This is a genomic window from Gemmatimonadales bacterium, from assembly GCA_041390145.1.
Lineage (GTDB): Bacteria > Gemmatimonadota > Gemmatimonadetes > Gemmatimonadales > GWC2-71-9 > SPDF01.
In genome coordinates, this window is the sequence record JAWKQM010000010.1 from 1 (window position 1) to 57,671 (window position 57,671).

The 57,671-nt window shown below is 66.8% G+C and carries 54 protein-coding genes (1 of these 54 running past the window's edge); 39 read left to right on the forward strand and 15 right to left on the reverse strand.

The annotated features are described in order from the left end of the window. The 6 genes from R2910_09675 to R2910_09700 form a co-directional block, all read left to right on the forward strand. Positions 1 to 490: thiolase family protein (locus R2910_09675; protein ID MEZ4413239.1), on the forward strand; the 490-nt coding region annotated here is incomplete at its 5' end. Positions 491 to 500: 10 nt separating this feature from the next. Then, on the forward strand, positions 501 to 1,343 hold the full coding sequence (locus tag R2910_09680; GenBank protein MEZ4413240.1) for a slipin family protein: 843 nt from the start codon (positions 501 to 503) through the stop codon (positions 1,341 to 1,343). A 6-nt stretch (positions 1,344 to 1,349) separates the two neighbouring features. Continuing rightward, positions 1,350 to 2,174 carry a hypothetical protein gene (locus R2910_09685; GenBank protein MEZ4413241.1) on the forward strand — a complete coding sequence of 275 codons (825 nt, stop codon included), beginning with the start codon at positions 1,350 to 1,352 and terminating at the stop codon, positions 2,172 to 2,174. Positions 2,175 to 2,190: 16 nt separating this feature from the next. Beyond that, positions 2,191 to 3,078, forward strand: coding sequence for a 3-hydroxybutyryl-CoA dehydrogenase (locus R2910_09690; GenBank protein ID MEZ4413242.1), 888 nt, complete (start codon positions 2,191 to 2,193; stop codon positions 3,076 to 3,078). Between the two features lie 27 nt (positions 3,079 to 3,105). Then, entirely contained in the window at positions 3,106 to 3,771 is a 666-nt protein-coding gene (locus tag R2910_09695; protein ID MEZ4413243.1) for a DUF2231 domain-containing protein, read from the forward strand. Beyond that, on the forward strand, positions 3,771 to 4,262 hold the full coding sequence (locus R2910_09700) for a hypothetical protein (GenBank protein MEZ4413244.1): 492 nt from the start codon (positions 3,771 to 3,773) through the stop codon (positions 4,260 to 4,262). The genes R2910_09695 and R2910_09700 overlap by 1 nt, the downstream gene beginning before the upstream one ends. A gap of 103 nt (positions 4,263 to 4,365) precedes the next feature. On the opposite strand, the gene R2910_09705 is transcribed toward R2910_09700, so the two are convergent. Further along, positions 4,366 to 5,196, reverse strand: a complete 831-nt coding sequence (locus R2910_09705; GenBank protein MEZ4413245.1) for a DUF116 domain-containing protein — start codon at positions 5,194 to 5,196, stop codon at positions 4,366 to 4,368. A 70-nt stretch (positions 5,197 to 5,266) separates the two neighbouring features. Here R2910_09705 and R2910_09710 point away from each other — a divergent pair, with 70 nt between their 5' ends. The 10 genes from R2910_09710 to R2910_09755 all read left to right on the forward strand — a co-directional run bounded on the left by R2910_09710 (position 5,267) and on the right by R2910_09755 (position 14,457). After that, positions 5,267 to 6,874 carry an FAD-binding oxidoreductase gene (locus R2910_09710; GenBank protein MEZ4413246.1) on the forward strand — a complete coding sequence of 536 codons (1,608 nt, stop codon included), beginning with the start codon at positions 5,267 to 5,269 and terminating at the stop codon, positions 6,872 to 6,874. Next, entirely contained in the window at positions 6,871 to 7,665 is a 795-nt protein-coding gene (locus tag R2910_09715; GenBank protein MEZ4413247.1) for a thymidylate synthase, read from the forward strand. Before R2910_09710 ends, R2910_09715 begins: the two co-directional genes overlap by 4 nt. Beyond that, positions 7,662 to 8,150 (forward strand): dihydrofolate reductase, encoded by a 489-nt coding sequence (locus tag R2910_09720; GenBank protein MEZ4413248.1) that lies wholly within the window; start codon positions 7,662 to 7,664, stop codon positions 8,148 to 8,150. Before R2910_09715 ends, R2910_09720 begins: the two co-directional genes overlap by 4 nt. Positions 8,151 to 8,309: 159 nt before the next feature. Beyond that, positions 8,310 to 9,416, forward strand: a complete 1,107-nt coding sequence (locus R2910_09725) for a hypothetical protein (GenBank protein MEZ4413249.1) — start codon at positions 8,310 to 8,312, stop codon at positions 9,414 to 9,416. Beyond that, the gene (locus tag R2910_09730) at positions 9,413 to 10,420 is read left to right on the forward strand and encodes an ATP-grasp domain-containing protein (protein ID MEZ4413250.1); all 1,008 of its coding nucleotides are present in this window, start codon (positions 9,413 to 9,415) and stop codon (positions 10,418 to 10,420) included. Before R2910_09725 ends, R2910_09730 begins: the two co-directional genes overlap by 4 nt. After that, entirely contained in the window at positions 10,417 to 10,917 is a 501-nt protein-coding gene (locus R2910_09735) for a GNAT family N-acetyltransferase (GenBank protein ID MEZ4413251.1), read from the forward strand. Before R2910_09730 ends, R2910_09735 begins: the two co-directional genes overlap by 4 nt. Before the next feature lie 15 nt (positions 10,918 to 10,932). Next, positions 10,933 to 12,117, forward strand: coding sequence for a KamA family radical SAM protein (locus tag R2910_09740; GenBank protein ID MEZ4413252.1), 1,185 nt, complete (start codon positions 10,933 to 10,935; stop codon positions 12,115 to 12,117). 117 nt (positions 12,118 to 12,234) lie between these two features. Beyond that, positions 12,235 to 12,540 (forward strand): DUF962 domain-containing protein, encoded by a 306-nt coding sequence (locus R2910_09745; GenBank protein ID MEZ4413253.1) that lies wholly within the window; start codon positions 12,235 to 12,237, stop codon positions 12,538 to 12,540. Beyond that, a complete protein-coding gene (locus R2910_09750) occupies positions 12,537 to 13,376 on the forward strand; it encodes a sugar phosphate isomerase/epimerase (protein MEZ4413254.1) in 840 nt (279 codons plus the stop codon). Before R2910_09745 ends, R2910_09750 begins: the two co-directional genes overlap by 4 nt. Position 13,377: 1 nt before the next feature. After that, on the forward strand, positions 13,378 to 14,457 hold the full coding sequence (locus tag R2910_09755) for a hypothetical protein (GenBank protein MEZ4413255.1): 1,080 nt from the start codon (positions 13,378 to 13,380) through the stop codon (positions 14,455 to 14,457). Positions 14,458 to 14,608: 151 nt separating this feature from the next. Here the strand turns inward: R2910_09755 and R2910_09760 are convergent, their stop codons facing one another. Continuing rightward, entirely contained in the window at positions 14,609 to 15,220 is a 612-nt protein-coding gene (locus tag R2910_09760) for a hypothetical protein (GenBank protein MEZ4413256.1), read from the reverse strand. Between the two features lie 81 nt (positions 15,221 to 15,301). Here R2910_09760 and R2910_09765 point away from each other — a divergent pair, with 81 nt between their 5' ends. From R2910_09765 to R2910_09785, 5 genes are all read left to right on the forward strand, one after another. Next, a complete protein-coding gene (locus R2910_09765) occupies positions 15,302 to 17,986 on the forward strand; it encodes a protein kinase (protein MEZ4413257.1) in 2,685 nt (894 codons plus the stop codon). Between the two features lie 147 nt (positions 17,987 to 18,133). Next, positions 18,134 to 19,969, forward strand: coding sequence for a family 20 glycosylhydrolase (locus R2910_09770; GenBank protein ID MEZ4413258.1), 1,836 nt, complete (start codon positions 18,134 to 18,136; stop codon positions 19,967 to 19,969). Positions 19,970 to 20,107: 138 nt separating this feature from the next. After that, a complete protein-coding gene (locus R2910_09775; GenBank protein MEZ4413259.1) occupies positions 20,108 to 21,802 on the forward strand; it encodes a GMC family oxidoreductase in 1,695 nt (564 codons plus the stop codon). Continuing rightward, positions 21,799 to 22,374 carry a gluconate 2-dehydrogenase subunit 3 family protein gene (locus R2910_09780; protein ID MEZ4413260.1) on the forward strand — a complete coding sequence of 192 codons (576 nt, stop codon included), beginning with the start codon at positions 21,799 to 21,801 and terminating at the stop codon, positions 22,372 to 22,374. Before R2910_09775 ends, R2910_09780 begins: the two co-directional genes overlap by 4 nt. A gap of 11 nt (positions 22,375 to 22,385) precedes the next feature. Further along, entirely contained in the window at positions 22,386 to 23,627 is a 1,242-nt protein-coding gene (locus R2910_09785) for a Gfo/Idh/MocA family oxidoreductase (GenBank protein ID MEZ4413261.1), read from the forward strand. Positions 23,628 to 23,744: 117 nt separating this feature from the next. Here the strand turns inward: R2910_09785 and cydB are convergent, their stop codons facing one another. From cydB to R2910_09810, 5 genes are all read right to left on the reverse strand, one after another. Further along, the gene (gene cydB / locus R2910_09790; protein ID MEZ4413262.1) at positions 23,745 to 24,779 is read right to left on the reverse strand and encodes a cytochrome d ubiquinol oxidase subunit II; all 1,035 of its coding nucleotides are present in this window, start codon (positions 24,777 to 24,779) and stop codon (positions 23,745 to 23,747) included. A 2-nt stretch (positions 24,780 to 24,781) separates the two neighbouring features. Beyond that, positions 24,782 to 26,104: a cytochrome ubiquinol oxidase subunit I gene (locus R2910_09795; GenBank protein ID MEZ4413263.1), complete on the reverse strand. Its 1,323-nt coding sequence runs from the start codon at positions 26,102 to 26,104 to the stop codon at positions 24,782 to 24,784. A 117-nt stretch (positions 26,105 to 26,221) separates the two neighbouring features. Then, a complete protein-coding gene (locus R2910_09800; GenBank protein ID MEZ4413264.1) occupies positions 26,222 to 27,562 on the reverse strand; it encodes a Gfo/Idh/MocA family oxidoreductase in 1,341 nt (446 codons plus the stop codon). Positions 27,563 to 27,573: 11 nt separating this feature from the next. After that, entirely contained in the window at positions 27,574 to 28,806 is a 1,233-nt protein-coding gene (locus R2910_09805) for a nucleoside permease (protein MEZ4413265.1), read from the reverse strand. Then, on the reverse strand, positions 28,803 to 29,525 hold the full coding sequence (locus R2910_09810; protein MEZ4413266.1) for a DUF1080 domain-containing protein: 723 nt from the start codon (positions 29,523 to 29,525) through the stop codon (positions 28,803 to 28,805). The genes R2910_09805 and R2910_09810 overlap by 4 nt, the downstream gene beginning before the upstream one ends. Before the next feature lie 141 nt (positions 29,526 to 29,666). Here R2910_09810 and R2910_09815 point away from each other — a divergent pair, with 141 nt between their 5' ends. From R2910_09815 to R2910_09830, 4 genes are all read left to right on the forward strand, one after another. Continuing rightward, positions 29,667 to 30,149, forward strand: coding sequence for an SgcJ/EcaC family oxidoreductase (locus tag R2910_09815; GenBank protein ID MEZ4413267.1), 483 nt, complete (start codon positions 29,667 to 29,669; stop codon positions 30,147 to 30,149). 40 nt (positions 30,150 to 30,189) lie between these two features. Beyond that, positions 30,190 to 30,657 (forward strand): SRPBCC family protein, encoded by a 468-nt coding sequence (locus R2910_09820; GenBank protein MEZ4413268.1) that lies wholly within the window; start codon positions 30,190 to 30,192, stop codon positions 30,655 to 30,657. Continuing rightward, entirely contained in the window at positions 30,654 to 31,409 is a 756-nt protein-coding gene (locus tag R2910_09825) for a rhomboid family intramembrane serine protease (protein ID MEZ4413269.1), read from the forward strand. The genes R2910_09820 and R2910_09825 overlap by 4 nt, the downstream gene beginning before the upstream one ends. Before the next feature lie 120 nt (positions 31,410 to 31,529). Beyond that, the gene (locus R2910_09830; GenBank protein ID MEZ4413270.1) at positions 31,530 to 32,120 is read left to right on the forward strand and encodes a class I SAM-dependent methyltransferase; all 591 of its coding nucleotides are present in this window, start codon (positions 31,530 to 31,532) and stop codon (positions 32,118 to 32,120) included. Positions 32,121 to 32,266: 146 nt separating this feature from the next. Here R2910_09830 and R2910_09835 read toward each other — a convergent pair whose 3' ends face one another. Further along, positions 32,267 to 32,455, reverse strand: a complete 189-nt coding sequence (locus tag R2910_09835; protein ID MEZ4413271.1) for a hypothetical protein — start codon at positions 32,453 to 32,455, stop codon at positions 32,267 to 32,269. A gap of 168 nt (positions 32,456 to 32,623) precedes the next feature. Between R2910_09835 and R2910_09840 the strand changes: the two genes are divergently transcribed. The 5 genes from R2910_09840 to R2910_09860 all read left to right on the forward strand — a co-directional run bounded on the left by R2910_09840 (position 32,624) and on the right by R2910_09860 (position 41,371). Further along, positions 32,624 to 33,988, forward strand: coding sequence for a TolC family protein (locus R2910_09840; GenBank protein MEZ4413272.1), 1,365 nt, complete (start codon positions 32,624 to 32,626; stop codon positions 33,986 to 33,988). After that, the gene (locus R2910_09845; GenBank protein ID MEZ4413273.1) at positions 33,985 to 35,310 is read left to right on the forward strand and encodes an efflux RND transporter periplasmic adaptor subunit; all 1,326 of its coding nucleotides are present in this window, start codon (positions 33,985 to 33,987) and stop codon (positions 35,308 to 35,310) included. The genes R2910_09840 and R2910_09845 overlap by 4 nt, the downstream gene beginning before the upstream one ends. After that, positions 35,291 to 38,536 (forward strand): CusA/CzcA family heavy metal efflux RND transporter, encoded by a 3,246-nt coding sequence (locus R2910_09850; protein ID MEZ4413274.1) that lies wholly within the window; start codon positions 35,291 to 35,293, stop codon positions 38,534 to 38,536. The genes R2910_09845 and R2910_09850 overlap by 20 nt, the downstream gene beginning before the upstream one ends. Positions 38,537 to 38,779: 243 nt before the next feature. Beyond that, a complete protein-coding gene (locus R2910_09855; GenBank protein ID MEZ4413275.1) occupies positions 38,780 to 39,220 on the forward strand; it encodes a hypothetical protein in 441 nt (146 codons plus the stop codon). A 93-nt stretch (positions 39,221 to 39,313) separates the two neighbouring features. Next, complete coding sequence (locus R2910_09860; protein MEZ4413276.1) at positions 39,314 to 41,371, forward strand: copper-translocating P-type ATPase; 2,058 nt, start codon at positions 39,314 to 39,316, stop codon at positions 41,369 to 41,371. Positions 41,372 to 41,440: 69 nt separating this feature from the next. Here the strand turns inward: R2910_09860 and R2910_09865 are convergent, their stop codons facing one another. From R2910_09865 to R2910_09880, 4 genes are all read right to left on the reverse strand, one after another. Beyond that, positions 41,441 to 41,914, reverse strand: a complete 474-nt coding sequence (locus R2910_09865) for an Ig-like domain-containing protein (GenBank protein MEZ4413277.1) — start codon at positions 41,912 to 41,914, stop codon at positions 41,441 to 41,443. Between the two features lie 257 nt (positions 41,915 to 42,171). Next, positions 42,172 to 43,062: a 3'-5' exonuclease gene (locus R2910_09870; GenBank protein MEZ4413278.1), complete on the reverse strand. Its 891-nt coding sequence runs from the start codon at positions 43,060 to 43,062 to the stop codon at positions 42,172 to 42,174. After that, entirely contained in the window at positions 43,059 to 44,669 is a 1,611-nt protein-coding gene (locus tag R2910_09875) for a peptide ABC transporter substrate-binding protein (GenBank protein ID MEZ4413279.1), read from the reverse strand. Before R2910_09875 ends, R2910_09870 begins: the two co-directional genes overlap by 4 nt. Further along, positions 44,666 to 44,875: a PspC domain-containing protein gene (locus R2910_09880; protein MEZ4413280.1), complete on the reverse strand. Its 210-nt coding sequence runs from the start codon at positions 44,873 to 44,875 to the stop codon at positions 44,666 to 44,668. The genes R2910_09875 and R2910_09880 overlap by 4 nt, the downstream gene beginning before the upstream one ends. Before the next feature lie 280 nt (positions 44,876 to 45,155). Between R2910_09880 and R2910_09885 the strand changes: the two genes are divergently transcribed. From R2910_09885 to R2910_09900, 4 genes are read left to right on the forward strand one after another with little or no spacing between them, the layout of a single operon-like run. Then, positions 45,156 to 45,926 carry a hypothetical protein gene (locus R2910_09885; GenBank protein ID MEZ4413281.1) on the forward strand — a complete coding sequence of 257 codons (771 nt, stop codon included), beginning with the start codon at positions 45,156 to 45,158 and terminating at the stop codon, positions 45,924 to 45,926. A 17-nt stretch (positions 45,927 to 45,943) separates the two neighbouring features. Beyond that, the gene (locus R2910_09890; protein MEZ4413282.1) at positions 45,944 to 47,281 is read left to right on the forward strand and encodes a sigma 54-interacting transcriptional regulator; all 1,338 of its coding nucleotides are present in this window, start codon (positions 45,944 to 45,946) and stop codon (positions 47,279 to 47,281) included. Between the two features lie 29 nt (positions 47,282 to 47,310). Further along, positions 47,311 to 47,925, forward strand: a complete 615-nt coding sequence (locus R2910_09895) for a hypothetical protein (GenBank protein MEZ4413283.1) — start codon at positions 47,311 to 47,313, stop codon at positions 47,923 to 47,925. 7 nt (positions 47,926 to 47,932) lie between these two features. Further along, complete coding sequence (locus tag R2910_09900) at positions 47,933 to 48,826, forward strand: tetratricopeptide repeat protein (protein ID MEZ4413284.1); 894 nt, start codon at positions 47,933 to 47,935, stop codon at positions 48,824 to 48,826. A gap of 39 nt (positions 48,827 to 48,865) precedes the next feature. Here R2910_09900 and fusA read toward each other — a convergent pair whose 3' ends face one another. Further along, positions 48,866 to 50,905 (reverse strand): elongation factor G, encoded by a 2,040-nt coding sequence (gene fusA / locus R2910_09905; protein MEZ4413285.1) that lies wholly within the window; start codon positions 50,903 to 50,905, stop codon positions 48,866 to 48,868. A gap of 85 nt (positions 50,906 to 50,990) precedes the next feature. Then, on the reverse strand, positions 50,991 to 51,533 hold the full coding sequence (locus tag R2910_09910) for a hypothetical protein (protein MEZ4413286.1): 543 nt from the start codon (positions 51,531 to 51,533) through the stop codon (positions 50,991 to 50,993). 69 nt (positions 51,534 to 51,602) lie between these two features. Here R2910_09910 and R2910_09915 point away from each other — a divergent pair, with 69 nt between their 5' ends. From R2910_09915 to R2910_09935, 5 genes are all read left to right on the forward strand, one after another. Further along, positions 51,603 to 51,806 (forward strand): hypothetical protein, encoded by a 204-nt coding sequence (locus tag R2910_09915; GenBank protein ID MEZ4413287.1) that lies wholly within the window; start codon positions 51,603 to 51,605, stop codon positions 51,804 to 51,806. 54 nt (positions 51,807 to 51,860) lie between these two features. Further along, complete coding sequence (locus tag R2910_09920; protein MEZ4413288.1) at positions 51,861 to 53,438, forward strand: ATP-binding protein; 1,578 nt, start codon at positions 51,861 to 51,863, stop codon at positions 53,436 to 53,438. Further along, positions 53,438 to 54,070: a uridine kinase gene (gene udk, locus R2910_09925; GenBank protein MEZ4413289.1), complete on the forward strand. Its 633-nt coding sequence runs from the start codon at positions 53,438 to 53,440 to the stop codon at positions 54,068 to 54,070. Before R2910_09920 ends, udk begins: the two co-directional genes overlap by 1 nt. Before the next feature lie 81 nt (positions 54,071 to 54,151). Further along, on the forward strand, positions 54,152 to 54,619 hold the full coding sequence (locus R2910_09930) for a hypothetical protein (protein ID MEZ4413290.1): 468 nt from the start codon (positions 54,152 to 54,154) through the stop codon (positions 54,617 to 54,619). Positions 54,620 to 54,636: 17 nt separating this feature from the next. Beyond that, positions 54,637 to 56,931, forward strand: a complete 2,295-nt coding sequence (locus R2910_09935; GenBank protein ID MEZ4413291.1) for a multiheme c-type cytochrome — start codon at positions 54,637 to 54,639, stop codon at positions 56,929 to 56,931. Between the two features lie 21 nt (positions 56,932 to 56,952). Here R2910_09935 and R2910_09940 read toward each other — a convergent pair whose 3' ends face one another. Then, positions 56,953 to 57,671, reverse strand: the 3' portion of a protein-coding gene (locus R2910_09940) for a hypothetical protein (GenBank protein ID MEZ4413292.1). Its footprint extends 67 nt past the window's final position; the window shows 719 of its 786 coding nt (coding positions 68–786); its start codon lies off the right edge, out of view; its stop codon occupies positions 56,953 to 56,955.

A 57,671-nucleotide genomic window follows, 5' to 3' on the forward strand; every position in this document is an offset into this window, starting at 1 on the left:
GCTGGCGCCCTACTTCAAGAAGGACGGGGTAGTCACCGCCGGGAACGCGTCGGGCATCTGCGACGGCGCCGCGGCGGTGGTGCTGGCCAGTGAAGGGGCGGCCAAGGGGCTCAAGCCCATCGGTCGGCTGGTGTCATGGGGCATCGCCGGTGTGGAGCCGAAGTACATGGGCATCGGCCCCGCCCCGGCGGCGCGGAAGGCGCTCGCCAAGGCGGGGCTCACCCTCGACCAGATGGACCTGGTGGAAGTGAACGAGGCGTTCAGCGCGCAGTACGTCGCGGTGGAAAAGGAACTCGGCCTCGACCGCGCGCGAACCAACATCCACGGCGGCGCCATCGCCATCGGCCACCCGCTGGCCGCCAGCGGCACGCGGATTTCGCTGCACCTGCTGCACGCGCTCCGGAAGCTCGGCAAGCGCTACGGCCTTGGCAGCGCCTGCATCGGCGGGGGCCAGGGCGCCGCCGTCATCGTCGAAGCCTTCCCGGCCTAGGAGGACACACATGCCGATCGCACTGATGGCCCTGGCGTTTGTCGTCGCCTATTCCTTTGCCAGTCTGCGGGTCCTGAAGCAATACGAGCGTGGGGTGGCGTTCCTCCTCGGCAAGTATTGGGGCACCAAGGGGCCGGGGCTCTTCTTCCTGCCGGCGGGGCTCACCTCCATCAAGCGGGTGTCGCTCCGGATCATGGCGCTCGACATCCCGCCGCAGGACGTCATCACCCGGGACAACGTCTCGGTCAAGGTGAACGCGGTGCTCTACATGAAGGTGGCGGACCCCGAGCGCGCGGTCATCGAGATCGAGGACTACCTCTACGCCACCAGCCAGCTGGCGCAGACGACGCTCCGCGCCGTGCTCGGCGAGGTGGAGCTCGACGAGCTGCTCAGCGACCGCGAGAAGATCAACGCGGTGCTCAAGCGGATCATCGACGAACGCACCGATGAATGGGGCATTCACGTGTCGGCGGTCGAGGTGAAGGACGTGGACCTGCCGGAACAGATGAAGCGGGCCATGGCGCGGCAGGCGGAGGCGGAGCGGGAGCGGCGCGCCAAGGTCATCTCGGCGCAGGGCGAGTTGCAGGCCTCGGAAACGCTGGCCCAGGCGGCGCGCATGCTGGCCACCGAGCCGAGCGCGCTCCAGCTCCGGTACCTGCAGACCGTCACGGAGATCGCGGCCGAGAACAACTCGACGACCATCTTCCCGATCCCGATCGACCTGATCAAGCCGTTCCTGCAGCTGGCGGAGCAGCGCGCGGAGACCGGCGGCTCGAAGCCGTCGCTGCCCGGGGCCGACGTGATGGCGGGGTTCCCCCGGATCGAGTCGGGCGTCAAGAAGGAAACGACCTAGGCCGCGATGGCCGACCTTCCCGCGCGGATCGACCGCGCCGCCCTCGACCGGATCATCCGGCGGGCCGCCGAACTGCAGACCGGCGAGCACGAGATCGCCGACGCCCTGACCGAGGACCAGGTGCTGGCCCTCGGCCGGGACGTGGGCATCCCCGCCCGCTACCTCCAGCAGGCGATGATCGAAGAGCGGGTGCGGGCGACGCCGCTGGAGTCGCGCTGGCTCGACCGGGCCATCGGCGCGGCCGCGGTCACCGCCGACCGGGTCGTGATGGGATCGGCCGACCTGCACGAGCAGGCGCTGCTCGCCTGGATGGACCAGAGCGAGCACCTGGTGGTGCAGCGACACCAGAGCGGGCGCATCTCGTGGGAACAGCCCAGCGGCTTCCAGGCGGCACTCCGCATGTCGGCCGCCGCCCTGAGCGGGGGCGCCCGCGCCATGCTCGGCAAGGCCGCGACGGTCGCGGCCACCATTACCCCGCTCGAGGCGGGGTACGCCCACGTGCAACTGAGTGCCGACTTGCGGATGACGCGCGGTGCGTTCATCGGTGGTGCGGCGGCCATTGCCTCGGTAGGGGCAGCGGCCACCATTGTGCTCGGCGTGCTGAGCGTCTTCCCGCCGGTGCTGCTCCTGCCCTTTCCCGCGGCGCTCGCCGCCGGGTATGCCGCCACGCGCCCTTACGCCGGCGTCGTGGAGCGGACCCGCCTCGGCCTCGAACGCGCGCTAGACCAGCTGGAGCGGCGGGGGAGCCGGCCGGCGCCCGAGTTGCCACCGCCGCGGAACAGCATGATCACCTCACTCGTGCAGGAAGTGCGCAAAGCGCTCAAACCCTGAACCACCGGAATCCAACATGGCAGAAATCAAGAAGGTCGGCGTGCTCGGATGCGGCTTGATGGGCAGCGGCATCGCCCAGGTGGCCGCCACCGCCGGCTATACCACCGTCGTCCGTGACGTCTCCGACGCCGTCATGGCCAAGGGGAAGGCCGGCATCGGCAAGTCACTCGACAAGTTCGTCGAGAAGGGGAAGCTCCCCGCCGCCGACCGCGACGCCACCCTCGGTCGCCTCTCGTACGTGACGGACGTGACCGCACTGAAGGACTGTGACATCATCATCGAGGCCGTCACCGAAGACCTGGAGCTCAAGAACGACCTCTGGAAGCAGCTGGACGAGCTCTGCCCGGCGCACACCATCTTTGCCAGCAACACGTCGAGCCTGACCATCGCGGCCATGGCCTCCGCCACCAAGCGCGCTGACCGGTTCGTAGGGCTGCACTTCTTCAATCCCGTCCCGCTGATGCAGCTGGTCGAGGTGGTCCGGACCGTCACCACCTCGCCGGGCACTTTCGAGAAGGCGCTCAATTTTGGCAAGAGCCTTGGCAAGGAGGCGGTAGCCGCCAAGGACAATTCCGGGTTCATCGTCAACCTGCTGCTGGTGCCCTACCTGCTGGATGCCATCCGGGCGCTGGAGCACGGGGTCGCGAACACGGTGGACATCGACAATGCCATGAAGCTTGGCTGTGGCTATCCGATGGGCCCGCTGACGCTGCTCGACTTTGTGGGCAACGACACCACGTACAAGATCGCCGAGATCATGTTCACGGAGTACCGGGAGACCCGCTACGCGCCGCCGCCGCTCCTCAAGCGGATGGTGATGGCGGGGCTCTACGGCCGGAAGAGCGGCAAGGGCTTCTACGACTACAGCGCCAATCCGCCGGTCCCGGTGGATCTCGGGCTCTAACCCAGACAGCGAAAGCCCATTCGACTCATGCTGCTCTCTCTCCTGCTTCACGGTGACGCCGTCGCCTCAAGTGGCCTGTTCGGCTACGACATGCCGCGCCTGCACGCCGTCATCAACGACTTTCCACCGGCGCTCCTGGTGGTGGGCGTGTTCTTTCAGCTGGCCTATCTGTTCACCAAGCGGGAAAGTCTGCGGAGCGCGGCGTACTGGTCGCTCGTGGTCGGCGCGCTGACCACGGCCGCGGCGGTGTTCTCGGGACTCCAGGCGGAGGACGCCATCCAGCACGGCCAAGCCATCCACGAGATCATGGAGACCCATGAGCGGTTTGCCTGGATCACGCTCGGATTCTTCGGCGTGATCGCGGTGTGGCTGGTGCTGCGGGATGCGAAGATGCTCCGGAAGGAGCGGTGGGCGCTGGCGGTCATCGGCGTCGTCGGGCTCGGTTTCCTCACCGCGACCGGGATGGAGGGGGGCGAGATGGTCTTCGACCACGCCGCTGGCATGAGTACCGAGGCGATGCAGGCCGAGATCCAGAATCGCGAAGGCGGGCATGAGCACGCCCCCGGCGAGGAGCACGATGACGCTGGGATGCCGACGACGATGGACAGCTCGACGGCCGTGACCGACACCATTGCCGCCGCCGCCAAGCCGACGCATACACATGCGCCGGGAACTCCGGCTCACACGGATTGATGCAACTGCCCCGCCGCCCTGCCGCCCCGCCTCTGGTGCTGGTGCTGCTGCTCGCCTGCCAGCCCTACACCACACGCCCCAGTTTCGGCCCGCTGCAGGGCGCGGCCGAGGCGGTGGTGGATCTCGACGTGGCCAAGGCCACGACGGTGCTGGCGGAACAGTTGAAGTCGGATTCGATTCCGGTCAGCCGGGTCGAGCCGAAGGACGGCTACCTGGAGACAGAGTGGTTCAGCGCGGTCACCGGTCTGCCGACGAACGACCGCGTGCTTGGCGACAGCATCGTCCGGGTACGCGGGTGGGTGAATGCGTATGGGAGTGAGCGGGGTCGATCAAGGTGGAGACGGCGGTGCGACCGCTCGCCAACCCGTCGCTTCCGCCGCGCGACCTCGACCGGCAGGCGCCGGCCGACAATCCGGTGGCGATTCGCGTGGCCACGGTCCTCACCGACATGGCGAAGCGGTATCCGGTACCGGGGGCGGATGAGCCCGTGACGCCTGCACCGCCAGTCCGCAGCGACTCAGCCCGGGCGGCGCCGGGAGACAGCACGACCGGGAAGACCATTCCGAAGGGGCGGCCGGCGAGCGCAAGGTAGCCTTACTGCCTCCCTGCCTCCCTGCCTCCCTGCCCCACCTCTTCAACGAACACCTTCACCCACTCCTCCAGCTGCACCAGGTCGAGCCCCGCGTCCTTGCACGGTCCCGCCGGGAGCGTCATCGTGAGGCCGAGGACCGGTACCCGCCCCGCCACGTCGTGCAACCCGCTCACCATATCCCGTTCGCAGGCCACCGCCACGATGGCGCGGGGACGGCGCTCCTTGATGACCCGCCGCGCCAGCTGTCCGCGGGTGGCCACGAACACCGGCACCTCGTACTTGCCGGACAGCGCCAGCACGCCGTCGATGGCGGGCTTGGACAGGCAGCGCGGAATGAGCAGCAGGAGTTCGCCCTGGCCCACCTTCTTGGCGCGCCGCAAAGCGAGGGCATTGTAGACCTTCACCGCGGCGTTCTCGACCCAGTCGCGGCGGCCGAACCTGTCGGCCACCCGCGACGTGACGCTCATCAGCCGCAGGAACGGTCCCTGCTCGGCAAGCTTGGCGGGGAGGATGGCGCGGTTGGTCGCGTAACTCAGGAGAATCAGCCCCCACCAGAGCCACGACACCCCGGACACGACGCCGAGCCCGATCCAGAGATACGTCGGCACCCCCGGAACCAGAAGCCCGATCCGGGGCCCAAGCAGGTACAGCCCAACGGCGACAATGCCAAGCGCCGCGGCAAGGCCGGCAGCCGACCACAAGAAGAAGAGATGGGGAGGCGAATCGTAGTTACCCTGGTTGGGCAGCGGATTGCCGTCCCACTCGTCCCATTCGTGGCCGAGTCGGCGGTCCACTTCGATTCGGATCAGCTGGGGGCGCGCGGTATCAGACATGGGACACCAAGATAGCAGGCGAATCGACGGTTCGCTTGGCGGACGCGGTGCACCGCCCTACGTTTCCCCCATGCTGAAGGGACCCCGCCTGCAGGGCCAATTCCGGACCGATGACCGTGCCCGTGCCGCTTACGCGGAAGGGGCGGGGATCTACCGGATTGTCCCTGCCGCCGTGGCTGTCCCCGCCGATGTGCCCGACCTGCAGCGATTGATCCGCTGGGCCATGGAGAGCCGCACGCCGCTGGTGGCACGAGGCGCGGGCAGTGCCATGGGCGGGGGCAATGTGGGCGACGGTGTCATCATCGACCTTACCGCGCTCGGCCCCACTCGCCTGGAGGTGGATCCGGCCAACCGCAGTGCATGGGTGTCCGCCGGCGTTACCGCCGGGGCACTCGATGCCGCGGCCCGGCCACATGGCCTCCGCTTTCCCCCTATGCCATCGAGCGGCCGCTGGGCCACCCTCGGCGGCATGGCCGCCACCAACGCCGCCGGCGCCTCGGCGGTCCACGTCGGAAGTGTCCGGAACTGGATCACCGCCGTCGAGTGGGTCGGCTCCGACGGGGAGATCCGCCGGTGGACGCGGGGCGACACCGCGGCACTTCCTCCCCGGTGGGCCGAAGTCGGGATCCAGATCGCCGCCGCCGAACCGGTCATCCGCTCCCACTTCCCGCGCGTCCGGAAAAACTCCTCCGGCTACGCCGTGGACGCCGTCCTCGATTCCGGCGACCTGCTCGACCTCCTCATCGGCTCCGAGGGTACGCTCGGCTTCATCACCGGACTCGAGTGTCGCCTCGCTCCGCTGCCGGGCGCGACGGCTGGTGTCCGCATGGCGCTCCGGTCTCTCGATGACCTGGCCGACGTCGTGGCGGCGCTCCGTCCCCTCCGCCCCTCGGCGCTCGAGATGCTTGACCGGACCTTTCTCGAACTCGTGACCCGCGAGGGGGGACGGGTCCCCGACCTGGTTCGCGGCGCGGATGCCATCCTGCTGGTGGAGTTCGAGCGGGCCACCGACACCGCCGCGCGCGGTGTGGTGGGCGACGCCGTCCGCGCCGTGAGCGCCTGGACCAGCGAGGTCGAAACCGCCATCACACCGGAGGATGCCGAGGAGCTCTGGGCCATCCGCCACGCGGCGAGCCCGATCCTCGCCCGGCTTCCCGACACCCAGCGCTCAATGCAGGTCATCGAGGACGGCGCCGTGCCCATTTCCCGCCTGGCGGACTATGTTCGACTTGTCCGCCGGGTTACCGACGCCCACGGCATGGGCGCGGTGATCTTCGGCCACGCCGGCGACGGCAACGTCCACGTGAACCTGCTGGTCGACACAACGAAGCAGGGCTGGGAGGCTGGCGTGACATCGGTGCTCGAGGAAGTCTCCACCGGCACGGCGGCCCTTGGCGGTACACTGAGCGGTGAACATGGCGACGGCCGCCTGCGGGCCGGAGCGCTGGAGTCGGTGTTCGGACCCGAGCTGGTGGCGCTCTTCCGTTCCATCAAGGCGGCCTTCGATCCCGCCGGGATCCTCAACCCGGGGATCAAGCTCGCTGGTGAAGGCGCGCCGATCAGCCGACTCAAGGCCGGTGCCGGCGCCACTGCCATTCCCGACGATATTGCATTCGCCCTGCGGGACATCGAACGCACCGGCGGGTACGCGCGCGCGCGCCTGGAGCTGGCCCCATGAAGCCCTATCTCGATCTCCTCTCACGCATTCTCGACAGCGGCACCGCCAAGTCGGACCGAACAGGCACCGGCACGCTCAGCGTGTTCGGTCACCAGATGCGGTTCGACCTGACCCAGGGCTTCCCGCTGGTCACCACCAAGAAGCTCCACATGAAGTCGATCGTGTACGAGTTGCTCTGGTTCCTGCGGGGCGACACGAATGTTCGCTACCTGCAAGAACACGGCGTCAGCATCTGGGACGACTGGGCCGACCCGGCTGGCGAGCTCGGCCCGGTCTATGGCCGCCAGTGGCGGTCGTGGCCCACGCCCAGCGGCGGGCACATCGACCAGATCACCCAGGTGGTGGAGGAGATCCGCCGGAATCCCGATTCCCGGCGGCTGATCGTGAGCGCCTGGAACGTGGCCGACATCCCCGACATGGCGCTCGCGCCCTGCCACGCGCTCTTCCAGTTCTACGTAGCCGACGGCCGGCTCTCCTGCCAGCTCTACCAGCGGAGCGCCGACGCCTTCCTCGGCGTGCCATTCAACATCGCTTCCTATGCGCTGCTCACGCTGATGGTGGCGCAGGTGACTGGAAACCGGCCAGGGGAGTTCATTCACACCTTCGGCGACGCCCACCTATATACCAACCACCTGGACGGAGCTCGCCTGCAGCTGTCCCGCGCACCACGCCCGCTGCCCACCATTCGGCTGAATCCCGCCGTCACCTCCCTCTTCGACTTCGGGTACGAGGACTTCGAGGTGCTGGGCTACGATCCGCACCCACACATCCCCGGCAAGGTGGCGGTATGAGCATCGCCCTGGTGGTGGCCGTCGCCGAGAACGGGGTGATCGGCAAGGAGAACGCCCTGCCGTGGCGGCTCTCCGCCGATCTCCGACGGTTCAAGACGCTCACCATGGGGCATACCGTCATCATGGGGCGGAAGACCTTCGATTCGATCGGGAAGGGACTGACCGGGCGGCGGAACATCGTGGTGAGCCGGAATCCGGAGTTCCGTCCCGAAGGCGCGACCCGGGTGCCGAGCCTCGAGGCGGCGTTCAACGAGGCGGGCCCGACCGGAGAGGTGTTCGTGATCGGCGGCGCCGACATCTACCGCCAGGCGATGCCGGTTGCCGAGAAGATCTACCTGACCCTCGTGCACGCCACCCCCGAGGGGGATGCACACTTTCCGCTCCCAGTTGGAAAGGAGTGGGCCCTGGTCTCCACCGAGCCGCGCGGTGCGGACGACAAGAACGAGTACTCCTCCGAATTCCGCGTCTACCAGCGCCGTCGCTGACCCGATTTGCCGCGTCGCCGCATCCCCGCCGCAAAACGAAGTTTGCAAATATCCAAAAAATCTATTGTGCTCCGCTCCCCTTTTTCTTAACTTGGTACGCGACAACGCGAAGCACCGAGCGCGCCGCGACGCGACGACCACGTTTTCGAGGGGGAGTGTTTGGGAGTTCGTATCGGACTCGCCTACAACCTGAAGCCCCAAGCCGCAGCGATTGCTGGGGGAGACTTCGCCTCCCCTGTTGACCGGAACACCGCCCTCCGCGCCCTCCGCACCGATCTCGATCAACCCGATCTCTACGCCGAATGGGACGAGCCCGGCACCATCGACGCCATCGAGCGCGCGCTGCAGCCGCTGGGCCAGGTGATTCGCCTCGAAGCGGACGCTTCCTTCCCGCAGAAGCTCGCCGACGCCCGTCCCGATTTCGTGTTCAACATTGCCGAAGGGCTCTACGGCCCGAACCGCGAGGGGCACGTCCCCGCCATCTGCGAGTTCTACGGCATCCCCTGTCACGCCTCCGATCCGCTCGCCCTCGGTCTCGCCCTGCACAAGGGACGCGCCAAGGAGACGATGGTGGCCCGCGGCGTCCCGACCGCCCCGTTCCGGATCGCCGAGTCGGTGGCCGACGCCGCCACCTGCACCCTTCCCTTCCCGGTGTTCGTCAAGCCGGCCTGCGAGGGATCGGGCAAGGGAATCACCGTCGACAACCTTTGCCATGACCGCGCGGCGCTCCTCGGCCGGGTCGAGCACCTGCTGACCACCTATCGCCAGCCGGTGCTGATCGAGGCCTGGCTACCGGGGGCGGAGTTCACCGTCGCCGTGCTCGGCAACGGCACCGAGGCGCGGTGCCTGCCCATCGTGGCCATGAACTACGCCGACCTCCCGGAGGGCGCCCCGCCCATCTACGGCTACGAGGCGAAGTGGCTCTGGGACACCCTCGACAATCCGCTCGACATTTACGAATGCCCGGCGCAGATCCCGGAATCGCTCGCCCGCCGCATCCGCGAGGCCTGCCTCGGGGCGTACCACGCCCTCGGGTGCCGGGACTGGTGCCGGATCGACGTCCGCTGCGATGCCGACGGCAACCCGATGGTCGTCGAACTGAACCCGCTGCCGGGCATCCTCCCCGATCCGCGCGACAACTCCTGCTTCCCCAAGGCGGCGCGCGCGGCCGGGTTGGACTACGACGAGCTGATCCAGACGGTGGCCGACATCGCGTGGCGGCGGATCACCGGTGGTCGACGGCTCCTGGCCGAGGTAGCGGCGTGAGGGTTGCCGTCCTCCATGATGGCGGAAGCGACGAGTGGAGCGCCGCCGATGTGGCCGCCGTCCTCTCCAATGTCCGGGAGATCGAGGGAATCCTGAAGGCGGCCGGCCACACCACCGAGATGATTCCGGTGTACCTGGCCGACCTCAGCTGGATGGAGCGCTGTCAGAAGGCCGATCTGGTGTTCAATCTCTGCGAGGGGATCAACGGCCACGCGCGGTTCGAGGACTACGTGGTGGCCGCGCTCGAACTGACCCGGGTGCCGTTTACCGGGTGCCGCTCCTGGCCGATCACGATCTGCCACCGGAAGCATGTGGCGAATACGCTGCTCCGGGAGGAGGGCCTCCCGGTTCCGGGCTTTGCGCTGGTGCATGAACCGGTGGTGCCCGAGGGGCTGCGGTTCCCGGTCATCGTCAAGCCGTCGATGGAAGATGCGAGCGTCGGCATCGACGAAGGCTCCGTCTGTCGCACGCCCGAGGCGCTCCTTGAGCGGCTCGCCAAGGTGACCGCCACCTGGGAAGACGTCCTGGTGCAGGAGTACGTGGAAGGGCGTGAATTCAACGTCGGCTTCGTCGGGACGACCGCCCTGCCGATTTCCGAGATCGATTTCACCGGGCTCGGCGAGGGCAAGCCGCCGATCGTGACCTACGCCGCCAAGTGGAATGCAGGGAGCGACTACGACCTGCACACTATCCCGGTCTGTCCGGCCAAGGTGGACGAGGCAACCGCGAAGAAGCTCGTAACTGTTGCAGAACGCGCGTGGCGCGCTCTGGCAAAGTGCGAGGGATATGGACGAGTGGACCTGCGGCTCGATGCCGACGGCACGCCGTGGGTACTTGAACTGAATCCCGATCCCGACCTCTCGAGCGACGCCGGACTGGCGCGCATGGGTCGGGCGTTCGGATGGGATTACTCGGCGCTGGTCCTCCAGATCGCCGATGAGGCGTTGGAACGGGGCCGGATCGCGCTCGCGGAGGGCGCCCTCTCGGGGCGAGTCACTTCGTGACGCGAGCGGCGGTTGCGGGACGACTCCGGGGGCTGACCACCGCCGACCGGGACCGACTCGAGGAAATCACGCGGGCGGTCGGGCTCTTTCGAGACGACGAGGTCCCCGTGGCGCTGGAGGTCTTCGACGCCGCGGTGGCCGGAAGCCCGGACTACACGGCGCTCGGTGTGGAGGTGGACGGCAAACTGGCAGGATGGATCTGCTGGGGACCGACACCCTGCACCGTGGCCACCTGGGATCTCTACTGGATGGCGGTCGACCCGGCGCAGCACGGGCTCGGACTCGGCACGCTTCTGGTAGAAGAGATGGAGCGGCGCCTCGCGGGTGTGGCGCGGCTCATAGTGGTCGAGACGGCGGGCCGGGTGGACTATGCACCGACGCGCGCCTTCTACGAGGCCCGCGGATACCGGGCTGTCGGCATGATCCCGGACTTCTACGCGCCGGGCGACGACCAGGTGACGTTCGTGAAGTATTTCGAGGTTCCCGCAACAACCTAGGGATGGGGTACTGGCATGGAGACTTGGCAGGAAGTCCTGCGTAAGAACTCGATCGCGTCGCTCGATACTCTCGCCAGCCGGTTCGGCGCAGAGAATTTCCCCGAGCTTGACCGCCTCCGGCTGGCCGCGGAGAATTTCGAGTTCCGGATCTCGCCGGCGATGGTGGACCTGATCAAGTCCCCCGACGACCCGATCTGGCGCCAATACGTCCCCAGCGTCCAGGAGCTCGAGGTCCACGACGGGATCGTGGACTCCCTGAACGAGGACGAGGACAGCCCGGTGCCGAATATCACGCACCGCTATCCCGACCGGGCGCTCTTCCTGGTCAGCCCGGTCTGCGCCAGCTACTGCCGGTTCTGCACCCGGCGGCGCAAGGTGGGCGACCCCGAGAAGATCCCGATGTCTCAGTTCGAGTCGGCGTTCCAGTACCTGGAAAGCCACACCGAAATCCGCGACGTCATCATGTCGGGGGGCGACCCGCTCCTTCTCAATGACCGGCGGCTCGACGCCATCCTGTCCCGGCTGCGGAGCATCAAGCACATCGAGATCATCCGGATCGGGAGCCGCGTTCCCTGCCACCTCCCGGAGCGGATCACGCCCGAGCTCTGCGCCACGATCAAGAAGTACCACCCGGTGTGGATCAACACCCACTTCAATCACCCCGACGAACTGACGCCGGCGGCGGTGAAGGGGCTCGGCATGCTGGCCGATGCCGGCATCCCGCTTGGCTGTCAGACGGTGCTTCTCCGCGGGGTCAACGACACCCCTGAAGTCATGAAGCAGCTGATGCACCGGCTCATGCTGGCCCGGGTCCGGCCCTACTACATCTATATGGCCGACCAGGTGGCCGGTGCGGAGCACTTCCGGACCAGCGTCCAGACCGGCATCCAGATCATGGAGGCGCTGCGCGGCTGGACCAGCGGACTCGCCAACCCGCAGTTCGTCATTGACGCCCCGGGCGGCGGCGGGAAGATCCCCCTGCTCCCGGAATACGTCCTCTCGATGAATGACGAAGAGGTGGTGCTCCGCAACTTCCGCGGCGACCAGTTCGTGTACCGCCAGCCGAACGAGGAGGAGGCCATGGCGGCGATGGGGCGCCGGACCGATCCCGAATACCTCTTCCAGCCGACGTTACAGCTGAAGAAGCCGGCCAAGCGGACCAAGCGAGCCAGCAAGGTGCCGAAGCGCAAGCTGGCCTGACCATCGGTTCAGAAGGCAGAAGATCCGCCCGGCCATTGCCGGGCGGTTTTTCTATCCCCACTTGCCCCAAATCCAATCTTGTTGAACACTTGCAGGGACCTTTACGGGGGCTCTCCCATGGCGCTGGGCGGCAAGAGCTGGGACGAATGGATCGCGCAATACGCGACCAGTCACCAGAACCCGATCAACCGGATCTGTCATACCATCGGCATCCCGCTGATTGCGGCGTCGATTCCGCTGTTCCTCGTGGAGTTCTGGGTGCCCGGATTCTGGCGGATCCCGCTCACGTTGTTCGTGGTCGGGTGGGTCTTCCAGTTCATCGGGCATGCCTTTGAAGGGAAGCCGCCGGAGTTCTTCAAGGACTGGCGGTTTCTCTTCGTCGGCCTCCGCTGGTGGGTGGCCAAGCTGCAGGGACGGGCGTGAGGCTTTCCCGCCGGAACTTCATCCAGGTGTCCGGCGCCGCCGGCCTCGGCGCCATGCTGCCTATGCATCCCTCCCCCGATGACAAGCTCAAGCGCATCGGCATCCAGCTCTACACCGTGCGGCAGGCACTGGATGCCGACTTCGCCGGCACGCTGGAACGGCTGGCAGCCATCGGGTACCAGGAAGTGGAATTCGCCTGGAATCGGGGCGCCACCCCAGCCGAAACGCGGAACGTGCTGCAGGAGAACGGGCTCACGGCACCCGCCGCCCACCTGGCCGTCGAGGACTTCGAGACGGGGTGGAATTCCACCGTCTCGGCCGCGCGGACCCTGGGTGTCGAGTATCTCGTCCTGGCCTGGATCGACGCTGAACAGCGGAAGACGCTCGATGACTACCGCCAGTGGGCCGAACGGTTCAACCGATTTGGGACCGCGGCTCGCGAGGCAGGATTCAAGTTCGCCTACCACAACCACGCCGGCGAACTCAGCCCGATCAATGGCCAGGTCCCCTACGACATCCTTCTCGGCGGGTCGGACCCCGCGACGGTCGGCTTCGAGATGGACATATTCTGGGTCCTGGAAGGCGGCGGGAACCCGCTCACCTATTTTGCCGCGTGGCCGGGGCGGTTCCCGCTCCTGCACATCAAGGGGCGCACGGCCGACGGCACGATGGTCGATGTCGGTGCGGGATCAGTAGACTGGGCCGCCATCTTTGGCCATGCGAAACAAGCCGGCGTGCGCCACAGCTTCGTCGAGCACGACGACGCCACCGACCCCCTGGCCTCGGCGGCCGCCAGTTATGCCTACCTCCGACAACTGCGGTTCAAGAATGAATAGGATGATTCGAAGCCTCCTTCTGTTCCTCGTCCTGGCGGCTCCCGCCACGGCCCAGACCCCGCAGCAACAGAGCGTCGTCCTCATCGTCACCGACGGGTTCCGCTGGCAGGAGCTCTTCGGCGGGGCCGACCCGGCGCTCAACAATGCTGAGTTTGGAGGGGTGGAAGACACCGCCGCCCTGCGCCGCACCTTCCTCGTTGGCGACGCCGAGGCCAATCGCCGGGCCCTGATGCCGTTCATGTGGGGGGTCGTGGCACGGGATGGTCAGATCTTGGGCGATCGCGACCTGGGAAGCACGGTGGCGGTCACCAACGGGTACAAGTTCTCCTATCCCGGCTACAACGAAATGCTGACCGGCAAGCCTGACCCCCGCATCGACCGGAACGACTACGGGCCCAATCCCAACGTGACGGTGTTCGAGTGGCTGGCGGGACAAGCGGAGTTCACGGACAAGGTGGCGACCTTCGGCACCTGGGATGTGTTTGGGGCAATCTTCAACCAGGAACGTGCTCCGATGTGGGTCCGCTCCGGCTGGGACGAGCCGTTTCCGGGAGATACTACCCCCAGCAGAATCCTGCTGGACACGTTGTATGCCACCACCACCCGGGTCTGGCAGGAGATGCCCTATGACGCCTTCATGCAGGCGGTGGTCATGGACTACGTTCAGGCGGAGCGACCACGGGCGCTCTACATCGGCTACGGCGAAACGGACGAGTGGGCCCACGAGGGGCGGTACGACCAGTACCTGACCGCGGCACACCGGGTGGACGGCTTCATCCGCGATCTCTGGATCACGATGCAGGCCATGCCGGCATACGCCGGCAAGACGACGTTCATCATCACCACCGACCACGGACGGGGGAGCGGGCTCAAGGCGTGGCGCAACCACGGCGCGAATGTGGACGGGGCGGAATACATCTGGGTGGCGGTGCTCGGTCCGGACACTCCGGGGCTCGGCGTCCGACGCAACCTGCCGGACCTGACACAGTCCCAGATTGCGGCCACGGTGGCCGCGGCGGTCGGGAAGAACTGGGTGGCGGCGTCAGGGGCCGCGCCGCCGCTGCCGGTGTTCGGCCCGTAGCTCAAGCGTTGAACTCTCAGCGTCCCTCGACCCGATCGCTCCTCCGGCACTGGAGTTCACGACCCATCGATGCGGCATCGAGGCTTGGTGAGTCGGAACTCACGTGCCTCCGGAGCAATCAGGCCTTCGGGCCGCCAATCTCCAGCCGTCCCTAGAACGCCAGGATCACCCCGCCGCTCAGTTCCCCCTGGGTGAAGAAGACCCCGTTTGACGCATGGATGACGCAGCCACCCGGCAGTGTGCACCAGAACTGGGTGTCCGAGTTGAGGGTACTCATCCAGAGTCGGGCCTGCGCGCGCAGGCCAAGATGCTGGTTCAGGTAGGTCTTGAGGCCGAGGGCTGCGCCCCAGGAGAAGACCCACTCGCCGACGAGGTCGGGATTCTGGGGCGAGTAGTGCGTCCCGCCGAGGGTCAGGGCGAAGAACGGCTTCGTGTTCGGGTTGTGGCCGAATTCGAGTGCGCCGCCGAGCTGGAGGTACTCGATGGCGGCGTCGCCGACGACGAAGTTTGCACTCGTGTCCGGGTTGAACCGCATGGTGGTGGGCTGCCGGCTGTAGACCAGCTCGACCAGGCCGTCGGCCTTCACCCTGTATCCGAAAGTCGCTCCCCACGCCAGGTTGTCGCTGGCGGAGAACCGGCCGTCATCATTGTTGATCGTGCCGCCAAAGCGGTACCCGATGGTCGGCGTGATCTCGATGCCGGACTGGGCCGCCAGGGGAGCAGCGACCGCCAGGCACAGCACCGCGAGCAAAGAACGGGACATGCATTCTCCGTGGAATGGCGACGTCATGAAGGATAGCCTGCCGCTTCCGTTCCGTCCCGGCGCACCCCATCTTACGAGCCAATGACCACTCCATTCGACCGGGTCGCCGCCGCGCTGGCGGACAATTATCGCCTCGAGCGCGAACTCGGTCAGGGCGGGATGGCGACCGTCTACCTGGCAGAGGACCTCAAGCACCACCGCCAGGTGGCGGTCAAGGTGCTCCGGCCCGAACTGGCCGCCTCGCTTGGTCCCGATCGTTTCTTCCGGGAAATCGAGGTGGCGGCCCGCCTCCAGCATCCCCACATCCTGCCGCTCTTCGACAGCGGTGCCGCAGTCCCCGCGCCAGGCGCGGAGCCGTTCCTCTGGTATGCCATGCCCTTCGTGGACGGCGAGACCCTCCGCGACCGGCTGGCCCGCACCGGCGAACTGCCGGTCCACGACGCCATTCGCATCCTCATCGAGGTGGCGGACGCGCTGGCGCACGCGCACGCCAGCGGCGTGGCGCATCGCGACATCAAGCCGGAAAACATCCTCCTCTCGGGCCGCCACGCGCTGGTGAGCGACTTCGGCGTGGCCAAGGCGGTGAGCGAGGCCACCGGCCGTCAACAGCTCACCACCGCCGGCGTGGCCCTCGGCACCCCGGCCTACATGGCCCCGGAGCAGGCGGCCGCCGACCCGCACCTCGACCATCGGGTGGACATTTATGCGCTCGGCGTGCTGGGGTACGAACTCCTGACCGGCCGCACGCCCTTCAGTGGACGCACCCCGCAGGAAACGCTCGCCGCGCACGTGATGCAGGCACCCGAGGCCATCTCACGGCTCCGTCCCGGGATTTCGCCAGCGCTGGAAGCCATCGTGATGAAGTGCCTGGCCAAGCGGCCGGCTGACCGGTTCCAGAGCGCCGAGGAACTGGTGACGGCCTTGGAGCCGCTGGCCACGCCCAGCGGCGGGATGACCCCGACCTATACCCAGCCAGTGAGTGGTGTGGCCCCAAGGGCGACGGCAAGCCGGAAGTGGGCTCCGCTCGTCGCGGTTGCCGTTATTGGAGTGGTGGCAGTCGGAGTGTTGCTTGCCAGGAGGGGGGGAAGCGGCCCGGAGATCACCCTGACCAAAACCTCCCGGCTCACCAGCATGCAGGGTCTGGAAATCCTGCCTGCTATTTCCCCTGACGGGCAATTTCTGGCCTATGTCGGCGCCGCCACCGCCGACAATGGTCCGGAAATCTTCTTGCAGCCCACTGATGGCGGACGGGCAGTCAACATCACGGACAGCATTCCCGGTGTGCAAATCTCGCCAAACTGGTCTCCCGACGGACGGCGCCTGGTGTTTGCCTCGTACAATGATGCCGGGGCAAGCATCGTTACCATGCCACCGACCGGGGGCGACATCCGCCGGCTCTACAGTGTCAGGTATGGTGGTGGAGTTCCGTGGGCACCAAAGTGGTCACCCGATGGATCACAGATCGCCTTTGAACAGGGCGACAGCGTGCTCGTCATGTCTGCTGACGGGAGCGGACTCACCCTGCTGGCCCGGGTGTTGGATGTCCACTCCCTGGCCTGGTCCCCCGACGGCCAATGGCTTGCAGGGGTTCGAGGAAACTCGGAATTTGTCTACGGTGGCACTTCTTTCGGCAACCTTGCGGCGAGTACGGTGTTTGTGATGCCCGCCGCCGGCGGCACCCCCGTCATGGTGAGCGACTCGACGACCCTGAACCTCTCCCCGGCGTGGTTGCCCGGTGGAAAGGCCCTGCTCTACCTGTCGAGTGGGGGCGGGGGGCGCGACATCTACCTGCAACGAATCGGCCGGGGCGGACGCGCGGAGGGCGCCCCGCGGCGGGTCACGACCGGGCTCGACGCCCACACCTTTGCCCTTTCTCCCGACGGAAAACGGCTGGCCTATTCGAAGTACACTCGGGACCTCAACATCTGGATGGCCCGACTTTCGGCCACGGGAAGCGTGAGTGCAAGCTCGGCGGTGCCGATCACCCGAGGCAACCAGACCAGCGAGGTCCTTCGGCTCTCCCCCGATGGCAAGTGGCTGGTGTATGACTCCGACCTGAACGGCAATGGCGACCTGTTCATCGTCCCCTCCGACGGTGGCACCCCGCGGCAATTGACCGATGACCCGGCCGACGACCTGAGCGCCGATTGGTCGCCCGATGGATCACAGATCGCGTTTCACTCGTTTCGCAGCGGCAACCGGGACGTGTTCACTATCAACGCCGACGGAACCGGCCTGGCGCAGGTCACCTCCGACACGCTGAGTGATTGGTACGCCGTCTGGGGACCGGACAACAACACCCTCGCCTATACCCGAGCGGGTACCGTGTTCGAGATCAAGCGGCAGTCGCGGTCAGCGCCGTGGGGCCCTCCCACACCGGTGGGCATGGGAGTCGTCAGTGGCGTCACGCACGATCGCTCGGCCTATCTCGGCCTTCCATTCGCAAATGGGGGTGAATTCGTTTCCATCCCCTCCGGCGGCGGCGCCTCGACCACGCTCTTACGGCCCCCGCCCTGGTTCCAGGGCAACTGGCCTCGCATGGGGCCCGATGGCAAGACCCTGTACCTGTTTTCTCCCGACTCGGTCGGCGTGCCCGCCTATTGGGCGGTCGATTTGGCCACCAAGACCCTTCGGAAAGTCGTCGCATTTGACCGCTCCGACACACGAACCGTCCGCGGCGTGTCCGACACCGACGGGAGCCGTTTCTATTTCGTGGCGGGGGAGCATCAGGCCGACATCTGGGTGGCGGAGGTGGAGGAGAAATAGGCGGGGCAGCGGGGCAGCGGGGCAGCGGGGCAGCGGGGCAGCGGGGCAGCGGGGCAGCGGGGCAGCGGGGCAGCGGGGCAGCGGGGCAGCGGGGCAGCGGGGCAGGAAACTCAACTACTGCTTTGGAAATGCAAGCGGGAGTTCTCATTGACCACTCGCACGACACTCCTGGTCGCCTTTCTGGCAATTGCGCTCGCGACCGATGGGGCCGCCCAGGCCCCCCTTCCGCTCATCCCGTATCCCAAACACATCGTCCGGAACACCGGCACCGCCGAACTGCGTCACCGGATTCGGCTCGAGGCGCCGGATGGGACGGATCTCAGTACGCTGGCCGCCTACACCGGCGACCTGCTCGAGCAGGAGCTGGGCTGGCGGCCAACGATCGTCTCCGGCATCGCACCGCCCGCCGGGCTGACCCTCCAGATCGTTGTGCCCGACTCGACGCTGGGCGCTGAGGGCTATCGGCTCTCGAGCCAATCGACCGGCGTCAGCATCGAGGCCCCGACCGAGGCCGGCCTCTTCCACGGCCTGCAGACATTCCGGCAACTGCTCCATGCCGGGGAGCCGGGTACGGTGCCGCGGGTGGAGATCACCGACGCCCCGCGCTTCCCCTACCGCGGCATGCATCTCGACGTGGTGCGGCACTTCTTTCCGGTGGAGGTCGTGGAGCAGTACATCGACCTCCTCTCCCGGTACAAGTTCAACACCTTCCACTGGCACCTGACCGACGACCAGGGGTGGCGGATCCAGATCCAGGCGTACCCGAAGCTTACCGAGGTCGGTGCCTGCCGCCGTGAAACTGTCGTGGACAAGAACTTCAATCCCTACATCGGCGACGGCGTCCCCTACTGCGGCTTCTATACCCAGGAGGAGATCCGGCAGGTCGTGGCGTACGCCGCGGCCCGGCACATCACGATCATCCCCGAAATCGAGATGCCCGGCCACGCCAAGGCCGCCCTCGCCTCCTATCCGGAACTGGCCTGCACGCCCGGGCCGTTCGAAGTCGGCACGGTGTGGGGCGTCGAGGAGGACATCTTCTGCCCGAGCGAGGCCACCTTCGCCTTCCTCGAGGGCGTCCTGACCGAGGTGATGGCGCTCTTTCCGGGTCCGTACATCCATATCGGCGGCGACGAGGCGCCCAAAGCGCGGTGGAAGTCGAGCGACCTGGCACAGTCCATTATCCAGCGGGAGCAGCTGGCCGACGAGCACGCCCTGCAGAGCTGGTTCGTGCAGCGGATCGAGCGATTCCTCAACGCCCACGGCCGACGCCTGATCGGCTGGGACGAGATCCTCGAAGGGGGGCTCGCCCCGGACGCCACTGTCATGAGCTGGCGCGGGGTGAGCGGCGGCATCGCGGCGGCGCAGCAGGGACATGACGTGATCATGACACCCACGAGCCACGCCTACTTCGACTATGCGCAGGGCGACCCGGCGCTCGAGCCCTTCTCGATCGGCGGCAACCTGCCACTCGAGAAGGTCTACTCGTTCGAACCGGTACCGGGGGTGCTGACACCCGCCGAGGCCACACACATCATCGGTGCGCAGGGCAACGTCTGGACCGAGTACATCGCCACGCCTTACCGGCTCGAGTTCATGGCCTTTCCCCGGATGCTGGCCATGGCGGAAGTGACCTGGAGCCCCGCCTCGGCGCGGGACTGGTCAGGGTTCCTCGCGCGGCTTCCCTCTGCGCTCGCCGCCCTCGACCGCATGGGTGTGAACTACCGGGTCCCCAGCGTGGTGGGGCTGGAGCAGAATCAGACGACGCCAACCAGCACCGCCGTTGTCACTCTCACGAGTCCGCTGGCGAACGGTGTGATCCGCTACACCCTGGATGGCACTACCCCCACGACGAGTTCCGCCGAGTACACCGCTCCACTCAGGCTCACGGTGGACGGCACCGGGACCGTCGTGACCGCCGTCGTTTTCCTCCCGAGCGGCGCGTCCAGCCCGCCGCGTCAGGCCCGCTTTTCCAAAGGACCATAGGAAAATCGTTCCCCCTCTCCATATCATGGAGAGGGGGTCAGGGGGTGAGGTGAGTTGAGGCGTGGCAGCGCTCCTCACCGCTAGCCGGTGCGCGCTTCGCGCTGTAGTTTCAGAAATCTTCCTCTTCCGGACGCGCCGATGACTCAACAGGACCAGTCGAAGGTGTACGATGTCTGCATCGTGGGCTCGGGTGCCGGCGGCGGCATGGCGGCCTACATGCTCACGCAGGCGGGTGCCGACGTCGTGATGCTGGAGGCCGGCGGGCCGTGGAACAACGCCACCGACTCCGCCATGCTCACCTGGCCGTTCAACACCCCGAAGCGCGGGGCGGGGACCCGGGAGCGCCCCTTCGGCGAATTCGACGCCTGCATCGGTGGATGGGACATCGAGGGGGAGCCATACACCGTGGCCCCCGGCTCGAAGTTCGGGTGGTGGCGGGCGCGCATGGTGGGCGGCCGCACCAATCACTGGGGGCGGATTTCCCTCCGCTTCGGTCCCAACGATTTCCGGCGGAAGAGCCTCGACGGCCTCGGCGACGACTGGCCCATCAGCTACGACGACCTGGCGCCCTACTATGACCGGGTGGATGACCTGATCGGGATCTTCGGTAGCGCAGAGGGCTTGCCGAACGAGCCGGATGGCCATTTCATGCCGGCACCCCGCCCCCGCTGCTATGAGCTGCTGGTCAAGCAGGCCTGCGACAACCTCAAGGTGACCTGCATCCCCGCCCGGCTCTCGATCATCACCCAGCCACTGGGTCAGCGCCCTGCCTGCCACTACTGCGGACAATGCAATCGCGGCTGCGCCACCAATTCCAACTTCTCGTCCACCAACGTCCTGATCCCCCCGGCCATGGCCACCGGGAAGTTGACCATGATCACCAACGCGATGGCGCGCGAGGTGACGGTCGGCACCAACGGACTCGCGGATGGCGTCACCTACGTGGACAAGGCCACCAACACTGACAAGCATGTCCGGGCCAAGGTGGTGGTGCTGGCGGCCAGTGCCTGTGAGAGCGCGCGCCTCCTCCTCAATTCCAAGAGCAGCTCCTTTCCTCACGGACTGGCCAACTCGAGCGGGGTGGTGGGCAAGTACCTCACGGACACCACCGGCACCGACGTGGCGGGGTTCATCCCCAAGCTGGAGAACGGCATACCGCACAACGAGGATGGCGTGGGCGGCGGCCACCTTTACAGCCCCTGGTGGCTCGACAACAAGAAGCTCGACTTCCCTCGCGGCTATCACATCGAAATCTGGGGCGGCCGCGGCCAGCCATCCTACGGCTTCATGGGTGGCATCCAGAACTACCCCGAGTTCGGCGGCTACGGAAAAGCGCTGAAGGATTCCTATCGGCGCCTCTACGGCACCACCATCGGTTTCAGCGGCCGGGGAGAAATGATCCCCAATGCCGACTCGTATTGCGAGATCGATCCCGAGACCAAGGATCAGTGGGGCATCCCCGTACTCCGCTTCCACTGGAAGTGGAGCGACTACGAGTACAAGCAGGTCAAGCACATGCAGGAGACCTTCCGCGCGCTCATCGACGAGATGGGGGGCGAGGTGTTCAGTCCGATGCCCACCAAAGAGCAGGGCTACGGCATCGCGACCGGCGGACAGATCATCCATGAGCTCGGCTGTGTCCGGATGGGGAACGACCCCGGCAGCTCCGTGGTCAACGCCAACTGCCAGGCGCACGACGTGAAGAACCTCTTCGTGGCCGACGGCGGGCCGTTCGTGTCGCAGGCAGACAAGAACCCCACCTGGACCATCCTCGCGCTGTCGATGCGCACCTCCGAGTACATCGCGGCGCAGCGCCGCCAGGGGGCCCTGTGACCGATCTTTCCCGCCGCGACATGCTGGGCCTGCTGGGCATGGCCCTCGCCGCCGGCGCCGCCGGCTGCCGCCCCGACACCATCCGCAAGGCCGCTAATCGTGCCAGCCCATACGTGCCGGTCTTTTTCACCAAGGAGGAATACGCCACCGTCGCCGTGCTGGCGGACTTGACGCTGCCGGCGGACGATCGCGGTCCCAGTGCCACCGAGGCCGGGGTACCCGAGTTCATGGACTTCGTGATGTCGGAGGAGATGGACAACCGGGAGCGGATGCGGACCGGGCTGGCGTGGCTGGACACCGAATCGCAGAAACGATTCCAATCGTCGTTTGTGAAAGCATCTGATCACGACCAGAAGCTGATTCTCGACGACATCGCCTGGCCGAAGAAGGCCGGCGAGGAGTTCAAGGAGCCCGCCGCCTTCTTCAACGAGTTCCGGAACCTGACCGCCACCGGCTACTGGTCGAGCAAGGTCGGCGTCGAGGACATCAAGTACCTCGGCAACACGTACGTGCAGGTCTGGAACGGCTGCCCTGAACCCCAGCTCAAGAAGCTGGGCGTCAGCTACACCTGATCGGAGTGGACATGGCCAAGCGTCGACTCGGCGTCGGATTCATCGGCAGCGGGTTCAACACCCGCTTTCACATGCAGGCCTGGCAGGGTGTCCGGGATGCCGATGTCCTCGGCGTCTGGAGCCCGAACAAGAAGAATGCGGCAGACGCCGCCGCGTTTGCGCGCAAGCTTGATGTCGGCCGCGCCAAGGCCTACGGCTCAATCACGGAGATGGTGGCCGACCCCGCCATCGACGCCATCTGGCTCTGCGGACCGAACCACGCGCGGATCGAGAATGTCGAGGAAATCACCGATGCGGTCACTCGCGGGAAGGGTGAGCTGCTTGGGCTCGCCTGCGAGAAACCGCTCGCGCGCACGGTGAAGGAGGCGAAGCAGGTAGCCGCCATGACGAAGAAGGCTGGCCTCGCCCACGGCTACCTGGAAAACCAGCTCTTCAGCCCGCAGGTGGAATACGGCCGCTCCCTCATCTGGGCCCGCGGGGCGGCAACTACCGGCCGGCCCTACCTGGCGCGCGCCGCCGAGGAGCACAGTGGTCCACACATGCCCTGGTTCTGGCAAGGGAAGCTGCAGGGTGGCGGGGTGCTCAACGACATGATGTGCCATTCAGTGGAGGTGGTGCGACACCTCCTGACCAAGCCCGGCGCGCCCCGCTCGTCGGTGCGGCCGGTCAGCATCACCGGTCGGATCGCCAGCCTGAAGTGGTCGCGGCCAGAATATGTGCGGCGCCTGAAGAAGACGATGGGCCCCGCCGTGGACTACGCCCGACGCCCGGCGGAGGACTTTGCCAGCGTCACCATCGAGTTCGAGACCGACAGCGGACACACCGTGCTCGGGGAAGCCACCACCTCGTGGAGTTTCGTCGGTGCCGGCCTCCGGCTCTCGGCCGAGCTGCTCGGGCCCGAGTACTCGATGAGCTGGAACACCCTCGACAGCGGGCTCAAGCTCTTCTTCAGCCGGGAGGTGAAGGGGCGCGAGGGGGAAGACTTGGTGGAAAAGCAGAACGCCGAGCAGGGGCAGATGCCGGTGGTGGCCAACGAACCGATGGCCTACGGCTATGAAGCGGAAGACCGGCACTTTGTGCGGGTGTTCCTCGGCCTGGAAAAGCCCAGGCTCACCTTCGACGACGGCGTGGAAGTGGTGCGGACGCTGATGGCGGCCTACATGAGCGCGGAGTCGGGGAAGACGGTCCGGTTCCCACCGCGCGGGCTGGACGGCTTCGTGCCGAAGGTGGCGAAGGGGACGTGGAGGGGGTAGGCGGGGCAGCGGGGCAGCGGGGCAGCGGGGCAGCGGGGCAGCGGGGCAGCGGGGCCGGAAGCTCTACGAAACGTCACCCCGGCGAAAGCCGGGGTCCATTCGTGATGGAAGCGGTTCTCAGACCCCTCCCGCCGACACCTTCCCCTTAAACCGCCAGAAGAGGTGGGCAAAGTAGCCCACCGCCAGCAGGATTCCCGGCACCCACCAGATTAGCGCGACCCGCAAACCATATCCGCCTGCCTGCGCCGATTGCGCCGTGATGGAGAACTGCGGGTCGATGTTGGAGCTGAGGATGTTCGGATAGAGACCGGCGGCCGTCGCGGCCAGAATGCATAGGACGAACGCGGCCGAGCCCAGGAAGGCGCTCCGCTCCTCTCCCCGATTGAGCCGGATGGGCACGCTGAGGTAGCCCGCGAGCGCGACCGCCACCAGAGCCATCGGCCAGACCCGGCTCCCGACCATGGCATAGAGCCCCGGCTGCACCTTCCACGTCATCGCCGTCGCCAGCACACCGAAGACAGCGACCACCCACCACATCCGGCGGGCGATCGCGAGCTCGCGCTCCGCGACCGGCCCCTCCGCCTTCCAGACGAGGTAGAGTGCGCCGTGCAGGGTCAGGATGGCGAGCGTCAGGACGCCGACCGCCACGGTGTACCAGTCGAGCACCCCGGTCGGTCCCCAGGGCGAGAAGTTCCCAAAGAGTGGAAGCTGGAAGTATCCTGACGCGTCCAGCGGCACGCCGCGGATCACGTTGCCGAGCGCCGCACCGAGGACAATCGCCATCAGCACCGACGCGAGCTGCAGCGTCGCGTCCCAGAAGGCGCGCCAGAGCGGATGTGCCTCGTGGGAGCGCAGTTCGATCGAGAGCCCGCGCAGGATCAGCAGCCAGAGCACGATCATGAGGGGCAGGTAGAAGCCGCTGAACCCCGAGGCGTAGGCGGCAGGAAAGGCCAGGAAGAGGACCCCACCCGACGCGATCAACCACACCTCGTTGCCGTCCCATACCGGCCCGATCGTGGCCAGCACCTGGCGCCGCTCCGCGTCGGTGCGGGCCACGAACCGGTGCAGCACACCGACGCCAAAATCGAAGCCGTCGAGCACCGCATACACGGCCAGCATCCCGGCCAGCAACCCGAACCAGAGCGCCGCCATGGTCACGCCTCCCCGGCAAGCGGCTGGGGACCGTGATGCAACTCGCGCGCGATGAGATAGAGGAAGAGCAGTCCGACCACCAGGTAGAGGCCCATGAACCCGAGGGTTGTGAAGACGACTTCGCCCTCATTGACCGACGGAGAGGCACCCGCCTGGGTGTGCATCAGTCCATAGACGATCCACGGCTGCCGGCCCAGCTCGGTCGTGAGCCATCCGGCGGTGGTGGCGATGTAGGGGAAGGGAAATGCCAGCATGAGTGCCCAGAGCACGGCTGGTGTATCAAAGAGTCGCTTTCTCCAGAGCAGCAGGGCGCTCACCGCCATAAGTCCGAGCATCAGGGTGCCGAGACCGACCATGATGTGATAGGCATAGTAGAGCAGCGGGATGTTGTCCGGCCAGGTTTCCCTCGGAAAATCGTTCAGCCCCTGCACAGTGCTGCCGAAGGATCCGTAGGCCAGAAAGCTCAGCACCGCGGGAACCTCGATCGGGTTGTCGAGCCGGCCAGCCTTCATGTTCGGCTGTCCAATGATGGCGAGTGGCGCCTCGGGACCGCCCTCGAAGACACCCTCCATGGCCGCCAGCCCGACCGGCTGATCGCGGGCCACCAGTTTGCCGCGCTGGTCGCCGGTCGGCATGATCTGCGTCACGGTAGCAATGAGGCCGCACAGCACGCCCACCTGCAGGAAGGTCCGGGCGTCCTCTACGTGCCGGTCGCTCAGCTGCCAGAATGCTCCGACCGCGGCGACCACAAATGAGCCGGTGATCACGGCTGCGCTCATGGTGTGCGCGTACTGCCACAATGCCCACGGGTTGAGCAGAAATGCGGCGAACGAGCTGACCTGGAGTGCGCCGGAGGCGTCGAGGACATATCCAACCGGATGCTGCATGAAGGCGTTGGTGGCCACGATGAAGTACCCCGACGCCCAGCTGCCCAGGCAGAGGAGCACCGCGGTGGCAAAATGCATCCGCGGGCCCAGCTTCTTCTCGCCATAGAGAAACAGCCCGAGCACCGTGGACTCGAGGAAGAATGCAAACACCCCTTCCATGGCCAGCGTCTGCCCGATGACGCCTCCCGAATAGGTCGAGAAGGCCGCCCAGTTGGTCCCGAACTGGAATTCAAGGGGAATGCCGGTGACCACACCGACCGCGAAGTTGATGCCGAAGATGCGCGCCCAGAATCTGGCCGCCCGACCCCAGCGCGCGTCGTTGGTGCGGAGGTGCTGCCACTTGAAAATGACGATGAGGAGCGCCAGCCCCATGGTCAGCTGGGGAAAGAGGTAGTGATACGTGACGGTGAATGCGAACTGCAGCCGATCCCAGGGCATGGTGTGGCCTTAGTCAGGTACTTTTTGCGCCCTTCGCGCCTCTTGGCGTCTTTGCGGTAAAGGATTCTCACCGCAAAGGCGCAAAGAAACCACGAAGCACGCGAAGGTGGCTGGGGTCTAGAGGGTCCAGCCACTCCGGTATTGAGGGGTGATCCATTCATCCGGCAACTTCATGTTGGTCACGTTGCCCGTGGCCGGGTCAATCTGCAGCGTCTGCCCCGCCCGGATGGCCAGGCATCCCAGCAGCACCATTTCCGTCAGCCCACCCGCGTAGCCGTCGAAGCTCGAAAGCGGCGCCGGCCCCCCTTTGCACGCCTCGATGAATTCATCGTACACGCCCTTTGAGCGCGGGTACACCTTCAGCGGTGGATTGGCACGCACCTCGGCGTCGCGCTTCGGGTCGAGCAGGATCGGGTCTTCACCGTACATCCCGGCAATCAGGGCGCCGTCATCGCCGATCCAGAGCTGTCCACCGATGTCGGCCGGTGGCCACTCCATCGTGATCGGCAATCCGACCGGCTGCGGTGGGCGGAGGTCGCCGTCGCGCCAGACCACCTTCACCGCCGGGCGCTTCCCCTTGGCCGGGAACTGGTACTCCACCCGGCTCGACTTCGGCGCCGTCTCAAGGTAGCGCTGGGTGGATTCGGGAATGATCCGTTCCGGGTACCCGAGATCGAGAATCCAGTAGGCGGCGTCCATGCCGTGACAGGCCATGTCACCCAGGGCGCCGGTGCCGAAATCCCACCAGCCGCGCCAGCGGAAAGGCGCGTAGGCCGGGTTATATGGCCTCTCCGGCGCCGGGCCCAGCCACAAATTCCAGTCCATGGTCAGGGGCGGGGCATGCAGGTCGGTGGGCCGGTCCATCCCCTGCGGCCAGATCGGACGGTTGGTCCAGTACTGGACTTCGCGCACGGTCCCGATGACGCCGGCCTCGATCCACTCCCGCAGGATCCGGATCCCCTCACCGGTGTGTCCCTGGTTTCCCATCTGGGTGGCCACCTTGGTCTTGGCCGCCTGCGCCTTGAGGGTGCGCACTTCCGTGAGCGTCCGCGCCAGCGGTTTCTGGCAGTAGACGTTCTTCCCGGCACGGAGCGCCATCATCGCGGCGGCGGCGTGGCCGTGGTCGGGGATGGTGATCGTCACCGCATCGATGTGCTTGGCTTCCTGGTCGAACAGCTCCCGGTAGTCGCGGTACTTCTTGGCGTTCGGATACTTCCGGAAGGTGTCCTCCGACTGCTTCAGGTCCACGTCACACAGGGCGTAGATGTTCTGGCTCGACACCCCCTTCACGTCGTTCTCCCCCATGCCGCCCACGCCGATGCACGCCATGTTGAGCAGATCGCTCGGGGCCGTATAGCCGGGACCGCCGAGTACGTGCCGCGGCACGATGGTGAAGGCGGTGCTCGCCGCCGCCACGCTGCCAACGAAGTCCCGCCGGGTGGGATGGGTCTTGGTCATGTCGGTGTCCGTCAGGCCGGGGTGGAGGCCCGCGCCGACGCGGGCCGGAAGAGAAGCGCAAAGACAAGGAGGATGACGACCGCTCCGATGGCGGGCACCTGCCAGATGCCGCGCCAGTCGTGCCCGCCGCCGGCGAGCACAAAATGCTGCACGACGCGTCCGGACGCCCAGGCGCCGATCAGGTATCCGACACCCTGGGTCAGGAAGGCGAGGAAGCCCTGCGCCGCCGCCCGGATATTCGGACCCGCCTGCTCATCGGTGTAGATCTGGCCGGTCACGAAGAAGAAGTCGTAGCAGATGCCATGGAGGAGGATGCCGGCATACAGCATCCAGATGGCGGGGCCGGCGTTGCCGTATGCAAAGAAGAAATACCGCACCGCCCAGGCGAGCATGCCAACCAGGAGGATCCGCCGCACCCCCCACCGCTTCAGGAACCACGGCAGCAGCAGCATGAAGCCGATCTCGGACATCTGGCCGAGCGTCATCTTGCTCGCTGGCTCCGCCATTCCCGCCTCATTGAGGAAGAGATTCGTGAAGGCGTAGTAGAACTGGAGCGGGATGCAGAGGAGGAACGAACCCAGCACGAAGGTCGCGAAGGAGCGGTCCTTGAGGAGCGCCAGGGCGTCGAGCCCAAGCACGTCGCGGACGCTGAGCGGCTTGCCCGCAGCGTGGGGCGGCGTGTGGGGAAGCAGGAGGCAGAAGAGGCCCAGGACCACGGAGGCACCGGCTGCCAGTTGCATCGGCGCGGCCGTTGCCTCGAGTCCCATCCGCCCGACCATCAAGCCAGCCACGATCCAGCCAATGGTGCCGAGTACCCGGATGGCCGGAAATTCCCTGCCTGGATCGCGAACATGGTCAAAGGCAATCGAGTTGGTGAGTGCCAGCGTCGGCATGTAGCAGAGGCCGTAGCCGATCAGGACCAGATAGAAGGACCCGAAGGTGGTGAGCGTCGAGGCCCACCAGAGCATGGCGGCGCCTGCCAGGTGAAGCAGGGCGAGTATGCGCTCGGTGGCAAAGAACCGGTCTGCCACCATGCCGACAAAGAACGGGGAGACGATGGCGGCGATGGCCAGCGCACCGTAGGCGAGCCCGATCTGCTCGCCGTCAAACTGCAGGGTCTGGCCGAGGTAGGTGCCCATGGTGACGAACCAGGCGCCCCAGATGAAGAACTGCAGGAACATCATGATCGACAGCTTCGTCTTGACCGCCCCGCTGCCCCCCTGCCCGGCTGCCCCGCCGGTCATGGAGTGACCTTAATCTTGATATTCCTGAATGCCACTCGACCGCCGTGGCTTTGCAGGGCGATATGCCCCGTCGCCGCCTTCCCGAAGGCGGGCCACTTCGAGAACTTGCTCTTGGCCACTCGCTCGTTGAAATCGGCGCTGCCGAGGACGTACTGCGCCGCCAACGTTCCGTTGAGCCAGTGTTGGACATTGTTGTCCTTGATCACGATCCGCGTCGTGTTCCACTGCCCCGCTGGCTTGACCAGCCCCTCCGGCGCGGGATAAAGCGCATACACCGCTCCGGCTGCCGTGATGCGCGTCAGTCCAGGTGGCTGACCGGCGTCGTCGAGGAGCTGATACTCAGGACCGGTCCAGTAGGTCTCATCCTCAGCCTCCGTCACCCGGTAGAGGATGCCGCTGTTCCCCTTCGGGGCAATCATCCACTCGAGCTGCAGCTCAAAGCCGGCGTACGTCTGGTCGGTGAGGAGATCCACGCCATCCCCGACGCAAGTCAGCGCGCCGTCGATCACCTGCCAGTTGGCGGGCACCGAGTCCATCCGGAACCCCCGCCACCCGGCAGTCGTACTGCCATCGAAAAGGAGCTGCCATCCACCCGCCCGCTCGGCCTGGGTCAGCGTATTCCGGGGGGCCTGCTGGGCTGTCAGGGTCACGGGTGCGCTCACGGTGAGGGTGAGGAGGGTGGCGACCAGGACGGCGCGGCCGGATGGCGGCAGGGGCATGCAAGGCTCGGCGGTGGAAGGGACGGGAATTCGGACCCCGTTACGTTCGCACCCGAACGGCGCCTTGGCAAGCGCCGGGGGCTGGTGCTTCGGCCTCTCCCGGTGCATAATCTCCCCTCCACAATCCCTTACGGAGTCCGCATGCGCCGCCATCTCGCGTCCCTGTTCCTGCTGCCCCTGCTCGCCGCCTGCCAGCCGGCGGCGCCCAAGGTCGACACCGCCGCCGAAGAACAGGCCATTCGCGCCCAGGTGACCGCCTTGAATGCCGCCCTCGCGGCGTACGACACCCAGGCGCTCAGCGCCGTGTATGCCCAGGATGCGTCCCTCTTGCCGCCGAACCAGGAGCGGTTGGACGGCCCGGCGGCCATTCAGCAGTTCTTTGCCGGAATGCAGCAGTTGAACGTCAAGATGGTCATCGAGCCAGTGGTAGTCGTGGTCGCCGCCTCCGGCGATATCGCCATGGAGGAAGGCACCTGGTCTGTCACCATGCCCATGCCGAACGGCTCGACCTTCAGCGACAACGGCAAGTACCTGGCCGCCTGGAAGAAGATCGATGGCACCTGGCTCATGGAGCGCGACATCTGGAACAGCGACAACGCGCCGCCGTCATCGAGCGCCCAGTAGCCCATTTGAACTCCAGCGGGTGTTCGGGGGTAGGAGGCGCATGCCAACCACTCCCGAGCACCTCCTGACCTGCCGGCTCTCGATTCCGCTCCCCCGCCCCCAGGTCTTCCAGTTCTTCGCCGATGCCGCCAATCTCGGGCGGATCACCCCGCCCGAACTCGGCTTCGAAATCCTCACCCCCCAGCCGATCACCATGCGCGCGGGCGCGCTGATCGACTACCGGATCCGCCTTCACGGCCTCCCGATGCGGTGGCGCACCGAGATCAGCCGGTGGGATCCCCCGTTCTCCTTCGAGGACATCCAGTTGCGGGGCCCTTACGCCCAATGGATCCATCGGCATACCTTCACGGAGACGCCAGACGGCACCCTCATTGAGGACGAGGTCCGGTACCGCCTCCCGTTCGGCCCATTGGGCCGGCTGGTCCACCCGATCGTCCGGCGCCAGCTCGACCGTATATTCCGGCATCGCACCGATGTCGTCCGCCAGCTCCTGCTTGAGGTTGCATGACACCCTGGGTTGCCCGACTGATCTTCCTGAATGTGCTGATGTACGGCCTGACGCTGATCGTTCCAGGGCTGGGCGACGCGTTGATGTTTGTCCCGGCCCTGATTCTCAGCCGGCCGTGGACCATCGTCACCTACATGTTCCTGCACGGCAGCCTCGGGCACATCTTCTTCAACATGATCGCGCTCTTCTTCTTCGGGCCGCGGATCGAGGCCCGGCTGGGAAGCCGCCGCTTCCTCGGGTTGTACTTTGCCAGTGGCGTCATGGGTGGTTTGCTGTCGTTCACCAGCCCGATGATCGGCGTCATCGGCGCCTCGGGAGCCGTGTACGGCGTGATGTTCGCCTTCGCGTACTACTGGCCGCGCGAGGTGGTGCACATCTGGGGCGTGCTGCCCATCGAGATCCGCTGGCTGGTGGCGGGGCTGACGGTCTTCTCGCTCATCTCCGGGTTCGGCGGGGGGGGAGACGGCATCGCCCACTTTGCGCACCTCGGCGGTATGGCCGGCGCATGGATCTATCTCAAGGTGATGGAGCGGACCAGCGGGGCACGGCGGTTCCAGGCGCGGGCCACCATCGTGCCGCCAACGCCCACCTCCACATCGGCCATCGCCCGCTGGTCCCACATCACACGTGAGGGATTGCACCCCGTCAATCTCGAGGAACTCGACCGGGTCATGGCCAAGTTGCAGCGGGAAGGGGTGGCACGGCTCACGGACGGCGAGAAGGAATTCCTGGAGCGGTTCAGCAAGAGGTAGGTTGGGCAGCGGGGCAGCGGGGCAGCGGGGCAGCGGGGCAGCGGGGCAGGAATGTGACAAAGTCGTCACCCCGGCGAAAGCCGGGGTCCAGTCCAAGCGATATTCTGAACGGATCACTGTATGTGGGATGAACGATACGCCTCACCCGACTATGTCTACGGCACCGAACCTAACGATTTTCTCGCCTCGGTGGCGCCGCGTATTCCGAAGGGCCGGGTCCTCTCGATCGCCGACGGCGAGGGCCGCAATGGCGTCTTCCTCGCCACCCTCGGCCATGACGTCACCTCCGTCGACGCCTCGGCCGTGGGACTCGCCAAGGCACAGCGTCTCGCCGCCGCGCGCGGGGTACACCTCACCACGCAGGTCGTCGACCTGGCCGACTATGTGATCGAACCGGGCGCGTGGTCGGGGATCGTCTCCATCTTCGTCCACCTGCCACCCCCGCTCCGCCGTCGCGTGCACACCCAGGTGGTGCGCGGCCTGGCGCCGGGCGGGGTGTTCATCCTCGAGGCCTATTCACCCGATCAGCTCCGGCACGGAACCGGCGGCCCAACCAACCCCGAACTCATGCCGACGCTGGATGCCCTGCGCGCCGAGCTCGATGGACTCGAGTTGACGCACGCCGCCGCCCTCGAGCGGGAGGTGCAGGAAGGCCAGTTCCACCGCGGCCGGAGCGCCGTGGTGCAGGTGGTGGCGCGCAAGCCGGGATAGACCCTCTCGGCCGCTTTACTGGCACTTCGCCGTACCTGAGCATACCTTCCTCCAATGATCGTACGCAGGCTGGTCTCTGGAGTGATGACCCTGATGGCGGTACAGTTCGCCGCCTTTGGGGGTCAGCCGTTGTGCGCCGGCGACCATCACAGTGCGTCGGCCGCGAGCGCGGGTGGCATGAGCGGCATGTCCCACGATGGCCCGATGGACCATGGGCCGACGGATCCCTGCGTGCCGACGGCGCCAGACTCCCATTCCAGGCATTCATCGTCGACCTGCCTCGCCATGGCAGGATGCGCCCAGACAGGGCTCGCGTCAGTGGGCACCTTCGACATGGCCGCCCCTCCGATGACCATCCATTCCGTGGGGCGTGAACCCGCGGTCCTCCATTCTGTTGTCTCTCCCCCGGAAACACCCCCTCCCATCGCCTGATCCGCATGTGTTGGTGACTTCGCCGGGTGCACGATGCGTGCACGTGGTGCCACACAAACCAGGATCAGGAAATGAACAGGCGATCGCCCTCCCCGGCGTATCGCGCCGCATGGCTCCATCAAGCCGTGCGACGCATGCTCCCGGTCATACTCCTCAGCACGTTGCTGACGCTCCAAGTGGCTGGCCAGAGCGCCCCGGACCAGCTGACCATCGACGCGCTCTACCGCGCGGTGGACAGTCTCAACCCGAGAATCGCGGCGGCGCGAGCCTCGGCTGACGCCGCCCTCGCCCGCGTCCCGGGCAATCGCCGCCTCCCCGATCCGCGGCTGCAACTGGCCACCATGAACCGTCAGCTCCCCGGGTTCGAATTCATGCCAATCCTGGGCATGAACCAGGTTCAACTGACCCAGATGTTTCCGATTCCGGGCACCGGCAAGCTGGGTCTGGCGGGGGACGTCGCGCAGGCACGCGCGGACGCCGAACGCGCCTGGGTGGGCGAATCGATCTGGGAGCAGCGCACCCGGGCCGCCGCCGCCTTCTACGACCTCTACCAGGCCGAGGGAACGCTCACGATCATGCAGGAGACCCTTCAGCTTCTCGAGGCGGTGTCGTCCACCGTGAATGGCATGTATTCGGTGGGGGAGGCAAGGCAGGCGGATGTCCTTCGGGCACAGCTCGAGATCGGGAGAATGACCGGCCAGGTGGCGGAGATGGACGCCATGGGCCGGACCATGGCGACTCGACTGAACACGGTCCTGGACCGTCCGCCGAACACACCGACGGGCATGCCTATGCTGCCACGGTTTCCCGACAGCATCCCCGCGACCGATTGGTTGATTGATGAAGCGATGGATTCAAGGGGCATGCTGCAAGCCGGGGCCGAGCGGGTCCGGGCTGCCACGGCCGCGGAGCGACTCGCGCAGCGTGAGATCTGGCCAGACCTCGAACTCGGCGTGATCTACGGACGGCAGCCGATGACGGACGGCGGCACTGGCCAGATGATGAGCTTCATGCTCGGAGCGTCGGTGCCGATCTGGGCGGGGAGCCGCCAGCTGAAGATGCGGGACGAGACGGCAGCGATGCGACAGATGGCCACCGACGACCTCAGGGCCATGCAGGCCGACACGCGGGGGCGTGTCGCCGAGTTGATCGCCGAAATCGACCGGACCCGTGCCCTCCGCGCCATTTATGCACAGACTCTCCTGCCGCAGGCCGAGGCGACCCTCAACTCCGCCCGCGCCGCTTACCAGGTGGGGAGCGTGGACTTCATGACCTTTCTCGACGCATTCACGACGGTTTACGGCTATCGCATCCAGGTCATCCGCCTCGACGCCGCGCAGGGACAGGCGCTGGCCGAACTCGAGATGGTGACCGCGCGGCCGATCGTCGCGACCATCGATATGCCCGACCCCACCGCGCCAGGAGGCGCCCAATGACCACCTCTCCGTTTTCGGGCCCTCCGACCACGACACGCCGGCGGCGACTCCTGGCCGGACTGGCCGTGGTGGTGCTTCTGGCTACCGCAGGGTTCGTGTACTCGGTCACCCACACCGCGCCCCCCCCCCCAACGGATACTGCAGCAGCCCATGACCATGGCGCCGCGATGCTCACGGACAGCGCCGAGTCCATCATGCTTTCCGCCGAAGAGGCTGGTCGCATCGGCATCACCACCGAGGAGGCGATTCTGGGCCCGATGGAGCGCGAGGTGCGCACGGTAGCCCAGGTCTCGTATGACGAGACGCGTGTCGCAACCGTAGCCCTCAAGGTCGACGGCTGGGTGGAGCGCCTGTACGTGAACATTACGGGACAACCGGTGCGGAAGGGACAACCACTGCTTGATCTCTACTCACCGATGCTGGTGAGCGCCCAGGAGGAGCTGCTCATCGCGCATCGGCTCGCGGCGGAGGTCGCCTCCGGCACCCCCTCCGCACAGGCTGGAGCGGAGGACCTGCTGCGCTCGGCTCGCCGGCGCCTGGCCTACTGGGATGTCGCGCCAGACGTCATCGCCACCATTGAGCGGAGTGGGCAGGTGCGAAAGGCGGTGCCTTTCACGGCCCCCGTGTCCGGCATCGTGGTGGACAAGCCGGTCCTGGTCGGGCAGCAGATCATGGCCGGACAGCCGCTCTACACGATTGCCGACCTGAGCGTCATCTGGCTGGAAGGCGAGGTGTTCGAGCCTGACCTTCTCGCTGCACGCCCGGGGCTTGAAGTCACGGCGGAATTTCCCGCACTGCCTGGGACCCAGCGCAAGGGCCGCATCACGTACGTGTACCCGACACTCGACCCTGAAACCCGCACCGGGCGCATCCGGGTGGAATTGCCAAACGCCGATCTTGCCCTCAAGCCCGGGATGTACGCCACCATCCGGTTCCGAGGACAGGCCCGACAGACGCTGACGGTGCCGCGGTCGGCTGTCCTTGCCACCGGGGAGCGGAACTTCGTGTTCGTCGCCGACCCGGACGGCATGTTCACGCCGAGAAACGTGACGCTTGGGGCCACGACCGACGACCGCATCGAGATCCTCGGCGGCCTCGCTGCGGGCGAACGGGTCGTCGCGTCCGGGACCTTCCTGCTCGATGCCGAGTCGAACCTCGGCGCCGCCATGGGCGGAATGGGCGACATGCCCGGCATGGACATGAAGGCACCGAGTAGGCGCAGCGCCCCACACGACAGCGCGACACCAGCGCCCCCGACCATGCCCGGCATGACCATGCCGGCGCCAGTGACAGGAGGGGCCAATGCTCACACGGATCATTGATTGGTCGCTGCACAACCGCCTGCTCGTGCTGCTCTTCACGGCCGCCGTGATCATCGGCGGCGTCCTCGCCGTTCGGTCGACGCCGCTCGAGGCGATTCCCGACCTGAGCGATGTGCAGGTGATCGTCCAGGCGGAGTTCAACGAGCAGGCGCCACGGATTGTGGAAGACCAGGTGACCTATCCCATCGCGGCGGAAATGCTCAAGGTCCCGGGCGCCCGCGTGGTACGCGGCTACTCGTTCTTCGGCGTCTCCTTCGTGTACGTGATCTTCGAGGACGGCACCGATCTCTACTGGGCCCGCTCCCGGGTCCTCGAGTACCTGAATGGAATTCAGGGCAAGCTCCCGGCCAACGTCACGCCGATTCTCGGACCCGACGCCACCGGCCTCGGCTGGGTGTTCCAGTACAGCATCGAGGATACCACTGGGCAGAAAACACTGGCCGAGCTGCGAAGCATCCAGGACTGGCAGCTGCGGTACGCCCTGACGGCCGTACCCGGTGTGTCCGAAGTCGCCTCCATCGGTGGATTCGAGAAACAATACCAGGTGGACCTCGACCCGGCGCGTCTCCTTGCCTACCGGGTGCCGATCACGGCGGTGATGACCGCCATCCAGAACGCCAACTCCGACGTCGGCGCCATGGTGGTCGAGCTGACCGAGCGCGAGTACATGGTGCGCGGCCTCGGATACCTCAAGAGCCTGAGCGACATCGAAAATGTGGTCGTCGGTGCCACCCGCAGCGGGACGCCAATCCGGGTGGCCGAGCTGGGGCGTGTCAGCATAGGGCCGGCGGGCCGGCGGGGGATCGCCGAACTCGATGGACGCGGGGACGCCGTCGGCGGAATCGTGATCATGCGCTCTGGCGAGAATGCGCTGACCACCATCAAGCGGGTCAAGGCGAAGCTGGCCGATGTGCAGCCGGGGCTCCCGCCGGGGGTGATTGTGCGGCCGGTCTATGACCGCAGTGAACTCATCGAGCGGGCCATCACGACCCTCCGGGAAAAGCTGCTGGAAGAGAGCCTGATCGTGGCGCTGGTCTGCATCATCTTCCTGTTGCACGCCCGCTCGGCCCTCGTCGCGATTCTCACCCTGCCGGTCGGCATTCTCATGGCCTTCATCGCCATGCGGTGGGTCGGGGTCGGGGCGGATATCATGTCGCTGGGCGGGATTGCCATCGCCATCGGCGCGATGATCGACGCCGCCATCGTGATGATCGAGAACATGCACAAGCACCTCGAACGCGCGGTGGACGTCAAGCTGAAGCATGCCGGCGAATCGGTGACGGAGGCGTCCTACACCACCGTCCTCCTTTCCACCTCGGAGCGCTGGCGCATCGTCGGAGCGTCCGCCAGGGAGGTCGGGCCAGCCCTCTTCTTTTCGCTCCTGATCATCACGGTCTCGTTCATTCCGGTCTTCACCCTCGGCGGCCAGGAGGGGCGACTGTTTCACCCGCTCGCATTCACCAAGACCTTTTCCATGGCCGCGGCGAGCATCCTGGCCGTGTCGTTGGTGCCGGTGACGATGGGGCTCTTCATCCGCGGGCGGCTCTACCGGGAAACGGCCAATCCGATCAACCGGATCCTGATCCGGTGGTACCGGCCGATGATCGCGTATGTGCTGCGGCATCGCTGGTCCGTCGTCACGGTGGCCGTCATGGCTGTGACGCTGAGCTGGATTCCGTGGCGGCGGCTAGGGAGCGAGTTCATGCCACCCCTGCACGAGGGCACGATTCTCTACATGCCGACCACACTGCCGGGGATCAGCATCGCACGGGCACGGGAGTTGTTGCGGATTCAGGATCAGATCCTGATGAGCTTTCCCGAGGTTGAGCATGCATGGGGCAAGGCGGGGCGGGCGAACACCGCCACCGACCCGGCAGGGCTCGACATGATCGAAACAACCATCACCCTCAAGCCGGAATCCGAGTGGCGCCCGGGGATGACGAGCGACAAACTCATCGCGGCCATGGATTCCGCGCTGCGGCTGCCAGGCACTACCAACGCCTGGACCATGCCGATCAAGGGACGGATTGACATGCTGGCCACCGGCATCCGAACGCCGGTCGGCGTCAAGATCTTCGGCCCCGACCTCGGCGAGCTTGAGCGGCTTGGCCGCGAAGTGGAAGAAGCCGTTCGCACAATCCCAGGGACGCGCAGCGCGTTCGCCGAGCGCTCGGTCTCGGGGTACTACCTCGACATCGACATTGATCGGGCAGAAGCCGCGCGCCATGGGCTGAACGTCGGGGACGTGCAGACGGTCATCGCCACGGCTGTTGGAGGAATGACCGTCACCCAGACAGTCGAAGGCCGGGAGCGTTACGGCGTCCGCATCAGGTACCCGCATGAGCTCCGGGACAGCCCGGAGCGGCTGGCGTCAGTCCTGATCCCTGTGAGTCACGGGTTGGGTGGCCCCGCGGGGACCCCGATGGCCGGCGGCATGCCCGGTTCCAGCGGCAACGCCACCGCAGTGGGCGGCGAGACGTTCGTCCCACTCGGCCAGATCGCGACCATCCGTCAGGAGGCCGGGCCGATGGTGGTCCGAACGGAGGGTGCCCAACCGACGGCCTGGGTGTACATCGATGTCGGGGACCGCGACATCGGCAGCTATGTCGCGGAGGCCCGCACGGCGGTGGAGCGGGCGGTGGTCCTGCCGACGGGGTACACCATCGTGTGGAGCGGTCAGTATGAGTACATGCAGCGCGCGGCCGCCAAGCTGAAGGTCGTGGTGCCCGCGACACTGGCCATCATCTTCCTGCTCCTGTACTTCAACTTTGGACGGCTGGGCGAGACCGCCATCGTCATGCTCTCGCTCCCGTTTGCGCTGGTCGGCGGCCTCTGGTTCATCTGGCTCCTCGGCTACAATTGGTCGGTGGCGGTGGCCATTGGGTTCGTCGCGCTCGCGGGGGTCGCGGCAGAGACCGGGGTGATCATGCTCATCTACCTCGACCATGCCTGGCAGGCGAAACGATCCGAGGGACGTGTGCCTTCGCTCCAGGACCTGTACGATGCCGTTATGGAGGGAGCGGTGGAGCGGGTCCGGCCCAAGTTGATGACGGTGACCGCCATCATGGCTGGCCTGTTGCCGATCCTGTGGGGGACGGGTGCCGGCGCCAGCGTGATGAAGCGGATCGCGGCGCCGATGGTGGGGGGAATGGTTAGCAGCACGCTGCTGACTTTGCTTGTCATCCCTGCCATCTACTCGCTGTGGAAGGAACGGGAGGTGGCATGAAGCACCACCCCCGGCACCGAAGCCGCCGTCCCGCGGCGTCTGCGAGCCTGGTCATCCATCCATCGCTCCTTCGAGCGCATTCACCAATAGTTCCTTCGATGGATTGTCGGCGCCTGTCTCACCCCCCTGATTGCAGGGATGGGCTCTCGCGTCGACCGCCCGGGGGAGCTCGGACTCGTTGTCGGTATGATCGAGCCGCGGCGGCTTGAAACGAATCGACCCGTTGGACAGGAGCATCCGACCATGCGAAAGACTTACAGAGCCCTGGCGATTATCACGCTCGCGTTGGCGGCATGCACCACGACGCCGGACGCGAGCCGGGCATCATTGGCCGGCGTTGGTGGCATGATGGGTGGAGCCCAGATGCCAACGCAGGAGCCTCAAATGGTGACCCTGATGAGTGCACAACTCGACTCACTGGCGATCATGACACCGACACAAATGACCGCCATGATGACGGCGCATGACGCCCAGGTTTCCCAGATGATGGACATGATGGACTCCGCAATGCAGGGCATGAACATGCGGCGTGACGCCGGCTGGATGGCGCTCAATGATTCCGTGCAGCAGGACCTGACGACGATGCCGGCCCTGTCCGGCGACGCGCTGCAGGCTCGCATGCAGGCGCATATCGGGCGGATGCGTCGGATGATGACCATGTATCAGGGGATGCCCCACAATTGACCGCGCTCGATTGAGTACCTGGCGGTCCCGGCATCGCCGGGGCCGCCGGGCTCAGCCAACTGACACCATCCTGATCATATCGTGTGAGGTGGCATGACCAGCCACGACAAATCCGAGCATCACCAGCATGCGGACATGACGGGCCACCAACCCGCCACTCACGACCACGCCTCCATGATGGCCGACCCGAACATGGCCAAGGAAATGGAGCGGGACATGCGGCGCCGCTTCTGGGTGGCGCTGGCCTTCACCATCCCCGTCACTCTGATCGCCGGGCACATCCCCGGTGTACCGATGCTTCTCCATCCGCCCCTGGCCGGCTGGGTCGAGTTGGGGCTCTCCGTTCCTGTGGTCTGGTGGGCGGGCTGGGTCTTTATCAGCGGCAGCTACCACGCGCTGAAGAACAGACAACTTGACATGTCGGTGCTGATTGCCACCGGCGTGCTCGCCGCCTGGCTCTCAAGCCTCTACCTGACGATCATCGCCGAGCCGACGTCGTACTACGAAGCGGCGTGCATGCTCGTGACGTTTGTGCTGTTCGGGCACTGGATGGAGATGAAGTCCCGGCGCGGCACCTCGGACGCGCTGCGCGCGCTCTTCGACCTGGTGCCGCCCACCGCCCGCGTGCTTCGAGACGGCAAGGAGGTGGAGGTCCCCACGAGTGACGTGGTCGTCGGGGACCTGTTGCGGCTCCGCCCCGGCGACAAGATACCGGTGGATGGCGAGCTCACCGAGGGCGCCACCGACGTGGACGAGGCGCTTGTCACGGGGGAGAGCCGGCCGGTCAAGCGCGGCCCCGGAGACGCGCTGGTTGGCGGCGCCATCAACGTGAGTAGCGCGGTGACGATGCGCGCCACCCGAGTCGGCAAGGATACCGTGCTGGCACAGATTGCCGACCTCGTCTCCAAGGCACAGAACTCCAAGGCGCCCCGCCAGCGGCTGGCCGACACGGCGGCCGCGATCCTGGTCGTGGTGGCCGTCGGCGCTGGCGTGCTGACCTTCGCGGGCTGGAGTCTGCTCGCCGACGTCCCCTTCCTCACTGCTCTCACCTTTTCCATCTCCGCCGTCGTTATCGCGTGCCCCGACGCCCTCGGCCTCGCCACCCCGACCGCCGTCGCGGTCGGCACCGGGCTCGGCGCGAAACACAATATCCTGATCAAGGACGCCACCACCCTTGAGAGCCTCAGCCGGATCAATACCCTCGTGCTGGACAAGACCGGGACTATCACCGAGGGGAAGCCGAGCGTGACGGATGTCCTCCCCGCCATGGGGCGAACCGCCGACGAGGTGCTGACCCGGGCGGCAGCGCTCGCGGGGAAGTCCACCCATCCGCTGTCGCGCGCCATCGCCGCAGCTGCGGAGGAGCAGTCGCTATCCGGACCCGAAGGCGTGTCCGAGGTGGCGGATCGGCCCGGCGAGGGAATGGAAGGGGTCGTGGCCGGCCAGCGTACTCTGCTCGGCAATGCAGCGCTGCTCGATAGCGCGGGCGTGGACCCCGGGCGACTCGCATCGGGCGCATCTGCCCTGGCCGCGCAGGGACGCTCCCTCGTCTGGGTGGCGGCCGGCGGCGCGGTACTCGGCGTTATCGGTATCACCGACGCGATCCGGCCGACGGCGGCCGAGGCGATCGCGGAGCTCAAAACCATGGACATCGTGCCGGTGCTCATGAGCGGCGACCTCACCGAGACCGCCGAGCGTGTGGCCCGCGCGGTGGGGATCGAGCGGGTGCTCGCAGAGGTGCGGCCCGAGCAGAAGGCGGAGCAGGTCAAGGCGCTGCAGCGCGAGGGGCAGTTTGTTGCGATGGTGGGTGATGGTGTCAACGACGCCCCCGCCCTGGCGCAGGCCGACATCGGAATCGCCATCGGCAAGGGGACTGACGTGGCCATTGAGGCGGCACAAGTGGTCTTGATGCGCTCGGACCCGGCTGACATTGCGCGGGCCATCCGGCTGAGCAAGGCCACGGTCCGGAAGATGAAGCAGAACCTGGCCTGGGCCAGCGTCTACAACCTCCTGGCCATCCCGGTGGCGGCGGGTGTGTTCTACAACTCGCTGGGCTGGTCGCTCCGACCAGAGGTGTCGGCGCTGCTGATGTCGGCGTCAAGCATCATCGTGGCGCTGAACGCGGTGTCATTGCGGGGGGCAAAGATATAGCGGCGGAGGAGGAATGTCGGTTCGTGGGGATAGGGGTGCAAGGCGCAGCACCCCTGCCCTCACGCCGTGTCAGGATGTGGTGAACGTAAACATCATCCCATAACTGCCGTTCGAACCGTGCCAACCCGTGCCCATCCCGTTGGTCGGCTGTCCTGCATGCATCCCACCCATCATGCCTGACTGCAGCCACATCCCACCCATCTGATTGACCATGGCGTCCATGTCGATTGGTCTGTCATCGGCATCCATCATCCCAGCGCCGACGTGAATCGTGTACATCGTGCCACTGGCAAACGGGGCCGCGTGGGTGCAGGTGAGCGTGGTCCGATCTCCCGACCAGGTGCAACTCATTGGCACAACAGGGCCCGCCGTCGTGCCCTCGTGAACATCCATGTACGATTCCATGCCCGCGGCCAGGGGCGCGGAGAAGGTGAGCACGATCGGCGCCGCCGGGTCGACACTGGTCGCGTTACCAACGGGAGAAACGACCGTCAATGCCGTGGCGGTTGGATCGGCAGGGGCACTGCTATCATTGCACGCCATCGTGAATAGAGCGGAAGTGCATACGAGAATTGCCGTAACCTGCGTTCGCCTGAACATGACACACACCTCAACATCCGGGGAAGTTGTTCGAGACGGGAACCATGGTATCCCGATTCTCAACAAGGCATCGCTATTGGTCCCTGAACCGTCGGTGAGGTTGTCGTGAAGAGACCCTCATAGCCCTGTGGGGCAGCGGTGCACCCGCGCGCCGGTACCGAAGTCGGGGCGTCTCGTCATCCTGGTTCACGGCAGGCGGCTCACTCCGCCTCAGCGTATCGGCTCCTCGCGTCCATTCGCTCGACCTTCCATCCCGTGCCACCGCCATACACCGTCGCCGAGAGCCAGGATTCCTCCTCGGTAAGGCCATCCTCCGCCACGGAGGTATACCACGCCTTCGGGAGCCCTCCCTCCCCGCCACTCCACCGATACCGTCGCTGCTTCAGGACGTCTTTCTTGTCATAGGCTGAATTCAGTGCCCACACCCTGAATGACGGCGTCCGCGCCGACTCCAGCAAGGTTTGCAACGGGAGTGTGCCATCGTCGAACGGCTCCTGCAGCAGCCGGAGCACTGCGTGGCAATCGGCGTCGGCGCGATGTCCGTCGAAGAACAGTTGGCAGCGCTTCATCAGCAGGAACTCAAGCGCCCCCGAGCTGACGCCCAGTGCCTTCCACGGTACCTCGCGTTGCGAGCAGGCCCATGCCTTTCCTTTGAACGAGGCAAGCCGACGGTCCACAAACGGCCGGTCGAATCCGGCGTTGTGGGCAATGACCAGCCCGACCTCGGCAAGCATGGCGGCCACTGCCTGCTCGTCGATGGACTTGCCGGCCACCATCTCGTCGGTGATACCAGTCAGCCGCGTGACCTCCGCCGGAATGGGCCGACCCGGATCCTCGAGACAGCTCACGGCCTCGCCGACCGTCAGAATGCGTCCGCTCTCCTTCTCAAACTCGAAAGGCACCCCGCAAAACTCGATGATCTTGTCGCGCGCGGTGTCGAGCCCCGTCGTTTCCACGTCGACAACGACCCCCATGGCGGTGGCGCTGCCATCACCTTCGTGGTACCGGGACGGGGGCACGAAACGGCGCAGCACCCGGTAATCCGGGGAGGCGTCCAGCTGGGCGGCAAGCGACTCGAGCTTGTCGGTCATCGGCGCGGGCCCGCGCGCCAGGACGACAGGTTACTCAACCATGAGTAGGGGTTGATGGTCACGCCCTCAATCCGGCGGGCGACGCCGGCCACCTGCATCGGTGCATAGAGGAAGAGTGCGGGCGCGTCGGCGTTCAGGGTGTCCATGGCCGCCCGGTAAAGCGGACCCGCCGTGGCGGTGTCCGGCGCGGAAACCGCCTGGCTGAACAGCGCATCGAACGCCGCATCCGCATAGTGCCCATAGTTCAGCTTGTCCCAGCCACCCCGGGTCCATTGATCCGCCAGCCCCCTCGGGCTCGGCTCGTCGAGCCAGGCCCCGATGTAGCTGTCAAACGCCCCGGCCGCGAGCCGCTGGTTGAACACCGGGAAGTCCACCGCCGTGATGGTGGTCTCGACGCCGAGCAGCTTCCACGACTGCTGCAGTGCCTGGGCAAGGTCCCGCCGTGTGGGGCTGGTGCCGGGCACCAGGATGTCGAAGCTCAGCACCTGCTCACCTCGCCGCCGCAACCCGTCGGCCCCGCGCGTCCAGCCGAGGGAGTCGAGAAGATGCGCGGCGGCGGCGGTGTCGAATGGCAAGGTGCGAATGTCGGGGCTGTTGATCCAGAGCAACTGCGACATCGGTCCGGAGGGAGCCACGGTGCCTTCGCCGAAAATGCCGGCGGCCAGCAATGGCCGGTCGATGCCCAGGGCCAGCGCGCGTCGCAAGACGCGGTTGCCGAGCAGTGGGTGCGATCGCCCCTTCGCGTCCTGCAACTGGAATCCGAGAAAGCCGTACGCCGCCGACGGATACCGGATCAACCGCGCGCTGGAATCCGCCGCGACTCGGGCAACACGGGAGGGAGGACCGAGCTGCTCGACGAGGTCGGCTTCTCCGGAGAGGAGGAGGTTCACGGCGGCGTCGGGGTCTGGCACGAAGCGCCAGACCACCCGCGTCAGGGTGGTGGCGGCGCCAGGCACCGGCTCGAGGCGGAGCGACTGGGCCGGCACCCAGTCGACCACCCGGAATGGCCCGCTCCCCATCACATGTGCCAGGGCGGTGTCTCCCTCCCATGCCGCACGCGGGATGGCTTCCCAGATGTGCGCCGGCAGGATGCGCACGTGCCAGGTCGCGTCGTACCACTGCTCCGGATAGGCGCGCGCAAATCGAATCAGGACGGTTGTGGAATCCTCCGGTTCGACGGTCACCTGGCCCGCGAGTGCCGGTCCCGCTTCGGTGTCGAGTGCGGGATCGGCGTACGCGGCGAACGAGAACACCACATCGTGCGCCGTGACGGGAATGCCATCCTGCCATACTGCGCCGGGCCGCAGGTGAAAGCGGAGGGTGAGGCTGTCCACCCGCTCCCAGTGGTCAGCAAGGCCGGGATGGTAGCCCGCAGGATCAATCGGCGCGGCGTCAGGGGCCAGATTCGCGAGCCGTTCGAAGACCTGGTCGGTAATGTCACGGCCGACCGTTTCGTAGACCAGGGGAGGAAAGAGCGACGACGGTTCCCCGGCGGCGGCGATGACAATGGTGCCGCATTCGGCGCATGGCGTGGCGGGCTCGCGGGCGCAGGCGAGGCCGAACGCGAGCACTGCCGGCCACGCCCACCGGGCGTGCCGCAACGTCACGCGTCGCTCCCCTCGGCGGGGATCACCATCCAGAGGACGATGTACACCAGGATACCCGGGAAGGCGACGGAGACGATCGACGCCACCACGTAGCCAACCCGAACCAGCGTCGGGTCAAGATCGAAATACTCCGCAAGCCCGCCGAGGACGCCGGCGATCATGCGGTTCTTGGTGGACCGGTGGAGGGGACGCGTCGAGCTGGACATCGGAAGGTCCTTGTGAGGATTTGACTCAATATAAGGACGGGGGCCCACCGCCCGGGGATCGCGGACCGGGGCCGGGAATCGGCTGCCTGTTGCATCCCGTTGCAACGTATCATTACAGCCAGTAATCTTCCGATGCGATCCTGGAAGCGCACCAGCAGGTCGAAACAGTGTAAATTGTTGTCTATCAATCAGTTGTGGCTTACGGCATCGATGGCACCCGGGTTGCCCTTGAAGAGGCCGAAACCAATCTGTCTTCGCGCTTCCTTCAGGAGGTTATGCCATGTCACGCAATCGTCAGCTGGTCGGAGCCCTCATGTTCGTCGGTGCACTCGCCGCGTGCGATTCATCCGGCCCCGCCAGCCAGAATCCGGCGGTCTCGCTCAACATCGCCACTCGTGGAACGGCCGCCGCCGCCGCGCCCGGCATGCAGCTGAGCGGGGCGCCGGTCGAATACACCGACGGCACCAACACGCTGGTCATCAACAGCGTGGAGATGGTGGTGAAGGAACTGGAGCTCAAGCGCTCCGAGTACACCAGCCAGTGCGACAGCACGGCGTCGAAGGACCAGTGCGAGGAGCTCGAGTCGGGCCCGTACCTGCTCGACCTGCCGCTCTCCGCCGGTGCCACCTCGGTGATCACCGTCGACGTGTTGCCCGGCACCTACGACGAGTTCGAGTTCAAGGTGCACAAGCCGTCGGACGACTCGGAAAACGCCGCCTTCCTGGCCGCGCACCCCGACTTCAACGGCGTGAGCATCCGGGTCACCGGCACCTGGAACGGCGCCGCGTTCACCTACGAGACGGACGTCAGCGCCGAGCAGGAGATGGACCTCTCGCCGCCCCTCGTGGTCACCGATGCCGGCACCTCCGACTTCACGCTGTACATTGATATCGGTACCTGGTTCCGCGCGAATGACAATTCTCTCATCGATCCGTCCAGCGCCAACAGCGGCGGGCCGAACGAGAGCGTCGTCAACAGCAACATCACCAGCTCGTTCGATGCCTTCGAGGACGAGAACCACGACGGCCACGACGACCACGGAAGCGACTGACCTGACCACGAGACCGCATGGTTGAGCACACCCCGAGAGTGGAAGCTGTTGTTGTCAGCGACAGCTTCCACGGTTCGCTCACCGACCTGGTGAAGGAGGCGGGGGGGCGGCTGTCCACGCGGGCAGCCGGGGGCGGAGCCCCAGCCGACCCCCCCGCGGCCGTGCTGGTGATGGCGGGGGGACGGGAAGGCGAGGCGCTGGCGGAGTTGCCGGTGCTGGGCGACGCACCCTGGTACTTCATCGGCTCGACGCCCGACCACCGGATCGCGGCCGCCGCCGTCCGGGCAGGCGCCAGCGACTACCTGGTTCTGCCGGAAGATCTCGATGTGTTGCGCCGCTCGCTGGAGCGGGACATCCGGACCGCGCGCGCCAGGGTGGAGGCCGCGGAGTTTGCCGCCAGCGAGGGCGCCGATGCCGGGTTTGCCGCCATCGTCGGCCGGAGCCCAGGGTTGAGCGCGGTGCTGGAGCAGGCCAAACGGGTCGCCGGTCACCGCGATGTCACGGTCCTCCTCGGGGGGGAGACCGGCACCGGGAAGGAGCTCCTGGCCCGCGCCATTCACTATGCGAGTCCCCGGGCCGCGCAACCGTTTGTCGAGGTGAACTGTGCGGCGATTCCCGCCAACCTCCTCGAGAGCGAGCTGTTCGGGCACGAGCGCGGCGCCTTTACCGGAGCCGTGGCCGCCAAGCCGGGGCTCTTCGAACAGGCGCACGGTGGCACGCTCTTTCTCGACGAGATCGGGCATATGCCACTGGAACTCCAGGCCAAGCTCCTGCGGGCGCTGGAGAGCAGAGAGATCCGGCGGGTCGGCGGCACCAGTACCAGGAAGGTGGACATCCGGCTCCTCGCCGCGACGCATCTCGACCTGGCGCTGGCCGTGCGGGAGAAGGCCTTTCGCGAGGACCTGTACTATCGACTGAACGTGGTCCGCCTCGTCCTGCCGCCGCTCCGGGACCGTGGGAACGACCTGGAACTCCTGGCGGAGACCTTCGCCGCTGAACTGGCGGAGCGGTACGGGCTCCCGGTCCCGGTGAGCAGCACGGACTTCGGCGAGGCCCTCGCCCGGCACACCTGGCCGGGCAATGTGCGCGAACTGCGCAACGCGCTGGAACGGGTGCTGGTGCTCTCGAAGCCCGGCACGCTGGACGTCTCGGTGCTGGACTTCGGAACTGCGCCAGCCGCACAGGAGCCTGCCGTCAACGGGACCCTGCCGTTTCCCGCGGACCTGGCCGCGATCACCATGGCCGCCGTGCAGGGCATGCTCGCGCTCTGCGACGGCAACAAGAGCGCCGCCGCGCGCCGGCTCGGCATTTCCCGTCCGCGGCTGCAGCGGGTGCTCGACCAGATGGACGACTGATGCGATTCGACTTCGTGAAAGGATATTCCATGCGCTCCGCCCGACTCCTCCCGTTCATCCTGGCCGCCGCCGCGGCGGCCTGCACCGACTCCGGCGGGCCGAACACCGACGAGGTGAAACCGCCGAGCGCTCTCACCATCATCCGTCTCCCCGCCGGCAGCCCGGCGATCTGGAATCCGGTGGATTCGTTCTACGCCAAGAAGGGCGAGGACCGCATCCTCCGCATCGACTTCACCAACGCCGCCGGCACCGGTCCCGGTGAGGAGTACATGCGGCTCCGCGTGGATGCCGGGAGCCTGCTCAACTATCCGGACGGCACACCGATCGCCGTCGGGGATTCGGTCCTGATCACGGTGCGAGTGCAGGACCCCGCGCTGGTGCAGTTTGAGTTCCAGCCCGCCGGGCTCACCTTCAACCCGAGCCTCCCGGCCCAGCTGAAGATCGAATACGGCGAGACCGGCGGTGACTTCGACGACGACGGCGACGTGGACGCCGAGGACAGCAACATCGAGCAGGTTATGGCGATCTGGCGCCAGGAGCAGCCAGGCGACTCGTACCTGAAGCTCGGCGGCGTCAAGATCGAGGAGCTCAACGAGATCGAGGCGGACATCCTCGGGTTCACCCGGTACGCGATCGCCTACTGAGTATTCGATGACCACGCCTCCCGCCGCCGATCCCGGCACCGTGCTCCGCGACGCCACCGCCGCGATGCGCCAGGGCAACCTGCCCGGCGCCGCCGCGCTGGCGGCCGCCGCGGCAGCGCGCTTCCGCGCCAGGGGAGACGCGGACGGGCGGATGCGGGCGGAGAACCTGCTCGGGGCGGTTGCGTGGGAAACCGGGCAAGTTGGGGACGCGGAACGCTACTTCGGCACCGCACTGGAGCTGGCACACACCCTCGACGACAGCCTGATGACGGCCCGCGCATCCAATAACCTCGCCTCCGTGGCCCACCTGACCGGCCGCCCCGACCTGGCGCTCAGCCTCTACCGGACGGCGCTGCTCTCCTATCAGCGCCTCGGCGATCGTCGCGGGATGGCGGAGACCTCACACAACCTCGGCATCGCCTTTCGTCAGTTGAGTCAGTGGACCGATGCCGAGCGCGCCGCGGAGGAGGCCGTGCGGCACGCCGAGCAACTCGGTGACAACGCGCTCCGCAGCCTGGCGCTGGTGGGACTGGCGGAACTGCACTTGGAACTGAAGGGATGGCCGCTGGCGGAGCGGGAAATCGAACGTGCCGCCGTCCTCGCCGCCGAGGGGGACGATCCGGTCGGCGTCGCGGAAGCACGCCGGCTCCGGGCCCTGCTCCACCTGGGGCTTGGCCACGCCGTTGCCGCGCTCGACGAGGCGCAGGGCGCGCGCCAGGAGGCCCGGAGTCTCGGCACCGCCCTTCTCGAGGCGGAATGCACTACGGTCGCCGCGCGCGCCGCGCGGGCGCTCGGTAAGCGCGACCTGGCCGAGTCGTTGCGCACCGAGGCGGAGGCAGGGCTGACGCGGCTGGGCGCCGCCGGGTTGCTCGATCGGTTCAGAAACGAGTGGGGCGCCTGATCGGCGCCCCTCTTGTTATCTGGTAGATGGGAGCCGGGGTCAGTGCCCCTGCTCCTCCTTGTGCTCCTCCGCCACGCGGGCGGCGACGTCCGGTGGCGCCTCCACATACCCGTGAAAACTGTGCCGGAAAGTCCCCCGTCCATGCGTGATCGAATACAGCGTTGTGGTGTACCGGTAGAGTTCTGACTCCGGCACCACCGCCTGCACCTTGGTCAACCGGCCATCGAGTGCCGTGCCGAGAATCTGTCCGCGGCGCGCGCTGAGGTCGCCCATCACGTCGCCAAGCACATCCTCCGGCGTCCAAACCTCCAAGTCCGCCAGCGGCTCGAGCAGAACCGGACGCGCATTGGGCGCCACGTTTCGGAAGGCCAGGATACCGGCCATCTTGAACGACATCTCGTTCGAGTCCACGTCGTGGTACGACCCGTCGAAGCACTCCACCTTGAAGTCCACCACGGGATAGCCCGCCACCACACCCCGCTCGGCCGACTCCTGGATGCCGCGGTCCACGGCAGGGATGTACTTCCCGGGAATGACGCCCCCCACGATCTTGTCCACGAATTCGTACCCGGCTCCCCGCGGGAGCGGTGCGATACGGATCTTGCAATCGCCGTACTGTCCGCGGCCACCGCTCTGCTTCTTGTGCTTCCCCTGCCCCTCCGCCTTCCCCTTGAATGTCTCGCGGTATGCGATCCGGGGCCGCGCCAGATCGGCGTGCACCCCGTACTTCTGGGTGAGCCGTCCGAGGAGGATCTCGAAGTGCCGCTCCCCCATGCCGTGGATCAGCGTCTGCCGAAGCTCGGAGTTGTATTCGAAATGGAAGGTCGGGTCCTCCTCGTGGAGCTTGTGGAGCCCCGCCGCCAGCTTGTCCTCCTCGCCGCGCTGCTTGACCACCACCGCTGCGGAGGCCACCGCCTCGGGGAACGGAATCGGTGAGAGATGGACGGGTGCATCCCGCAGGCAGAAGGTGTCTCCGGTGTGGGTGTCGCGCAGCTTGGCGACCGACCCGATGTCACCGGCGCAGAGCTCACTCACCTCGGTGCGCTCCCGGCCCTGCTGGACCGACAGGTGGTTCAGCTTTTCGGCCACTTCGTGCTCGGCGTTCCAGACTTCGGCTCCGTTCTTCAGTCCGCCACGATAGAGGCGGAACAGGGTCACGTCACCGACGTGTGGCTCGGAGGTTGTCTTGAAGACCCGGCCGAGCAGGGGTGCGTCCGCGGGTGCCGGCACCTCGGCAGGCGACGGGAGCAGGTCCACCATTTCGGTCAGGAGCGCGCGCATTCCGTAGGTCAGCTGGGCGCTGCCCACGAACAGCGGGACGATCGCGCCCTCCGCCACCGCCTTCTTCAGGGCGGCCGTCACCTCCTCGCGCGGGATCACTTCCCCGCTCAGGTACCGCTCGACCAGGGCATCGTCGGTCGACGCGACGGTCTCGACCAACTGTTCGGTGTACGCCTTGACCCGGTCCTGGTACTCCGGCGGCACGTCCACTTCCTCATAGTCCCCCGACTTGGTGCCGGCGGTATAGAGGTGCGCCTTGCCGGAAAAGAGATTGACGATGCCGCCAAACTGGGAACCGCCCCCGATCGGGATTTCCACCGGCAACACCTTGGGTGTCAGATGCGCCTTGACGTCGGCGAAGACCCGCTCGAAATCGGCGTTGTCCTTGTCCATCTGGCCCACGAAGAGGAGTCGCGGCAGGTGGAGCTGATCGCACACCTCCCAGACCTTTTCGGTGCCGACTTCGACGCCGCTCACGCCGCTCAGCACCACGACCGCCGCATCCGCGGCGTGCAGCGCCGTCACGGCCTCGCCGAAGAAATCGAGATAGCCGGGGGTGTCGAGCAGGTTGAGCTTGGTGTCCATCCACTCGGCGTAGGCCAGGCCGAGGCTGATCGAGTGCTGGCGGGAAATTTCGTCGGGAGTGTAGTCGGTGAGGGTCGTGCCGTCCTTGATGTTGCCGTGGCGCCGGCTGGCACCAGAGACAAAGGCGAGCGCGTCAACCAGGGTGGTTTTGCCGCTCCCGCCGTGGCCGACAAACGCCACGTTGCGGATCGCGTCCGAGCCATAGACACGCATGGTCTGCACCTCCTTGTGATCGGGTCAAGGGAGTTTGCAGGCCAATCCCGCCGTTGTCAAACGCCGAATGAAAGACTTGATGAATTCACTGTGAAGCGTTCGCCGGGGCCACCTTCGGCGTGCTTTGCGCCTCCATCCAGGTGGAGCCGATGATCTGGCCGACGGGAACCAGGAGGAGCCATAGCCCCGTATCGTCGATTGAGGATCCGACCGCGATGCCGAGCCCTCCGATGGCGGCCGAGACCAGCACACCCTTCAGCAGCTCACCGCGCCCATGGTTGCCGAGGTGCACGCCGAGCGGAATTGCGAATGAGCCTCCCACCAGGGCGCCACTGATGGCAGGTCCGAAGCCGCACTCACCCGAGTAACTGCCGTTACATCCGACCGCGCTGCCCACCGCTGCTCCGATCGCCCACCCGATCGCCCAGCCCGTGACCCCGCCAAGCAGCATCCCGCTTCCATTCGGGGGGGCGTGGCCGCTGTCAGGCGCGGGGCGGTCAGGAAGGAGGGCGGAAGTGGGCGGACGCCAGCTCTCGAAGTGTGTGGGCGCCGGCATCTGGGCCTGGAGGGCGGGAGGCACGGCGAGCAGGAGCGCCACGATACCGAACAACGCTGGGCGGACGCGCACGGTGCCTCCCGAGGGTTGGAGCCGACGAGGGCATCGGCATCCCGCCGGGGAACCTATTATCCTGCCGCCATGCCCGCCATCACGATCACCCGTTGCGTCTGCCAGCGGATGCCGTTTGCCACGCTGCTTCCCCTGGCACGCGCCCACCACTGGACGTTCGACGACATCCTGCGCGAAACGGGCTGCGGCGACCAATGCGGACTGTGCCGCCCCTACCTGCGAGCCATGCTCAACTCCGGGACAACCGAATTCCACGAGGTCCTGTGGGAATAGGGACGGCGCACGCCCTCCGGTCTCCGGCCCGCCGTCCATATATCTTTCCATCCCATGCCCTCCCCCCTGCCCCAGGTCCTGCGCCGCGGCCCGTCGCCTGACGTGTACACGGCCCTCGCCACCGTCTGCGGCTGGGTCGGCATCTATCTCGTGTGGCAGCAGAATCTCCTCGGGCTCCTCCTCGTCCTGCTGACCACGGTGCTCGCCTGGGCGGGATTCATCCAGGCACGGGCGGTGGCCGAGCGCCAGGCCCGGTCGCTCCGTGATGCGCTCTCGGCCGCCGCCGCAAGGAACCGGGAGCTCGAGCGGCTTCGCCGGCTGGCCGCCAGCCTCCTCGCCGGACGCCGGCTCGAGGACATCCTCACGGAAGTGACGCAGGCGGCCGCCGACCTCCTCGAAAGCGAGGCCGCGCTCGTGGCCCTGGTGGTCGAGGAGGGGCGCTTCCTCAAGATCTCCGCCGGCAGCGGACCGCTGGCGCCGGTGATCGGCCAGCTCCTCCCCATGGACCAGTCACTTTCGGGGTGGGTGGTGGTGAACGACCAGTCCCTGATCAGCGAGAACATGGACGCCGACCCCCGGAGCTTTCGCCCCGACGGGACGCCCGCCTCGCTGCGTTCCGCGGCGCTCGTGCCGCTGCGCTCCGCCGGCCTCGTTATCGGCACGATCAGCGTGCACAATCGCCGCGACGGCCGCCAGTACGACGACGACGCGCTCCAGTTGCTCCAGACCCTGGGCGACCAGGTGGTCGTCGCGATCGACCGCACCAACGTGCTGGAGGAGAGCCGCCGCAACGAACACGCGCTCGACCGGAAGAACCGCGAACTCGTCCGGGCCACCCAGCTCAAGAGTCAGTTCCTGGCGAACATGTCCCACGAGTTGCGCACCCCCCTCAACGCCATCAACGGGTTCTCCGACCTCCTGCTGACCGAGGCGGTCGGGCCGGTCAACGCCGAGCAGCGTGAGTTTCTCGAAGCGGTGCTCCGCAACGGCCGGCACCTGCTGGAGATGATCAACAGCGTGCTCGACCTCTCCAAGATCGAGGCCGGCGCCATGACCCTGCAACTCGGGCCCACCGATCTGCGGGAGGCGGTGACCGCCGCCGTGGCGGATACGGCCAGTCTCCGCACCGTCCGCCGACAGGGCTGTACGGTCGAGGTGGAGGACGGGGCGCTCGTCGCCGTGGCCGACGAACTCCGGGTCAAGCAGGTGCTGATCAACCTGCTGTCGAACGCCTCCAAGTTCACCCCGGAGGCGGGCGAGATCCGTCTCGCGGTGGTCCGCACGCGGGCGCCGCTGCCCGTGCCCTCCGGTGACGACGGGGAGGCCACGCGCCTGCTGTCGCGTGACGCCATCTGGGTCTCGGTCAGCGACACGGGCATCGGGTTCCGGCCCGAGGACGCCGCGCGGCTCTTTCTTGAGTTCAGCCAGGTGGACAGCTCCGCAAGCAGGCAGCAGCAGGGCACCGGACTCGGCCTGGCCCTGAGCAAGCGGTTCGTCGAACTGCACGGCGGGACCATCGGCGCGGAATCGATCTTCGGCCGGGGCAGCACCTTCTGGTTCATCCTCCCCGTCGACGGCCCCCTCCCGATGCAGGTGGCCACCCCCCACGCGGGCGCGCGAGGGGAGTCCTGATGCGCCCGCTGATCATCGGCGTCGCCGGGGGATCCGGTTCGGGGAAGACCACCGTTGCGATGGCCATCCACGCCCGGCTCGGCGTGGACGCCGTCTTCCTCGACCAGGACGCCTATTACGCGGACCTCGGGCACCTCCCCCTCGAGGAGCGCATCCGGACCAACTTCGACCATCCGGACGCCCTCGACACCGACCTCATGGTGGCACATCTCGAAGCCCTGGCGTCGGGCCGGCCGATCGATAAACCCACCTACGACTTCGCGCAGCACACGCGCGCGCCGGGCACCATCCGGGTGGAACCCCGCGACGTCATTCTCGTGGACGGCATCCTCATCTTCGCCGACGCCCGCCTTCGCGGGCTCTTCGACGTCAAGGTGTTCGTGGACGTGGCCGACGACTTGCGCTTCATCCGCCGCATGCAGCGCGACGTCTCGGAACGGGGTCGCTCGGTGGATTCGGTCATTGCCCAGTACCTCGGGACCGTCCGCCCGATGCACCTCGAGTTCGTGGAACCCTCGAAGCGCTACGCCGACATCATCGTCCCCGAGGGGGGACGGAACACCATCGCCATCCAGATGCTCGAGGCCCGGGTGGCGGCGGAGATCGCCCGCCGGCGTGGCGCACCGGGGTAACCCTGCCCGATTGTCCTCCGGCCACGCCGGACTATCTTTCCCCCCGTCCTAACCATGCCTTTCTCTTTCGGAGACCGTCCCATGCGACGCGTTACCTCACTGCTCACCCTCGCGGCCCTTCTGGCCGTTCCCGCCGTGGCCTCCGCACAGGTCTCGACCGACCTCGCCGTCACCCGCCAGCAGATCCAGGCCGACCGCCAGGCGATTGTTGCCCAGAACCTGCCGCTGACCGAGGCCCAGGCCGCCAAGTTCTGGCCGATGTACCAGGAGTATCGCACGGCCGTCGGCAAGATCGCCGACCAGCGGATCAGCCTCCTCATGACCCCGACCGCCGCCGACACCGCGACGGACAAGGAGATCAACAACGCCCTGAACCAGTGGGTGAAGCTCGGCGGACAGTACGCCAAGCTGCAGGGCGACTGGATCAAGAAGTTCCAGCCCGTGCTCGGCGCGGCGGGCACCGTCCGCTTCTACCAGATCGAGACCCGTCTCGACCTGATCGTCCAGGCGTCGCTCGCATCGCAAATCCCGCTCGTGCCGGTGCAGTGATCCGCAGGACTTCCTTCATGTCGCCCCGGCGTGGCGTTTGGGCCATGGCCGGGGCGGTCTGCATCCTGGCTCTCGGCGCCTGCGCTCCCAAGCCGGTGCCGAAGCCCGAGTATGTCGGGCGTACCGCGTGCGCCTCCTGTCATGCGACGGAGGATTCGCTCTGGCAGGGGTCGCACCATGCCCAGGCGATGGCCGTCGCCGACAGCACGACGGTCCTCGGCAACTTCGAGAACGCCACCTACACCTACAACGGCCTTACATCGAGGTTCTTCCGACGCGACGGCCAGTACTGGGTCAACACGGAGGGCCCCGACGGCACGATGGTCGACTATCCCATCAGCTACACCTTCGGGGTGTACCCCCTGCAGCAGTATCTGATCGCCTTTCCGCGCGGACGGTACCAGGCGCTCGGAATTGCGTGGGACACCCGCACCAAGGCCGAGGGCGGACAGCGCTGGTACCATCTCTATCCCGGTGAACAGGTCGATCACCGCGACGTCCTGCACTGGACCGGCGTGCTGCAAAACTGGAACTTCATGTGCGCGCAGTGCCACTCGACCAACCTGCAGAAGGGATACAGCGAGGCGGCGGACAGCTACGCGACGACCTGGTCGGAAATCGACGTGTCGTGCGAGGCCTGCCACGGTCCGGGCAGTAACCATGTCGCGCTCGCCGAGGGCCGAAAGGGAACGGCGGGTGCGTGGACCGGCGGATCAGGATTGACGGTCTCCTTCCACGACACGGCCGCAACGGCCTGGATCATGGACCCCGCCACCGGGATTGCACGCCGAAGCGCGCCACGTGCCAACCGGATGGAAGTCGAGACCTGCGGGCTCTGTCACGCGCGGCGGGGACAGGTCTGGCCGGATTCCGGCGCGGGCCAGATCCTGGCCCAGACCCAGCGCGTCGCGCTGCTCGACGAGGGGCTCTATTTCGCGGACGGACAGCAGGACGACGAGGTGTACGAGTACGGATCCTTCGTGCAGAGCAAGATGTACCGGGCCGGCGTCACCTGCAGCGATTGCCACGACGCGCATCGGAGCACCACCAGGGTGACGGACAATGCCGTATGCGCTACCTGCCACCTGCCCACGCGCTACGACACCACGGCGCATACCCATCACGCGGCGGGCACGGCCGGCGCGGGCTGCGTCGATTGCCACATGACCCCGCGCAACTACATGGGCGTGGACGCGCGGCGCGATCACGGCATGAAGATTCCACGCCCCGATCTCACCGCTTCGACCGGCGCGCCCAACGCCTGCACCGCATGCCACGGCGACAAGTCAGTGGCATGGGCCGCCGCGCAGGCCGAGGCATGGTATGGCGCTCCCGACACCGTACCGATTCCGGTCGCGGTGGCAATCGCGAGAGCATGGTCGGCCACCCCAGGGGCAGGCGACGTACTCGTGGCCATCTCCCGAGACACGGCCCGCGCGGGCATCACCCGGGCGACGGCCATTTCCCTGATGGCGCAGAACCCGGCCCGCTACTCGATCGGCGCCATCCAGATCGCGCTCAGCAACCCGGACCCGCTGATTCGGCGGGCCGCCGTCGAACAGGTGGAGCTGCTCGACCCATCAATGCGGGCACCGATGGCGCTGCCGATGCTGTCTGATTCCGTGCGGACCGTCCGGCTTGCAGCGTTGCCCACGGTGGCCGGCCTGCCCGACTCCGGATGGTCGGCACCGGAGCGAGCCGCCTTTGCCCGGGTGCTCGCCGAGTACCGCACCTCCCAGCGCTACAACGCCGACCGCCCGGAATCGTGGGCCAATCTCGGCAACCTCGAGAGCCGGCTCGGCGACCCCGCCGCGGCAGTCGCCAACTACCTTCACGCCATCCAGCTCGCACCCCAATTCGTGCCCGCGTACACCCAGCTCGCCGAAGTCTACCGGACCGCGGGGCAGGAGTCGCAGGCCGACTCCATCTTGCGGGCGGGATTGCAACAGGTGCCCGGTTCGACCGATCTCAAGTACCAGCTCGGCCTGGCGCTGGTCCGGCAGCAGCGGATTGGCGATGCGCTGCCATACCTCAAGGCGGCGGCCGCGTCCGGGATGGCGCACTACGCCTATGTGTATGGCGTTGCGCTCTTTGAGGTCGGTCAGCAGGGGCAGGCCATCACTGAGCTGCAGAAGGCGCTCACGGCAGCGCCCGACAACCAGGAATTGCTGTACGGCCTGGCGTCGATTGCCGCGGCAGCGGGGCAGCGAGACGTGGCGCTGCCGCCGGCGCGAAAGCTGGCCAGAATGAATCCGGACAACCAGGAGATCCAGCAATTCCTGGCTCAGCTGGAAGGGGCGCCCGGCCAGTAGTCTGGCCACGCGCCGCGTCGGTCAGGGCGGCGGCGCTGGGGCGGGCGGGTTCCATGGCGCCGAGAGGTAGGCGACCGCGGCGGGGCGGTCAGGCAGGAAGCCCTGGTAGTCGCGCTCGAGGTCGTAGTGTTCCGGATTGTGGGGCCGCTCGGTGACAAGCGCATCGTGCAGGCACCATTTGGCGCCCGCCTTGCATCCCGAGCGCGACGCATTCACGGCCAGCACACCCCCCTCAACGGCGTACCGGGTTCCGAGCGCAATCATCGTTGCGGCATTTGCCGATCGCGTACCGGTTGTGCTGTCCTCGGCATAGACGAAATAGGCCCGCCGGAGGTGCTCGACGATGGCAGGCGTCAACCCGGACTCGCCGCCATCGAGGTCGTAGTACACGATCCGCCCCAGCAACCTCTGCCCCACCGCTCCCATCTCCTCCAGTTCCGTGAACAGTTCGTGTGCCACGAAGCTCCCACTCGAATGGGCGGCGACGATGACCAGGCCCCGCTTCCGCGTCAGGAGCTGGCGGGCCAGGGCCCGGTTGCCGATTTCGCGGCCGGCATAGTCCACCGCTGCAGGTCCGCGCACAGCACAGAGATAGCGGATACCCCGGGTCGCCAGGGCCGTCCGGTAGACCTCATCAACCCAGGCTTGCGCCCAGGCCTCCTTTACCCCCCAGCCGCCGTAAGCGAGGAACGTCCCGTAGACTTCCGTCCGGCCTGTATCCCGGCAGGACACGCCGGGGC

Coding starts and splice junctions, on each gene's coding strand:
- R2910_09920 (MEZ4413288.1), top strand. CDS start 51,861: ATGCCCTCCCCCCTGCCCCAGGTCCTGCGCCGCGGCCCGTCGCCTGAC.
- R2910_09835 (MEZ4413271.1), bottom strand. CDS start 32,455: ATGTCGAAGGTGCCCACTGACGCGAGCCCTGTCTGGGCGCATCCTGCC.
- R2910_09745 (MEZ4413253.1), top strand. CDS start 12,235: ATGGCGCTGGGCGGCAAGAGCTGGGACGAATGGATCGCGCAATACGCG.
- R2910_09845 (MEZ4413273.1), top strand. CDS start 33,985: ATGACCACCTCTCCGTTTTCGGGCCCTCCGACCACGACACGCCGGCGG.
- R2910_09890 (MEZ4413282.1), top strand. CDS start 45,944: ATGGTTGAGCACACCCCGAGAGTGGAAGCTGTTGTTGTCAGCGACAGC.
- R2910_09755 (MEZ4413255.1), top strand. CDS start 13,378: ATGATTCGAAGCCTCCTTCTGTTCCTCGTCCTGGCGGCTCCCGCCACG.
- R2910_09805 (MEZ4413265.1), bottom strand. CDS start 28,806: ATGACCGGCGGGGCAGCCGGGCAGGGGGGCAGCGGGGCGGTCAAGACG.
- R2910_09800 (MEZ4413264.1), bottom strand. CDS start 27,562: ATGACCAAGACCCATCCCACCCGGCGGGACTTCGTTGGCAGCGTGGCG.
- R2910_09915 (MEZ4413287.1), top strand. CDS start 51,603: ATGCCCGCCATCACGATCACCCGTTGCGTCTGCCAGCGGATGCCGTTT.
- R2910_09820 (MEZ4413268.1), top strand. CDS start 30,190: ATGCCAACCACTCCCGAGCACCTCCTGACCTGCCGGCTCTCGATTCCG.
- R2910_09935 (MEZ4413291.1), top strand. CDS start 54,637: ATGTCGCCCCGGCGTGGCGTTTGGGCCATGGCCGGGGCGGTCTGCATC.
- udk (MEZ4413289.1), top strand. CDS start 53,438: ATGCGCCCGCTGATCATCGGCGTCGCCGGGGGATCCGGTTCGGGGAAG.
- R2910_09705 (MEZ4413245.1), bottom strand. CDS start 5,196: ATGTCTGATACCGCGCGCCCCCAGCTGATCCGAATCGAAGTGGACCGC.
- R2910_09695 (MEZ4413243.1), top strand. CDS start 3,106: ATGCTGCTCTCTCTCCTGCTTCACGGTGACGCCGTCGCCTCAAGTGGC.
- R2910_09810 (MEZ4413266.1), bottom strand. CDS start 29,525: ATGCCCCTGCCGCCATCCGGCCGCGCCGTCCTGGTCGCCACCCTCCTC.
- R2910_09680 (MEZ4413240.1), top strand. CDS start 501: ATGCCGATCGCACTGATGGCCCTGGCGTTTGTCGTCGCCTATTCCTTT.
- R2910_09720 (MEZ4413248.1), top strand. CDS start 7,662: ATGAGCATCGCCCTGGTGGTGGCCGTCGCCGAGAACGGGGTGATCGGC.
- R2910_09930 (MEZ4413290.1), top strand. CDS start 54,152: ATGCGACGCGTTACCTCACTGCTCACCCTCGCGGCCCTTCTGGCCGTT.
- R2910_09865 (MEZ4413277.1), bottom strand. CDS start 41,914: ATGGCGTGCAATGATAGCAGTGCCCCTGCCGATCCAACCGCCACGGCA.
- R2910_09700 (MEZ4413244.1), top strand. CDS start 3,771: ATGCAACTGCCCCGCCGCCCTGCCGCCCCGCCTCTGGTGCTGGTGCTG.
- R2910_09830 (MEZ4413270.1), top strand. CDS start 31,530: ATGTGGGATGAACGATACGCCTCACCCGACTATGTCTACGGCACCGAA.
- R2910_09795 (MEZ4413263.1), bottom strand. CDS start 26,104: ATGCCCTGGGATCGGCTGCAGTTCGCATTCACCGTCACGTATCACTAC.
- R2910_09690 (MEZ4413242.1), top strand. CDS start 2,191: ATGGCAGAAATCAAGAAGGTCGGCGTGCTCGGATGCGGCTTGATGGGC.
- R2910_09765 (MEZ4413257.1), top strand. CDS start 15,302: ATGACCACTCCATTCGACCGGGTCGCCGCCGCGCTGGCGGACAATTAT.
- R2910_09850 (MEZ4413274.1), top strand. CDS start 35,291: ATGCTCACACGGATCATTGATTGGTCGCTGCACAACCGCCTGCTCGTG.
- R2910_09900 (MEZ4413284.1), top strand. CDS start 47,933: ATGACCACGCCTCCCGCCGCCGATCCCGGCACCGTGCTCCGCGACGCC.
- R2910_09860 (MEZ4413276.1), top strand. CDS start 39,314: ATGACCAGCCACGACAAATCCGAGCATCACCAGCATGCGGACATGACG.
- R2910_09855 (MEZ4413275.1), top strand. CDS start 38,780: ATGCGAAAGACTTACAGAGCCCTGGCGATTATCACGCTCGCGTTGGCG.
- R2910_09825 (MEZ4413269.1), top strand. CDS start 30,654: ATGACACCCTGGGTTGCCCGACTGATCTTCCTGAATGTGCTGATGTAC.
- R2910_09785 (MEZ4413261.1), top strand. CDS start 22,386: ATGGCCAAGCGTCGACTCGGCGTCGGATTCATCGGCAGCGGGTTCAAC.
- R2910_09775 (MEZ4413259.1), top strand. CDS start 20,108: ATGACTCAACAGGACCAGTCGAAGGTGTACGATGTCTGCATCGTGGGC.
- R2910_09885 (MEZ4413281.1), top strand. CDS start 45,156: ATGTCACGCAATCGTCAGCTGGTCGGAGCCCTCATGTTCGTCGGTGCA.
- R2910_09895 (MEZ4413283.1), top strand. CDS start 47,311: ATGCGCTCCGCCCGACTCCTCCCGTTCATCCTGGCCGCCGCCGCGGCG.
- R2910_09715 (MEZ4413247.1), top strand. CDS start 6,871: ATGAAGCCCTATCTCGATCTCCTCTCACGCATTCTCGACAGCGGCACC.
- R2910_09815 (MEZ4413267.1), top strand. CDS start 29,667: ATGCGCCGCCATCTCGCGTCCCTGTTCCTGCTGCCCCTGCTCGCCGCC.
- R2910_09685 (MEZ4413241.1), top strand. CDS start 1,350: ATGGCCGACCTTCCCGCGCGGATCGACCGCGCCGCCCTCGACCGGATC.
- R2910_09880 (MEZ4413280.1), bottom strand. CDS start 44,875: ATGTCCAGCTCGACGCGTCCCCTCCACCGGTCCACCAAGAACCGCATG.
- R2910_09710 (MEZ4413246.1), top strand. CDS start 5,267: ATGCTGAAGGGACCCCGCCTGCAGGGCCAATTCCGGACCGATGACCGT.
- cydB (MEZ4413262.1), bottom strand. CDS start 24,779: ATGGCGGCGCTCTGGTTCGGGTTGCTGGCCGGGATGCTGGCCGTGTAT.
- R2910_09870 (MEZ4413278.1), bottom strand. CDS start 43,062: ATGACCGACAAGCTCGAGTCGCTTGCCGCCCAGCTGGACGCCTCCCCG.
- R2910_09760 (MEZ4413256.1), bottom strand. CDS start 15,220: ATGTCCCGTTCTTTGCTCGCGGTGCTGTGCCTGGCGGTCGCTGCTCCC.
- R2910_09740 (MEZ4413252.1), top strand. CDS start 10,933: ATGGAGACTTGGCAGGAAGTCCTGCGTAAGAACTCGATCGCGTCGCTC.
- fusA (MEZ4413285.1), bottom strand. CDS start 50,905: ATGCGTGTCTATGGCTCGGACGCGATCCGCAACGTGGCGTTTGTCGGC.
- R2910_09840 (MEZ4413272.1), top strand. CDS start 32,624: ATGAACAGGCGATCGCCCTCCCCGGCGTATCGCGCCGCATGGCTCCAT.